This is a genomic window from Evansella halocellulosilytica, from assembly GCF_002335745.1.
Classification (GTDB): Bacteria; Bacillota; Bacilli; order Bacillales; family Salisediminibacteriaceae; genus Bacillus_CA; species Bacillus_CA halocellulosilytica.
Genome location: NZ_NIST01000001.1, coordinates 3270638 through 3328308 on the forward strand (window position 1 = coordinate 3270638; position 57671 = coordinate 3328308).

Genomic DNA, 57671 nt, shown 5'->3' on the forward strand with positions numbered 1-57671 from the left:
TAAGCCTTGGATTTTACCGGAGTTTGAAGGTCTTGTGAAAAATAAAAAGATTAATATGCATTTTAATACGACAGTAACCGAAATTACGAATGATACAGTTCTATTGAATAAAAATGGGGAGCGAGTAGAGGAAAATGCAAATTTTGTCTTTGCTATGACTGGATATCATCCAGACCATTCCTTTATAGAAAGTATGGGTGTTCAAATCGATAAAGAGACAGGGAGACCTTTGTATAACAAAGAGACAATGGAAACAAACGAAAAGAATATATATATAGCAGGTGTGATTGCAGCTGGAAACAACGCGAATGAAATCTTTATAGAAAATGGTAGATGGCACGGGCAGCAAATTGCAGAGGATATCGCAAGAAAAAAGCGTAGAGAATAATCTCATACGCTTTTTTGCTAAGTAAGAAAGTATAAAATTTCAATCTCTCGATTGCTGTTTAGATTAGCAGGCACGAGCGTTTCCTACACGAGCTTCCACACGGATGTGGTGACTTCGGTGTTCCTGCAGGACGCGGGGGTTTTAGCCGAAGGTCTTATCTTACGAGTGTCTCGACGGACAGGACGTCCTGATGCCGGGCATGCCACAGTACATGGCGTATTGCCCGGTTGACGGATCTAGCTTCAAAGTGATACTAGAAGAGGGAGAGACAACAGTTTTCGGCTCGAAGTCGCTTCGCCGATAGACGGGCGCCTTGCGTTTTGTTCCTTATTGTTGAAATATTTTTTGTAATTCTTGAACGTCTCTTGTCCTTTCAAGTGCAACCATTAATTTAATTCTTGCCTTTTGACCGTTTATCCCGTTAGTAAAAATAACTCCCATATCCTTTAGTTGTTTTCCTCCTCCTTCATACCCGTATATATCTTGGACAATTCCGTTGAAACACCTAGAAACTAGCACTACCGGTATATTTCGATCAATTAATTTCTTTAAAGGTTTTATTGTTTCAGGAGGGAGGTTGCCTTGTCCTAATGCTTCTACAACTAAGCCATCTAAGTGAATGTTACATAATGCATTTATAATATCACTTTCCATACCAGCTACTGCTTTTAATAAAAGTACTTTATGATGAAGTTCCTCTACTTTAAATTGATCGCGTTGAGTAGGAGAATGGTGGAAAAAAACTCCCCGTTTCGTAACGATCCCAATCGGCCCATATTGAGGACTTTGGAATGTCGCAATATTACTAGTATGTGTTTTCGTTGCGTTTTTTGCTGTATGAATTTCATCGTTTAATACGACTAATACTCCTTTATCGATGGCTGAATCGCTCATCGCTGTATGAATGGAGGAAATTAAGTTGTGTGGACCGTCTGAACCTAATTCATTACTAGATCTCATTGCACCTGTAATGACGACCGGTTTATTTGATTGTACGGTTAAATCTAAAAAATAAGCAGTCTCTTCTAATGTGTCTGTTCCATGAGTAATAACGACTCCGTCATATCCTTGATCCATTAAACAGTAATCAATTCGCTTAGATAAAGTAATCATGTGTGAAGGAGTTATATGTGGAGAAGGGACATTTAAAAAGTCTTCCACATCTATATGAACAGCTTGAATATTCATAATTGTTTCATGTAATGGGTTTTCTAAATTTGGTTTTACTGCACCTGTTTGACGATCTTCACTCATTGCAATTGTACCGCCAGTATGAATAATTAATATTTTCTTCATTAAAAAAACCTCCTGTATTCCATCAATCAAAAAAATTTATTGAACTTTAGTCAATCATTCCATAACATTAAAGTATCATGGAATGTAAAAAATGAACAGGAAGGCGATGGCCATCATGATTTCGTTAATTGCAGTAGGTTTAGCGCCTGCTGTTGCATTGTTATGTTTTTTTTATTTAAAGGATGAATTTGAGCAGGAACCAATCTACATGGTCATCCGTTCGTTTATCTTTGGCGCTTTACTAGTGTTTCCAATTCTTTTCATACAATATGCCTTACAGGAAGAAGGCTATATAAACCATGTCTGGCAAGAGGCATTTTTTTATTCATCTTTAATTGAAGAATTTTTAAAGTGGTTTATTGTTGTCGTAGCGATCTATCATCATGTACATTTTAATGAAAGATATGATGGAATTGTTTATGCTACAGCAGTTGCGTTAGGGTTTGCTTCTGTAGAAAATATTTTGTATTTATTTTCCAATGGACTTGAAACGGCCTTTTTTAGAGCTGTATTCCCTGTAAGCAGTCATGCTCTTTTTGGAGTTGTAATGGGTTATTACCTCGGTATGGCAAAATTTTACCCAGAAAAAAAATATTGGTATTTAATTTATTCATTTCTCTTGCCATATATCTTACACAGCTTATATAATTTGATTTTGTTAGTACAAAAAGATTGGATTATTTATTTAGTTCCATTTATGGTCTGTTTGTGGATTATTGGTTTACGAAAGGTAAAGAAAGCAAATGTACAGCAATTGGAATCAATAAACCACCACAAGGCCAGTTAAAATGGTTGAGTTAGTTGAATCGAACATCAACTTCATTTATAGTAAGGAAATAAGATAAATGATTCGACTGGATTAGGAGAAACTATTTGTATGAATTTAAAAGGAGTGATCTTCGTTGCATGAGACTAAGCCACGTTATAAAGTGATCATTCGCTGTGGAGAATGCGGTGAAAAGTATATTCTTCGTGGTCGCCCAAACGAAGAAGGTGGATACGACACAGGCTTTAAACGATGTGTTTGCGGAAACGAAACAAAATTGGATATTGAAGTAACACCTGAATAATACTTTGATTGTAAAAGAAGTTATGAATAGTTGTTCTAAAAAGCTTTGCTCGGATGAGTAAAGCTTTTTTTGGTGTATGAATAACAAATGATTGGATCCAAAAGTGCAGGAGTAGACTACTCTGTTTTTCTTTAAAATGCAACTAGAACGAGGAAAAAATCGATTGTATAACTTTTGTGAATTTCTCAATTTAAAGAGAAATTGTATAAAAAGCACTTGTTAGATAAAACTATCCATATTGAATAATCAAGTAAGTAACATGAGCTATTGCTCTGAGGAGGATGACACATGGAAAACCACAGCAAGAAAATATTCAAGCGATTGTCCATAATCCTTTTCGTATTTATGTATGCATGGGTAATTGTATCACCCCAGCCTTCAGAAGCTTTTTCTGAACAAGTCATCATTAAAGGTGCGACTGGGGATGATGTAGTCGAGTTACAATCGCGGTTACAGTACATCGGTTTTTATGATGGACGGATCGATGGAGTTTTTGGATGGGGGACATATTGGGCCGTTAAAAACTATCAAGAAGAATTCGGTTTGGAAGTTGACGGTTTAGTAGGCGACAAAATGAAATCGATGTTAGAAAGATCAACTGAATTTGATAAGGAATGGGTCCATCGAATGATTAATGAAGGAAGGCAATTCACTTACTACGGAGGAACTCCTTTAGATATTCAAAAAGGACCTAAAGGTGGTAAGGACCCAGAGGCACCGAAACGAAAAGAAAAGCCTGAAGGAGGACAGCGAGGCGCGAGAGAAGAAGAGCCGCCAGATGAACGTCAAGCTCCTCCAGCAGAACAACCAGAGGAAGCTCCAGCAGAACAGCAGCCAGCTGAAGAACCACCGGCAGAAGAGCCGCCTGTAACACCTGAAGAAGAAGTAGATGTAGAACCACCTGAAGAAGAAGACCCTGAAATACAAGATAATGAAGCAAATGTCGAAAAAGCGATTAACGTACCAGAAGGGTTTACAGACAATGATATTCAAATTATGGCTGCAGCCGTTTATGGTGAAGCCAGAGGTGAGCCTTATGAAGGACAAGTAGCTGTAGCAGCAGTTATTTTAAACCGAATAGAAAGTCCGACATTCCCTAATACTGCATCTGGCGTTATTTATGAACCGAGAGCCTTTACAGCGGTTGCAGATGGTCAAATCAATTTAACACCGGATGATACTGCGAGAAGAGCTGTGTTGGATGCAATTAATGGTCAGGACCCATCAGGAAATGCGATGTATTATTTTAATCCAGATACGGCAACCTCAGGATGGATATGGTCGAGACCACAGATCAAACGTATCGGCAAACATATATTTTGTAAATAATGGATGGAGGTGCTTAGCATGATACGTTCAATTGTAATTGGGATATTAGCGGTTGCAGTGTTCGCAACAGGCTTTTGGGGTTATCGAGAGCATCAAGAGAAAAATGCGATCCTCATCCAATCTGAAAATAACTATCAACGAGCTTTCCATGATTTATCTTATCATGTGGATTTACTACATGATGAAATAGGGTCAACTTTAGCGATGAATTCAAAGGAGAGGCTTTCTCCTTCACTCGTTGAAGTTTGGAGGCTCACATCTGAAGCTCATAATGATCTCGGGCAATTGCCGCTAGGTTTAATGCCTTTTAGCAAAACAGAAGAGTTTTTATATAAAGTAGGTAGCTTTTCGTATAACAATGCAATTAGAGATCTTGAACAAGATCCGCTTACTGAAGACGAATATGAAACATTGCAAACGTTGTATGAGCAAAGTGGAGAAATTCAAAGTGAGATGAGAAAAATTCAAGGGATGGTTCTTAAAGATGACCTAAGATGGATGGATGTTGATATGGCGTTAGCAGCAGAAGATGAGCCATTAAATAATGCAGTAGTAAATGGATTTCATATAATCGATGAAAAAGTAGGTGGCTTCTCCGAAGTAGAATTTGGAGCAGAATCTCCAGAATTATCGACTAATGATAAAGAAATAGCAGCTAAATTAGAAGGAGAAAATATAAGTGAACGTGAAGCATTACAACGAGCGAAACAATTTTTAAACCTCGAATCAGTTGATGGGGCCGAAGTTTCTGAAACGGGTGAAGGTTTGGCCTATGATGCCTATAGTATAACAATACCTGATCCAGAGCATAATTCTTATATTTCAATGGATATAACAAAAAAAGGCGGTCATCCTGTATGGGCGCTAAATAATCGAGAAGTTGATGAAACTGATGTCGGATTAGGAGAAGCTTCGGAGAAAGCTGAGAAGTTCCTTGAAGAGAACGACATTGAAAATATGCAATTAGTCGATAGTAAGCAATATGATAATGTAGGTGTCTTTAATTTTGCACAGGTAATGGATAATATAAGAGTATATTCAGATTCAGTCGTCGTAGAAGTAGGGCTTGATGATGGAGAAATCATTGGTTATGAGGGCTTTGCATACCTCGAAAATCATATAGATAGAGACAAGACAGAACCTGAGCTAACGAAAGAGGAAGCAGAAGACCAATTGAACCCGAACCTTGATGTAATGGAACACCACTTAGCGATTATCGAAAATGAGATGGAAGAAGAAATACTATGCCATGAATTTTTTGGTGTAATTAATGATGACACATATCGAATCTTTATCAATGCAGAAAATGGAAGAGAAGAGCGCGTTGAAAAATTAGCGAATGCTGGAGTGGAATACAATTAAGGATTAGAAGATGACAAAGCACAAAAGGGGCTGGGACAAAACCCAGTTAATAAGAGTGAGGGTGTCCCAAAAGCCTAGCTTTCGGTGACACCCTCTTTGTTTTAACTAATTAATTGAAGTAAATGTAATAGGTTCGCTCGAATCGCTCTAGGCGGCCGCTGTCCGCGGGCAACGCTTCAGCCTCCTTGGGAAACCCCCCCTGCGGGGTCGTCAGCTGTTGCTTTTCCCGCTGGAGCATTCCTGTCAAATAACTATACGGCCTATTGATAAAAAAAGGAGCCTCCGATATGATGCAAGTGCCGTAAGAAATAAGCATTCACAAAGGAGGATCCTTCATGAATCGTATTCGAAATGAAAAAATTAAGCAAGTAAACGAAGACACTTTGGTCATAGGTATTGATATTGCTAAAAAAAATCACTATGCCTGTGCCGTTGACCTGCGTGGACGTGAACTTGCTAGGGTGTGGCGAGTCCACCAATCGAAAGACGGTTTCATTCATTTCGAAAAGACTGTTAAAGATCTAATGGAAACACACCAAAAAACAAATGTACTCATCGGTTTTGAAGCAACTGGTCATTACTGGATGAACCTTGCGGCATTTTTAGAGATCTCAGGATTACCTTTTGTTTTGGTTAATCCAATGCATGTGAAACAATCCAAGGAAATGGACGATAATCTACAAACAAAGAATGATGCGAAAGATTCGCGTATTATAGCGAAACTCCTTCCGAATGGGTACTTTAGTCTACCAAGGAAGATGACGCCTGTAGATCATCACATACGTCAAGGATCAGCGGTCCAGGAACGATTGCGTAAAGACATTGCTATGGTAAAAAACCGAATACAGCGATGGTTGGACCTTTATTTTCCGGAATTTAATCAAGTATTTAAACACTATGGCCAACAAGCTCTAACGGTCTTAAAGCTGACTCCGCTTCCAGGAGACATCAGAGGCGCCTCTGTTGAAGAATTAATTAAACAACAGAAGGAAGCAGGAGCCAAGTATGCTGGAAAGCCCAAGATGGTGGCCCTCATTGAAAAGGCCCATCACTCCATCGGAGTGACACAGAGTGATCAAATGGCAAGGATGGAAATACAGGGCCTTGTCAGTCAACTTGAGTTATTGGACTTACAGCTCGAAGAGGTAACCTCTCACATGATTGAGCGGGCCAAAGATTTAGACGAGTTCCAATTCCTTGTTTCAATCCAAGGAATAAGTGAAAACACAATAAGCGCATTATTGGCCGAGACAGGCTCTCTTCGCAATTACGAGCATCCACGCCAAATCATTAAGCTAGCGGGACTAACATTGCGAGACAATAGCTCAGGCAAACATGAGGGTACGAAGAAGATATCTAAACGTGGAAGGAGACGACTTCGCGTTTTACTTTACAAAGCGATCCTTCCACTGATTCAGCCCAACAACGCTATTCATGATTTGTACACGTCTTATCACTCACGAGAGCATAATCCACTGACCAAAAAAGAAGCGATGGTCGTGTTGTGTAGAAAACTGCTTCAGGTGTTACACGGACTAAGTAAAAACCAGAATAGGTTTGACCCTCACAGAATGATAACGGACCTTTCACAAGGTACACAGAACAAAGCAGCGTAAAAACCTGCGTTCCATCTAAATCAACAACAAAGGCACTGAGATTCGGCAGACGGCGACTTAAGACGGCCATTAGAGTGTCAGTCCATGCTGGAGTATGAGCCCGAGCTCTGCGTCAGGCAAGACCCAACGAAGGAATGTATGCACTTGATGCCAAGAGACATGGGAGGGTAAGTCACCTGATAGAAACAGAGATCACTCGTGCAAATCATGTTTAATCTGGCAGTATTTGTCAAACTGCCAACGCAACGCGTCACTTAATGATCCATAATGTGTATTTGATTACATTATGTGGTTGTGGGTCTCGGAGGACTCTTTAGAAAAAATTTTTTTCAAAGTTCATGACAAGGGCGAAAGCCCTTCATAACAACTTTTTCTGAGGGAGTCGCCGCCTGCCACTCTTTCGAGCTTTTTTAATAAAATTGAAAAATAAAGAAATCGCCCCATTTGGTATAATTAAAGCACCACACCAAAACCATACCAGGAGGCGATTTCTTTATGAAACATAATCATATTTCTTTCCAAGATTATAACATGGATCAGCTATACTTACCAATGGATCTTGAAATAGAAATTCCTGTCCATCACGTTTGCCGCATTGTCAATCAAGCCGTCGAAGAACTGGATGAATCTATTCTCTATCAATGTTACGATGGCGGCGGCCGTCCTCCTTACCATCCCAAAATGATGTTACAGATTATCCTTTATGCCTATACACAGAAAATCTATTCCTCCAGACAAATCGCAACACAACTTAATGAAAACATCTATTTTATGTGGCTTGCCCGTCATCAAAAGCCTGATTTTCGCACGATCAACCGTTTTCGCTCCGAGAAGATGAACGATATTATTTATGAAGTTTTCTTTTCCATAGTTGATCTCCTTCGGAATCACGGCCTCGTAAAGTTAGTAGATTACTTCCTTGATGTCACCAAAGTATATGCGAATGCGAATAAATATACGTTCGTCTGGCGAAAAGCCACAGAGCGCGACGACAGTCAGCTCAACGAAAAGTACCACACCATTATGCAGGGCATTGAAAAGGTGACCAAGCAAGACGAGGAACACGCAGGAGAGTTGGACGAGCAAGAGAAACTGGAGGCTGATCCAATTACTTCAGAGGATATCAAAGAGTCTATTAACCATCTCGAAAAGAAACTGGTTGATGAACCAAAAAACCGTGAGGTTAAAAAAGCGAAGCGCCAGCTTGAGAAGGACCTTCTTCCGCGAAAAGAAAAATATGAAAAACAAAAAGAGATTCTGGCGGGGCGAAACAGCTATTCTAAAACGGATACGGATGCCAGCTTTATGAGAATGAAAGACGACCATATGCGTAATGACCAACTCAAGTTACAACATTCAGACAGGAACCGAAAACCAGTTTATTACCGGGTTTAGTCTTCATCAGCGTGCCGGTGATCCTGGTTGCCTAAAACCCCATTTTGAACTTTTAGAGAAATACGGACGACCACTGCCGGAGCATCTGATAGCCGACTCAAGATACGGTAGCGAGGAAAATTACTCCTTTTGTGAAGAGCAGCAAATGGAAGCGTTTGTGAAATACAGTACGCTTGAGAAAGAACAGACTAAAAAGTTCAAAAATCAGGTTGGACGGGTGGCAAATCTCCAATCTGATGAGGATGAAGATGAGTGGATATGCGCCAATAATAAGCGTCTCACGTTTCAGTACAAGGCAAATCGCCAAACTGAAAACGGGTATACAACTATCAAGCGTGTTTACCGGTGCGTGGATTGTCACGGCTGCCCTTTCCAGGCAGTATGTGCTAAAGGAAATGACACCAAGACCATCAGTGTTTCCATGAAAAATCAGGAGCAGCGAAGACAGGTTCGTGATCGACTGAACACGGAAACTGGCAGTCAGCGTTATCGGCAGAGAAAGTGTGACGTAGAGCCTGTTTTGGGACAAATAAAATATAACCGGGGCTTTGATCGGTTCCATCTGAAAGGCCTTTCCAAAACTACGCTGGAATGGGGTCTTCTTTGTATTGCCCATAACTTTCTACAATGGGAAAGACATTATAAATTCAAAGAACAAAAAGAAAAAAAGAGAGAGCAGATGGCAGGATAACAGGCCACCTGTCCTCTAAAACAATAAAAAATCAAACGAAATAGAAAAGAGACCGTCCACTAAAGGTCGCTATTCAGCGACCTTTTGGGACAGCCTCATTTCTTCTTTTTCAGTTATTCATATTATATTTTGGGTTGATTGTTTCAAAAAACACTCACTTGCACTCCAGAGCACAAGTGCGACATCTACTTGTGCTGCACTTCGTTTGCATTCGTAGTGTCTTCTTTGCCGCGGGCAAGGCTTCAGTTAATCGGGGTAAAATCGCCCCGATGGATCTTCTGCTCCTGCGGTTACTCGTCGCACAAGAGAAAGCTCTTGCTTTTCCCGCAGGCGTCTCGTGATTTTTGAACAATCAACGAATATGTACACAAAAAGGATACCTTCTGATAAAGTTAAAGTATCCACACAAAAACAGAATCGGAGGTATCCTTATGTATAAAGATTATAACATGAATCAAATCATTTTGCCGATGGATTTAGCCTATAAACTTCAGGAAAATGATATCGCTTTTGCCGTGAATGATATGGTAGAAGCCATCCCCGATGAGGCATTCAGTGGATTTTTACGTACAACGGGCTGTCCGGCCTATCATCCCAGAATGATGATGAAGATCATCCTTTGCGCCTATACACAATCTGTCTTCTCTGGGAGAAAAATTGAGGAGCTTTTGAAAGACAGTGTTCGGATGATGTGGCTGGCGCAAGGGTATGAACCAAGCTACCGTACGATCAACCGTTTTAGGGTACACCATGAAGTCCAAGAATTACTACGTCAGTGTTTCGTTCAATTCCGTTGTCAGCTGGTTAAAGAAAAGGTGATTGAAGATGAATCGATCTTCATCGATGGCACAAAGATTGAGGCAAATGCAAATAAGTTTACGTTTGTCTGGCGTAAATCCGTTGAAAGGTACAGCACCCGTTTAGTTGAGAAATCCAATCAACTCTATGAGGAACTTCTAGAACATGAGATCATTCCTGCAATAGAACGGGATAGCCAAAAAGAACTGTCTAACAAGGAGCTCGAAGAGGTCGTTCAGAAGTTGGATGAAACCATTGAAGGTTACGATAACCGGATTGAAACGACTCAAGACACACAGAAACGAAAACAACTTCGCTCAGAACGGAAAGCACCTAAACAGTACCGTAAAAAGTTCAAGGATTTTGCCGCGCGTAAACAAAAATACAAGCAGGATCTTGCGACCCTGGGAGATCGAAACAGCTATTCCAAGACAGACCATGATGCCACGTTTATGCGGATGAAAGATGACTATATGAAAAATGGTCAACTGAAAGCAGGGTATAATCTGCAAATTGCCACTGAAGGACAGTACACGCTTGCTTATGACATCTTTCCAAATCCTACTGATACGCTGACGTTTATTCCTTTTCTTAATAAAATTGAGAAATGGTTCTTCTCGTTGCCCTCTTACATAGTGGCCGATGCCGGATATGGAAGCGAACAGAATTACGATGACGTTTTAAACATTCGCCAGCGGACGCCCCTAATCACCTATGGGATGTACCGTAAAGAAAAGAAAAAAGCATACAAAAACAATGCATTTAACGTAGCCAACTGGTACTTTGACCAGGAGAGTGACACTTTTACGTGCCCGAATGATAAGAAATTGAACTTTAAGTACTGGTCGAAAAGGACAGATAAAGCAGGATTTGAGCGAACGTTTAAGGTTTATGAATGTGAAGATTGTTTTGAATGTCCCCTACGTCCCCAAGGTACGAAAGCTAAAGAGGGTAATAATCGGAAGGTTCATTACAATGAAAAGTGGGAGAGCCAAAAAGCCTTTACTCGGGAAGTGCTTTCGGAAGCGAAAACAGGCGAAATCTACGGAAAGCGTAAGATTGATGTAGAGCCTGTCTTCGGATTTCTGAAGGCTAATTTGCATTTCACCCGAATGTCGGTGAGGGGCAAAGAACAGGTTAAAAACGAAATAGGATTTGCCCTGATAGCGGTGAACTTGAGAAAGTACACCGCCCGACAGTCTCATCAACCTATTTTAGGTCAACAAAACGGTGCCAACTATCGAGAAGCGATAATTGACACCGTTTTTACTTAATTTGAGACTGTTTTGTCCCAGCTCCTTTTGTACGATCGGGCGATCGTATTTGTTTAGATCAACTTATTATGGAAAATTGAAAGACATCTTTTTTATAGGTAAGCCAAGTAAAAAATGAATGTTAAATCAATGAAAAAATCGGTATAATCTATTCAGTAAATTTTATTTTTTAGGAGGATTTTATAAGTTTATAGCGAATGGTGAAAGGAGAAATACAAAATGGAAGGAAGGTACACTTGATTAAAATAGGGAGTGTCATTTATATAGAGACGAATAGCTCAGAAGAAGATAAAAAAAGATACCGCAGTAAAATTCTCGATTATGAACGTGACCAAATATTTATAGATTTCCCTGTTGATGAACAATCGAACAAACCAATCTATTTTTTACAAGGCACACAATTAAGGGCTTGGTTCCTTGGAGAAGATGAAGCATTTTATTTGTTTCATACGGAAGTGCTTGGTAAGTCGGAACGTAATATCCCAATGATTATCCTTCATGACCCAGGGACAGATAAATATGCTCGTATACAAAGAAGACAGTATGTACGAGTTGATACTTCTGTAGACGTTGCAGTTCAACTGCCTCATTCAAAAAAATTGTTTACATCTATATCTTTGGACATTAGTGGAGGAGGGATGGCTGTTGAGCTCCCAGTTGGCCATGACTTAAAAGCCGGTGAAGAAGTGACAGCATGGATTGCACTCGCTTATCAGTCAGGAGAAATAAACCATATAAAAACAAGGTCTTATATCGTTAGAATCTTACAAGATAATAGTAGAGAGAAAGCTTCATTTCAATTTGTCGGTCTAAATGAACAAAAGAGACAGATGATTGTTCGATACTGCTTTGAAAAACAGCTCGAACGAAGGAGAAAACAGAAGGATTTTTAATTAGGGAAAGGTGTAGATTTCAACTAACAATAGTGAATAAATAGACCGGCTGTGATTAAATGTGATAAGATAAATTGTAGTTCCATAAATCTTATTAATTATGTTAAGAGAAAGATAATGTAGAATTAAGTTAGAGAAATTTTAGATGTTTGAAGGAAAGGGTTAACACCATGGGTAAACAAATTAATATAGCAATTGACGGGCCAGCAGGAGCCGGAAAAAGCACAGTAGCAAAAATGGTAGCTGAAAAACTTAGCTTTATATACATTGACACTGGAGCGATGTATCGTGCGCTAACATATGCTTCATTAAAAAAGCAAATTGATATTCATAACGAAGGAGATGTCGTTCAATTACTGAATAATAGTAAGATTGAATTATCTAATACTGGTGAAAAACAGCGTATTTTTTTAAACGGAGATGATATAAGTGAAGCTATCCGCTTGCCTGATGTAACAAATCGTGTTTCCTATATTGCAAAACATAAGGAGATCCGCGAGAAAATGGTGATAGAGCAACAAAAGTTAGCAAGTCAAGGCGGCACGGTAATGGATGGCAGGGATATAGGTACAGCAGTATTGCCTGAAGCAGAAGTAAAAATATTTTTAACAGCCTCAGTAGAGGAACGAGCGAGAAGAAGGCATGAAGAGCATATACAAAAAGGTCAGCCTTCAAATTATGAAGTGTTAGTAGAAGAGATTCGTAAAAGGGATAAGATAGACTCAGAAAGAGAAACAGCACCCTTGAGAAAAGCTCTTGATGCGATAGAAATTGATTCAACTTCAATGACCATTCCTGAAGTTGTAGATGAAATTCTTCGACTTGTTGAGGAAAGGGTTTGATCAAGTGAACATGACATTATTTCGATTCGGTAAATTTGTCTGCCGTACATATTTCAGGTTATTTTATAAAGTAGAAATAATCGGAAAAGAAAACATTCCTAATGACGGAAGTGTTCTCTTATGTAGTAACCATATACATTTACTAGATCCACCTTTAGTTGGTTCTTTTTTGAAAAGAAGCGTTAGATTCATGGCAAAAGCAGAATTGTTTGAAGTGCCTATTTTAAAAGGATTGGTAAAAAGGTTAGGAGCATTCCCGATAAGGCGCGGTGTTAGTGACAGACAAGCACTTAGAACAGGATTAAAGTTATTGAAAGAACAAGAAGTGATCGGTGTTTTCCCTGAAGGTACACGGAGTAAAACCGGACAATTAGGAAAAGGATTAACTGGTGTCGGTTTTTTTGCACTTAGGTCAGAGGCGAGCATCGTTCCATGTGCTGTCATTGGTCATTATAAGCTATTTAAACCTATTAAGGTGGTATATGGTCCACCAGTAAATATAGATCAATTGAGACAAGAAAAAGGATCTGCTGAAGAAGCAACGAAAGCAATAATGGACGGTATACAAAATATTTTGGATAACCATTAACATAATAATACGGATGACTTCCTGTCCGAACAATACGATACGATGGTTTATTACTTTCACTTAAAAGTGAAAGGTTATGATAGATACTATATGTAAAGGTGCCCGTCACTTTTTCGGGGATTTAGGGAGGTATTGTCAATGGTAGAAGAAATGAATAATGAAATGGCTGATGTGAAAACATTTTCAGTCGGAGAAATTGTAAAAGGCTCCATTACAAAAGTGGAGGAAAAACAAGCGTATGTAAACGTTGGAAATAAATTAGATGGGATTATTCCTATCAGTGAATTGTCCAGCCTGCACGTAGAAAAAGTTAGTGACGTTCTCTCTGAAGGTGATGAATTAGAGTTAAAAGTTATTAAATCTACAGATGAAGAGTTAGTATTATCGAAGAGAGCAGTAGCCGCTGACAAAGCTTGGGATGATTTAGAACAGAAATTATCTTCGGGAGAAACTTTTGAAGCTGAAGTTGCAGAAGTAGTTAAAGGCGGATTAGTCGTCGATGTAGGAGTTAGAGGGTTTATTCCAGCATCACTAGTAGAACGTCATTACGTAGAGGATTTCACTGATTATAAAGGGAAAAAGCTACGCTTGAAAGTCGTTGAAATGGATCGTGAAAAAAATAAACTCATCCTTTCACAACGTGCCGTATTAGATGAAGAAGTAACTGAAAAGAAAAAAGAAACGTTATCATCTATTCAAGCAGGGGATGTTATTGAAGGGACGGTACAAAGGTTAACCGATTTTGGGGCATTCGTAGATGTTGGTGGAGTAGACGGTCTCGTTCATATTTCACAAATGGCTCACGAACATGTAGAAAAGCCTGCAGATGTCGTTAGTGAAGGAGATAAGGTGAAAGTGAAAGTGTTAGGTGTCGATCCTGACAATGAAAGAATTTCGCTGTCGATTAAAGAAACACTACCTGGTCCTTGGCAATTAATTAACGGAAAAATAAATCAAGGAGATGTTATTGAAGGGACAGTCAAACGCCTCGTTTCATTTGGTGCATTTATTGAAATTGCACCAGGAGTTGAAGGACTCGTCCATATCTCCCAAATTGCAAATCGTCATATCGGAACCCCTGGCGAAGTATTGAAAGAAGGGGAGAATGTAAAAGCGAAAGTACTAGATGTGAATTTAGAAGATAAACGGATTTCACTTAGTATTAGAGCTTTAGATGAGGAACAACAAGCTAAAGTTGAAAAGTATAATGAAGAACAGTATCAAAAAGAAGATGATCATGCTGGGTTCTCTTTAGGTGATGTAATTGGTGATCAATTAGAAAAATATAAAAAATAGTGCGGCAGGTGGAAAATAGGTGAGTAAACGAGCAAAACGGAAATTAGATCATATTGAACATGCTTTGTCTACAGGTCAGTCTAGAGAATCTGGTTTTGACGACATTCGCTTTATACATCAAAGCCTGCCTAATGTTAATGTAAAGGATATTTCTTTAAATTCAAAGATCGGCGGACTGGAAATCAGTTCGCCGATCTTAATCAATGCAATGACTGGTGGCGGAGGTAAATCTACTGAAGGTATTAACCGGCAGCTAGCAGAAATTGCTGTTGCGTGTGATTTACCAATTGCTGTTGGATCACAAATGTCTGCGTTGAAAGATAAAAGTGAAGTCCCATCTTATCAAATTGTAAGACAAGTGCATAAAAAAGGTTTTATTTTTGCAAACGTTGGTAGTGAGGCAACAGTCGAGCAAGCAAAGCGATGTATTGAAATGCTGGATGCAGACGCACTTCAAGTGCATTTGAATGTAATTCAAGAACTCGTAATGCCAGAAGGAGACCGAGAATTTTCAGGAGCTTTAAAGCGCATTGAAGAAATTGTTTCTGAAGTAGATATCCCAGTCATCGTAAAAGAAGTAGGGTTCGGGATGAGTAAGGAATCAGCAGAAAAACTAAAAGAAGTTGGTGTGGACGTGATTGATGTCGGGGGATATGGCGGTACAAATTTCTCGAAAATTGAGAATCAACGAAGAATCCTACCTCATTCGTTTTTCAATGAGTGGGGGATTCCTACATCTGTGTCAATTGCAGAAGTAAAACATTCAACCGATCAATTATCTATTGTGGCCACAGGCGGTTTACAGTCTGCTATGGATATTGCGAAAGCAATTGCATTAGGTGCTGATGGAGTAGGTATGGCTGGACAAGTATTAAGTTGGCTTCAAAAAAGTGGTGTAGAAGGTGCTATAGAATCCATTGACCACCTTAAAGGTGAATTAAGAATCATTATGACTGCTCTAGGCGCAGAGAAAATTGCCCAATTACAAAGGTGTCCTATTATTATTAGTAATGAAACGAAAGAATGGCTTTGCCAACGAGAAATAAATATAAAGTCATTTGCTAATCGATAATAGAACGAGCATGTGAAACGACTCTATAACATTTATTCCAGCATTCACATCATAATATAAAATAAAACATGGACAAAGAAGTGAGGTTGGGACAAAACAGTCTCATTAAAGCAAAAAAAGAATTCGATTATCGTAATTTGATAACCGGATTCTTTTTTATTCACCTTTCTTTTTGCCTCTCACCGACACGGCGAAACGATATTATTTTATCCGTCGAGACAAATCGATGTTTCGAAGGAGCAATGCTCTTTCCTATGGAAAAACGGGCAAAGAGTGGACACGTAGGCGGAGTGGAGGAATCTCATGAGTATTTTGAACTTCTATTGATTAATCAAAAACGGAAATTCTATAGGAGAATTTCCGTTTTTGAGGGAGGACAGTACACTGAGGGCCTGCCTCTTTTTCTTTCAACGAATCTATTTTAAAATTTTATTTTTTATGGTCGTTGGCGTTTGCGAGCGTTTTTTGAAGATTCCAGCTTTGTGCTACCTTGGAAGTGTAAGCTTTGATCACGATCAGATTCTACTTTCCGTTCTTTCCTCAATTTCGTTTCTTGTCTATCTTTTCCCATATAATATACTCCTTTCACATCTCATTATGTATAATTTACCCACAAAAACGGTCATTATGTTAAAAAGTACATTTAAAGAATGTTCTGATATTAATATGCAAATGAACATATAAAATGTAAGAAAGGATAAACAAATGATAGATGCACTATTTTATTGGAGTATATGGTTAATGATCATCAGTTATTTTTTCTTTGATGAAAATAAAATGCGAAGAGAGCTTTATACAACGATTGGTTTATTGATTGTCATTACTTCTTTGTATACTTTTCCTATTTTCGGAGTATATGTAAATGTTGCACTTCTTTTAATAATTGTAATCGTATTCTCATTTATAAGATCATTAAGTAAATATCGACAAATGTATTTGTTGTTTTTAAGCTTTTTATTAACAGGAGTGTATGTTTGGGTGCAATATTTTCTATATATTGAACCAGTCTGGATGTTTGTTTCACCAAATTGGGTTATTACTAGTGTTTATTCTTTATTTACAATCGTTTTATTAAAAAAGCCTGAATACAGGTGGTGCGTTATTTCAATATCAGTTATAGTAGGCGAATGTTTAACCGTTGCTATGCTCTATTATTATTCGCACACGTATACGTATGACTACGTAGTCGGGCACGTTACTTCTTTGGCAATCATATTTATGTCAATTTTAACGGTTTCAATTTGGAAACTGCTAGAACAACTTGCCTTGCAATTAAAAATACGAATAACAAATTCAATATCTAGAAAAACTACGTTAAGTCAGCGGAAGGTCAACGCATAAATATCTGGTCTTAGGAGCTTGCAATAAAAATTTATTTGGATATGCTAGCAACGTAATGGTATAATAATCAAGCTGATATGTCGTACCCTTCTCGGTCAGGGAAGGGTTTTCTATTTGCTAACAAAAACTTTATAATAAAAGAACGATGTGTTAAATGAAAGTGAGGAATGAGCAATGTCTAAACCTGTGTTAGCCATTGTAGGGCGCCCGAATGTAGGGAAGTCTACAATATTCAATCGGATAGTAGGGGAACGAGTAGCTATTGTTGAAGATAAGCCTGGGGTAACTCGTGACCGTATTTACAGTCAAGGAGATTGGCTGAACTATGATTTTCATATTATCGATACTGGTGGTATTGAAATCAGTGATGAACCTTTAATCCATCAAATGAGGTATCAAGCAGAATTAGCCATTGAAGAGGCGGATGTTATTTGCTTTATTGTAAACGGAAAAGAAGGTATAACTGCAGCTGATGAAGAAGTAGCACAAATTTTATTTCGATCTAAAAAACCCGTTGTACTTGGAGTCAATAAAATGGACGATCCGGGGATGCATGATCGTCTATACGAATTTTACAGTTTAGGAATTGGTGATCCATACCCGATTTCTGGAACTCATGGTTTAGGTTTAGGAGATCTTTTAGATGAAGTGGTAAAACATTTCTCAGATATAAAAGAAGACCCTTATGACGAAGACACAATTCGTATGAGTTTAATTGGTCGGCCGAATGTTGGGAAATCGTCTTTAGTCAATGCAATCTTAGGAGAAGAGAGAGTCATTGTCAGTGATATTCCGGGAACAACACGAGATGCAATTGACACCCCTTTTACGAAAGATAATCAAGATTATGTCATAATCGATACCGCTGGAATGAGAAAACGTGGAAAAGTATATGAAAGTACGGAGAAGTATAGCGTCCTTCGATCGTTAAAGGCAATTGAACGGTCTGATGTCGTTCTAGTAGTTTTAAATGCTGAAGAAGGGATTATAGAACAGGATAAAAAGATTGCCGGTTATGCTCATGAAGAAGGACGAGCTGTCGTCATCGTCGTGAATAAATGGGATGCCGTTGAAAAAGATGATAAAACGATGCGAGAATTTGAACAGAAAATACGAGATGAATTTCTCTTTTTAGATTACGCACCAATCGTATTTCTTTCTGCAAAAACGAAAAGGAGAATGCAGCATTTATTGCCTCTTGTTCAGGAAGTAAGTGAATTCCATAATTTGAGAGTTCAAACCCATATATTAAATGACGTCATTGTTGATGCGGTAACAATGAACCCTACACCAACTGATCATGGCGGCAGAAGGTTAAGAATAAAATATACAACACAAGTAGCTGTTGCCCCACCAACGTTTGTGTTATTTGTAAATGATCCAGAACTTCTGCATTTTTCTTATCGCAGATACCTTGAAAATAAAATACGCAATACGTTTAATTTTATTGGAACACCTATTCGAATTCTTGCTAGAAAAAAGAACGATTAAAAGAACAATTTAATAAAAATTGACTAAGTGTAAATTTATTGTTATTTACTTTTGTTATTAAAAGGTTATTAGGAAAATGAGTTCGTCCATATCCTTAAATTTCCCGTTTAAACGAGTATTGCCACACAGGGTCGGTTTTCCATAGATTTCGCATCCTGCTATGAAGATGAAAGTTTTGCGATAAACTAAGTTTACCTATTTGATATCTTACTACTGTAGATGCGAATAGGTTATTTAAAAGTTTAACATTTTTACTAAAGATAGTATGAAAATAATACCAGGAGAAAAGTCAGACGTTTCATTAAGAAAGCATTATGATGACTAGCTAATGGGATATTTAACTTTTTCTCTTGTTAAATAATAAAAAATATATAATGGAGGGTAGATATGATATCGATATTTGTCATCATAATTTCATACTTAATCGGTTCTATCAGTTTTAGTTACTTAATTGGCATGAAATTAAAAAAAGTGGATATTAGGAAGCACGGTAGCGGGAATGCAGGTGCTACGAATACTCTTCGTGTCCTAGGGGTGGGTCCTGCAATTACAGTCTTATTACTTGATTGTGCCAAAGGAGTTGTTGCTGTTTTATTAGGGTTATTCTTAACGAATGGTGACCCTGCTATCGCTGCAGCAAGTGGTCTTGCATCTATTCTTGGGCATAACTGGCCAGTTTACTATGGGTTTAGAGGCGGTAAAGGTGTAGCGACCACAATCGGTGTTTTAGCAACACTTGTGTTATCTGCTGCTCTTATTGCCGGTCTTATCGCTATCATTAGTATTATCATTACTCGATTTGTTTCACTTGGGTCTCTAATATTTATTAGTGGTACAACCATTTTAACTGGAGTTTTTAGTCATTATTTAGATTATCCAATTGTTTATTTTTATTTTCTAATCGCTATTTCAGTACTTTCTTTTTGGCGACATCGGTCTAATATTCAACGATTAATTGCAAGGACTGAAAGTAAAATCGGGGAGAAAACGCCTGTCAAATAAAAGGAGGCATTTGAATGTCAAAAATCGCAGTAATTGGTTCAGGCAGCTGGGGGACTGCATTAGCGATCGTCTTAGCAGATAATGATCATCAAGTAAGGATATGGGGAAGATCAGAAGAACAAATAAATGAAATAAATGACCTTCACCAAAATCAGCGTTATTTACCAGATGCGAAACTACCGGAAACAATTAAAGCAAGTACGAGTATTAATTATGTATTGGAAGATGCCGATACAATTGTTTTAGTTATCCCTACAAAAGCAATGAGAGAAGTTCTTCCGCAAATTAAAAACCATATGACTGAAGAAAAGTTATTCGTCCATGCGAGTAAAGGAATTGAACCAGGAACTCATTTAAGAATTTCAGAAATTATTGAAGAAGAAATACCATCACAATTAAGGTCAGGGGTAGTTGTATTATCTGGACCTAGTCATGCAGAGGAAGTTAGTTTACGTCAACCAACTACAGTCACAGCATCCTCAGTTAATATCGATAAGGCAAAATATGTCCAAGATTTATTTATGACGCAGCACTTTCGGGTATATACAAATCCTGACTTGATTGGTGTTGAAATTGGCGGGGCGTTGAAAAATATTATTGCGATATGTTCAGGGTTAACGAATGGCCTTGGTTATGGTGATAATGCAAAAGCAGCTTTAATGACTAGAGGATTAGCTGAAATCGGCCGTTTAGGGATGAAATTAGGAGCAAACCCGATAACATTTGCTGGTTTGTCAGGTTTAGGAGATCTAATCGTCACCTGCACAAGTGTACATAGTAGAAATTGGCGGGCAGGGAATATGATCGGACAAGGTATGACGGTCGATAACATGCTAGATGAAATGGGAATGGTCGTCGAAGGTATTCGTACTACTAAGGCTGCACATGAATTAGCAAAAAAATTAGAAGTAGAAATGCCGATAACGAACGGCCTTTATAATGTGTTGTTTCATGGAAAAGCTCCTCAAGAGGCTGTAACTGAACTGATGGGAAGAGTAAAAAAGCACGAGGTTGAGGACTTAAAGCTAGGCGATTCTGATCCTTTAAACCATTTAGAGCCATAACTTTCACATGATGCCTTTCTTTGCATATGATATCATGACATCTTGCAAGAGGAGGGCATTATTTTGGACGAGAAAAACAATTCATTGTTTGATCAAGTGGAAAAAAAGACGAAAGTCAATCAGAAAGATTTATTCAAGCTAGCAAGTACCATTAATACTTCGGACTTAAAAGATGAAGCAAACGTCCGTAAATTAATTCATCAAGTTGCTCAATTAGCCAATACTCCTGTTTCTAAGCAGAAAGAGGATGAACTCGTAAAAGCAATTACCTCTAACAACGTCCCACTCGATTTTTCAAGCTTGGCAAAAATGTTTCAGAAAAACAAATAATTTTAGGCCGCTGTATACATCGAACCCTTTTACTACAGCATATACTAAAACAGAACCAATGCTAAATCCAGGGCTCACGTCCATGTTAGTTGTATTTAGTCAAAAAGTTGAAGGAAGGTGCCCCTTTCCTTCAACTTTTTTTAAATTGAGGTTTCGTTTCAGTCAATAATCGTTCTTTTCTAAATGATATTATATCTCGAAAGAAAAATTCTTTAGACATTCATTATAAAAATATAAACTATGCCATAAAACTCTTTTCAATATGAATCAATGCATAAATACGATTGCTATGCTATAATAGTTCGGTGAATCTCAACTGAATACATACGAGGTGATTGTTATGTTTGAAGATCCTATGTTAAAAATGTGGATTTCTTTTATATCTATGGGATTAATGTTTGTTTCAGTAGTTTTGACTATTTTTTCGAAAGAAAAGTTGACAGGCTTTTTTCGGTATACGTTTCTAACGTTTAGCTTTATATGTATGATCGTAGCTGGAATCATTATTTTCCTTGTTGTATTTAGCGGTCCAGTACCTGAATAGGAAAAGATATTGACATTATAAAGGAAGGGATTATGTTGCGTTTTTTTCAAACAAGCTTAATAGTATTTATCGTGGCTATGTTTCTAACAGGATGTTTATACCCAGAGGAAAATAGAGGGGAAAATCGTGTGCCATATGATGATCAACTTGCCTCTGTCCAATCAGCAGTCTTGCAATATCGACAAGACCATGGTGTTTTACCAATTAAAACTCGTGATGCAGAAACACCGATATTTATGAAATATCCTGTTAATTTTGGACCGTTAATCCCGAGTTACTTGCAAAATCCACCAGGGAATTCGTTTGAGAATGGCGGGGTTTTTCAATATGTTCTCGTCAATCCAGAAGAAGTGCCGGAAGTAAAATTGATTGATTTAACGACAACTAGGGAAATCCAAGATTTACAAAGACGTATTATGCAATACCGTAGACAGCATGATTATGCACCAGTTCAAGAAGTAGTTGGTAATGAATTATTAAAGTTAGATTATGAGTTATTAAATTATGATGAGGAACCAAGTATTGAAAGCCCGTTTCATCCTGATCACCGATTACCATTGCTTATGAAGCCGAATGGAGATATTGTAGTAGATTATAGTATAGATATTCAACACTATATAGACGAGCATGGTATGGGAGAGTATGAGCCTGGAGACGATATTAGGTGGCTGTTAGTTGATCATTCTCCATTTGTGCCTGCTTATTCAATTCCGCAAACGATAGAAGATGAAGAAATTATTTTTCTAGAAAAAGAATGAATAAAGATAGAACTCTGTTAATATCAATTGTTCTAAATAGCTTTCCTTCTCAATATACATACAAGAGAAAGGGAGGCTGTTTTTTTATGGATAAATATTTTTTTTTACTAAACACAAATTCAATCACGAACACTTGTCATATTTGATGGACAACATCATAAGTATATACTGTCTTTCAATCGTAATGGAAAAAAAGTAACTATTTGATATTTTGACTATGATCGGGAGGGGATCTTGTGGAAAAAGTTGATATTTTTAAAGATATCGCCGAACGCACTGGTGGTGATATTTATCTAGGGGTGGTAGGTTCAGTTCGAACAGGAAAATCAACCTTCATTAAAAAGTTTATGGAGCTTGCAGTCATCCCAAACATTGATAATGATTCAGACAGAATGAGAGCTCAAGATGAGTTGCCTCAAAGCGCAGCTGGGAAACAAATTATGACAACAGAACCTAAATTCGTACCGAATCAAGCAGTATCTATTCATGTAGATGAAGGACTCGATGTAAATGTTAGAGTAGTTGATTGTGTTGGATATGCAGTTCCAGGAGCAAAGGGATATGAAGATGAAAATGGACCTCGTATGATCCACACCCCTTGGTATGAGGATCCTATCCCGTTCCATGAAGCTGCTGAAATAGGGACACGTAAAGTAATACAAGAACATTCAACTTTAGGGGTAGTTGTTACAACGGATGGTTCAATCGGTGAAATTGAAAGAGAAGATTATATTGAGTCTGAGCAAAGAGTTATTGAAGAGTTAAAAGAGGTTGGAAAACCGTTCATCGTTTTAGTGAACAGTGTTCACCCGCAACATCCTCATACCGAACAATTACGACAAGAGCTCCAAGAAGAGCATGATGTACCGGTACTTGCTATGAATATTGAAGGGATGACTGACCAAGATATAAACAGTGTGATGAGAGAAGTACTATTTGAATTCCCTGTTCATGAAGTGAATGTGAATTTACCAAGCTGGGTAATGGTGTTAAAAGAAGACCACTGGTTAAGAGAAAATTATGAAGGATCTGTTAGGGAAACAGTCAAAGATATTAAGCGTCTACGAGATGTAGACCGTGTAGTTGGACAATTTTATGACTATGAATTTATTGAAAGAGCTCAATTAGCTGGAATTGAAATGGGTCAAGGTGTAGCAGAAATTGATTTATATGCTCCGGATGATCTATATGATCAAATTTTAAAAGAAGTTGTAGGTGTAGAAATAAGGGGCAAAGACCACCTGTTAGAATTAATGCAAGATTTTGCCCATGCTAAAGCAGAATTTGATCAGGTATCAGATGCTCTAAGGATGGTTAAGCAAACGGGATATGGTATTGCAGCACCATCTATTGAGGATATGAGTTTGGATGAACCAGAAATTATTAGGCAGGGTTCAAGATTTGGTGTCCGTTTAAAAGCGGTAGCTCCATCTATTCATATGATTAAAGTGGATGTAGAATCAGAGTTTGCACCAATCATCGGAACCGAAAAACAGAGTGAAGAACTTGTAAGGTATTTAATGCAAGACTTTGAAGAAAACCCTCTGTCCATTTGGAACTCAGATATTTTTGGTAGATCGCTAAACTCAATCGTTAGGGAAGGAATATCTGCTAAACTTTCCTTGATGCCGGAGAATGCTCGCTATAAGCTTAAAGAAACGTTGGAAAGAATTATTAATGAAGGATCAGGCGGATTAATCGCCATCATATTATAATGACCAGGGTGTCACGAAACAAACGTTTCGAAGACACCCTTATTTTTTTATTTTGTGAGTTAGTTGAAGTGGTTGTTGATTTAATAATCCTGCCTATTATATGGAATATTATGGAAAAAACTAGTGGCTATTTTGGGGAAAAGGGGAAAAAAGTGATAAAAATGCATAGAATTACGCAAAAATTGTTGAATTATTAGCATTTATCGTTTAACATAAGCGTTGTTATCCTATTAATTATAGGAAAACAAGTATAAAACGTTGACTTTTGTGAAAGAAAAGGAATAACGTAATTGATAATATGGGAGGAGGTGAATGGTATGAATAAGACAGAACTTATCAATGCAGTTGCAGAGAAAACAGATCTTTCTAAGAAAGATGCAACTAGTGCTGTTGATGCAGTCTTTGACGTCATCACTGGTTCTCTACAAAAACAAGAAAAAGTACAATTGATTGGATTCGGTAACTTTGAAGTTCGTGAGCGTGCTGCCCGTAAAGGTCGTAACCCACAAACAGGAGAGGAAATCGAAATCCCTGCTAGCAATGTACCAGCTTTCAAACCTGGTAAAGCCCTTAAAGATGCTGTTAAGTAACATACATATAGGGCTATAAAAAGAACCACTGTCTAGTGGTTCTTTTTTTTGAGATATAACTTAATTAGTTATGGAAAGAATATATTCGGATGTTCCTTTCTATATGCATCAATCTTGTTTTCACAATCTCTGTGTGCTAGAATTTTTACGAACTGGAGTTAGGTTGAAGCAATGAATGGAGGAAACAACAATGAGTAATGTCGATCATGAAAAGATACAACAAGCTGTTACAATGATTTTAGAAGCTATTGGAGAAGACCCAAGTCGTGAAGGATTACTTGATACACCAAAACGTGTTGCACGTATGTATGAAGAAGTGTTTCAAGGACTAAATCAAGATCCGAAACAACATTTTGCAACCGTGTTCGGTGAAGATCATGAAGAACTAGTATTAGTAAAAGATATACCATTTTTTTCAATGTGTGAACATCACCTTGTTCCTTTCTATGGACAGGCGCATATTGGCTACATACCAAGGGGAGGGAAAGTAACAGGGTTAAGTAAACTTGCACGAGCGGTTGAAGCTGTAGCGAGAAGACCTCAGTTACAAGAACGAATTACTTCTACAATTGCTGATTCAATTGTAGAAACGTTAGAACCTTTAGGTGTAATTGTAGTTGTGGAAGCCGAGCATATGTGTATGACAATGCGCGGTGTAAAAAAGCCAGGGGCGAAAACGGTAACCTCTGCGGTCCGTGGAGCATTTGAAACTAACGATGCTGCGAGAGCAGAAGTGTTATCACTAATTAAAGGATAATCCGATAAACAATAAGTTTAACGATCCTTTAGCCTGTAATAAAAAGAGGAGGTGCCACACATGTCTCAAGCAAATGATTATATCGTTATAAAGGCAAAAGAAGATGGTGTAAATGTGATTGGACTAACGAGAGGAACAGATACTCGTTTCCATCACTCAGAAAAATTAGATCGCAATGAAGTAATGATTGCTCAATTCACAGAGCATACATCTGCCATTAAAGTTCGAGGTAAGGCTACAATACAAACAGCACACGGAAATATCGAGAGCGATCAATAAAAGCGGGAACCTCCTGCTTTCTTTTTTTATTGATTCGTTATTACAGGAGAATATTTACACCTTTATCATTTCTAACGATATGATACGATCAGGAGAGTTTAAGAGATCATTATTGACCTGCAATTTTTATGAAAACTTATAAACTAACAAATAAATTTTATAGATCTAATCATTTCTTTTCGATTACTTGTTAACCGCTTCTTATGCGGGCGTTTTAATTGTGGTATACTATTGATACGCACAAAATAGATATAATTATGATAAAGATAGTAGAATTAAAGTGCTGGGGGACTATCGGATGACATCATTTATGAACAACGGTGAGGAACTTAACCAGATCATAGAGAATTTTCATACTTGTGTAGAACATCCATTTCTTGAGAAGTTTATCGGTAAACCTGCCGTTGACGAAGATCAAGCATTTTTGTTATACGAAATGTTAAAAGAAAAAGATTTTGACGATATTTACATAGAGAAGTGCATTATAACAACAGCACTCGTACAAGCTGCATTAGACACACATGATCAAATTAGTGTAAAACATATTGTGAACAATACATTGCAAAAAGAGCGAGAATTGACAGTTTTAGCTGGCGATTATTACAGCAGTTTGTATTACTTATTACTTGCAAAAGTGAATGATGTCTCATTAATAAGAGTTCTTGCAAAGTCAATTCAGGAAGTGAACGAATCCAAGATGAATATTTATAAAAATAACGATGGTTATGTAAAAGCTTGTCTGCAAGATTTGCATAAAATTGATTCCTCTCTTCTGCAAAATATAGCTAATATGCTTCAATTACCTGATTGGCACATGGCAGTCACACATTTCTTCTTCCTTAAACGATTAATTAAGGAACGTCAGCAATTGCTAAACACCGGAGTGAAAGGGTTTGCAGTTGAAGTGATGTTAAAAGAAGTTAGTGAGGACGTTATACCGGATGATATTCAGATCATTCATCAATTTGATCGTCAGATTGAATTGTCAAAAGATAAGTTACTAGAGTATACAAAAAATTGGAAGAAGCTCGGAAACTTTTTCCGTTCAAGGGTTCATGAATTATTAGTAGAAAATGGCTTATATGAACATTCGGTAGTAGAGGAAGGGTAATATGACACAATCAAAAGAAGAACGTGTACATCAAGTATTTGAAACAATATATGGGAATTACGATAAGATGAACTCTATTATTAGTTTTCAACGTCATATTGCATGGCGTAAAGATACAATGAAACGGATGAATGTTCGTGAAGGGACGGCAGCATTAGATGTTTGCTGTGGTACAGCTGACTGGACGATGGCGTTAGCAGATAAAATTGGAAAAGATGGGCACGTTGTCGGACTCGATTTTAGTAAAAACATGTTATCAGTCGGCAAGAAAAAACTTGAAGAAAGAAAGATGACACACGTTAAGTTAGTCCATGGAAATGCAATGGAACTGCCATTTGAAGATCATACATTCGATTATGTAACGATCGGATTTGGGTTAAGGAATGTCCCGGATTATCGGAAGGCTCTTTTAGAAATGAAACGAGTTGTCAAACCAGGTGGACTAGTTGTTTGTTTAGAAACTTCACAACCGACTACGATTGGATTCAAGCAAATATATTGGCTTTATTTTAAATACATAATGCCGCTATTCGGTAAGATCTTTGCTAAAAGCTATGATGAATATTCTTGGTTACAAGAATCGTCAAAATCTTTCCCTGGAAAAAAAGATTTAAAAGAAATGTTCTTAGAAGCAGGTTTTGATGATGTTACATATAAATCATATTCTGGCGGAGTTGCCGCATCACATTTCGCTAGAAAAAATGAGTATTCTTAGTAATATATATTCGTAATTGTTAAGTTAAGTGAGGAATGAATGATGAAAAAGATTCGAATTATCTTAGAAATGATAAAATTTGAACATACGATTTTTGCCCTTCCATTTGCCTTTTTAGGTGCAGTTTTGGGTAGTTTATTAATTGAAGGAAATTGGCCGACAATGAGTGAATGGATATGGATTACTTTAGCAATGGTCGGCGCAAGAAGTGCAGCAATGACTTTGAACAGACTAATCGATGCTAAAATAGATAAAGCAAATCCACGGACGAAAGATCGTGCGATTCCAGCTGGTAAAATATCCATTTTTGAGTCTACTGTATTTATCATTTGTTCATTTGGTTTATTGTTTTTCTCCGCATACCAGTTAAATATGCTGGCTGTCTATTTGTTGCCGGTAGCTGTTTTCTTTTTAGTTTTTTATTCGTATACAAAACGATTTACTTGGTTCTGTCATGTGTTTTTAGGAATTACAATCGGTATTGCGCCACTTGGAGGCTGGGTAGGAGCAACAGGTACGTTAACTTGGGAAGCTGTTGCACTATTTATCGGTGTTGCCTTATGGACAGCTGGGTTTGATGTGATCTATGCAACGCAAGATACAGAGTACGACAAGGATGTAAATTTATATTCGATACCGAGTAAGTTCGGGGTAAGAAAAGCACTAATTTTTGCTAGAGGGTTTCATATAACAAGCTTTCTAGCCATGGTTTCACTCTTTTTTATTGCACCTTTAAGTTGGGTCTATTTAATCGGTGTTTTCATAGTAGGGACAATTATGGTTTATGAACATTCACTCGTATCACCTAAGGATCTTTCAAAAGTTAATGTTGCATTTTTCACAATGAACGGTGTGATTAGTATGGTCATGCTTGCATTTACGATTGGAGACTTATTATTATGGCTTTAACTAAAAAGATTTTCACAGTTGGAATTACAGGTGCTAGCGGGGCAATTTATGGCGTCCGCTTAGTGAATGAACTTCTTAATGAAGGACATCAAGTTCACCTGTTGTTAACCGGCTCAGCATGGCAAGTTTTACATTTTGAGTTGGATGCAGATACGAGTAATGAAGAGAAGTGTATCCATGAAGTATTTGGTGAACATAAAAACTTGATTTACCATACACAGCAGGACTTTAGCGCACCAATAGCTAGCGGTTCATCAAAAAATGAAGGGATGATCATTATCCCTTGCTCAATGGGAACCCTTGCCAAAATTGCAAATGGGATCTCTAGTAACTTACTCGAGAGAACAGCTGACGTTATGTTTAAAGAACGAAGAAAAATAATCGTTGTCCCGCGTGAAACACCTCTACATTCAACGCATTTGGAAAATATGAAAAAAATAAGTGATCAAGGTGGCATAATTGTACCAGCTATGCCAGGCTTTTATCATCAGCCAAAAACCATGGATGATTTAATAAACTTTGTCGTTGGTAAAGTTTTAGATCAACTAGATGTAGACCATTCTTTATTCGATCGTTGGGGTGAAACAACATGAGTTTAGTCATTGGTGAAATTTCATATACAAATATATTGCCTATCTTCTATTACTTAAATCGGGAACGATTAAATGATTTGGGATGTTCTTTCGTACCGAAAGTTCCAGCTGAACTTAATGATGGGATGGAAAAAGGTGAAGTAGATGTCGGAGGGATTTCTTCATTCTCCTTCGGTGAGAATTGGAAGGATTATGAATTGTTGCCAAACTTATCCATTTCATCACCGAAAAATGTTCGTTCAATATTTTTATTCTCAAAGGTACCTATTACGCAGTTAGACAATAAAAGTATTGCGCTAACATCTAGCTCCGCAACGTCGGTTAATTTATTAAAAATATTATTAAAAAAGTTTTATTCATTAAATAATACATATGAAACACTGTCTCCTAATTATGATCAAATGATGAAGTCACACGATGCATGTCTACTAATTGGGGATGATGCAATTAGAACAAAGAAGCATGCTTCGTCGGACATACATTGTTATGACTTAGGATCATTATGGGCTCAATTTACTCATTTGCCAATGACATATGCCGTTTTTGCAGTGAGAAAAGAAGCTTTGAAAAACAATAGCCAAGTGATTGAAGAACTTTACAGGCAGTTTCAGGTAAGTAAGCAGGCATCTATAAAAAATGAATTTAAAGATGTCATACATTCAATTCAAAAAAATATGGGAGGAACAACACAATTTTGGAAAGAGTACTTCCAAGGATTGAATTATGATTTGACGAACAAACATATCGAAAGTTTACGATTATATTTTGACATTGCAAATGAACTCGGGCTTCTTAATGAAAAGGTTGAAGAGATTAAGTTATGGAACCCTAGTGAATTCTGTCAATCAGTATAGTAAGGTGGACGTGTATGAAGTTGAAAGATATTTATTGGCATTTAAGAAATGATATTGCCAGCTTAGAGAAAGAACTCGAAAAAAACATTAATGCAGATCACCCTGTGTTACAAGAAGCATCATCTCATCTCTTAAAAGCAGGGGGAAAACGAATTAGGCCAGTATTTGTCTTACTGTCTGCCCAATTCGGGAATTATAATTTAGAGGAAGTCAAAAAAGTCGCTGTTCCACTTGAAATGATTCATATGGCATCACTTGTTCATGATGATGTTATTGATGATGCAGAGCTTCGCCGGGGAAAAAAAACGATTAAGTCTAAGTGGGATAATCGAGTCGCAATGTATACTGGTGACTATATTTTTGCAAAGGCAATTGAAATGGCTACGTATTCAAAAAGCCCGGAGATTCATACAGTATTATCAGATGCAATGGTTGAAATGTGCCTAGGTGAGGTTGAACAAATTCGCGACCAGTACGATTTTAATCAAAATTTGCGCATGTATTTTCGAAGAATAAAAAGAAAAACGGCTTTACTTATTGCTGTGAGTTGTCAATTAGGTGCAATAGCATCGGACGTACCAAAACATATAGAAGATCAATTAGGAAAGTACGGTTATTATGTAGGAATGGCTTTTCAAATAACTGATGATATTTTAGATTTTGTTGGGACAGAAAAAGAATTAGGAAAACCGGCAGGAAGTGATTTAACACAAGGTAATGTTACTCTCCCAGCCCTATATGCTATGAGTCACGATATAGTCCTAAAGAAGAAAATCATCACTCTATTAAGAGGAGACAGGGTTGAAAGAGAAGAAATGGAAGAAATTATTCAAGGTATAAAGCAGTCAGGAGCTGTTGAATATTCCAAAAATATAGCTGATAAATATTTAGCAAAGTCAAAAAAATCATTAGAGCATTTACCAGATATACAAGCTAAAAAAGCACTTATTCGAATTGCAGATTATATCGGTTCAAGAAAATTTTAAAAGTGGCTGCCCAAAAATTTAAGCTTTTGGGGCAGTCCTTATTTTTTTACGGGATTTGTTAAAATTCACTGTATGAGTCTCGGCGGTTCGTCCGCGGCAAAGAAGACACTGTGAATACAACAGAGTGATGCATGAACAGATGTCGCACTTGTACCTAGATGTGAAAGCGAGCAGATGCATTCCAACGGAGCTGTATGAGATACCAATTTACGAAATTTATCCAACAAAACAAGGCATGCTAACCTTTTAAAAAAGTTGCCCACTAATAGTTGACGCAAACAAATTCGCGTTTGTGATTCTTGTGAAAATTTGCTATAATCAAAAAGGTTCGCACAAAATATCATACATAATTTAGGGGGTACATCAAATGGAACGTACATTTTTAATGGTAAAACCTGATGGAGTACAACGTAATTTAATCGGTGAAATCGTTTCTCGATTTGAAAAGAAAGGATTTACTTTAGTAGGAGCAAAATTGATAGCGGTTTCAAAAGAACTTGCTGAAACACATTACGGTGAACATAAAGAGCGTCCATTCTTTGGTGAACTAGTAGACTTTATCACTTCTGCACCAGTCTTTGCTATGGTTTGGGAAGGTGAAAATGTCATTAGTGAAGCCCGTAAGATGATGGGGACGACAAACCCTCAAGAAGCATTACCGGGAACAATACGCGGCGATTTCGGAATGCAAGTTTCCATGAATATTATTCATGGATCAGATTCTCCAGAAAGTGCAAAAAGAGAAATTGAACTATTCTTTAACGAAGAAGATGTACTATCTTATGAGAAAACGTTAAAAAGCTGGATATAAAAAGTGAGAAAAACTGTCGTTACAATAGCGGCAGTTTTTCTTTTTGCTAGCTTCTAACTTTTTTTTGGAAGCATCCCAGACATTTCAAGGTATTTTTCCTACCTTTAAAGATTTATATGTGAAGATATCAACTATCTCTTTTATATTCAGGATGAAAAATATATACTAGTTTACAAATATAAAATTACATCACTGCAAAAGATCGGGGAGAAACTGTTCAGATGGAAGACTACATACAATTCATTAAACAAATTAATAAAAAAACTGGAATTGATTTATCACTTTATAAAGAAGCACAAATGAAAAGAAGGCTAAATTCATTAAAAAATAAGCGAGGCTTTCAAACATTTCTTGATTACTTTCAGGCGATAAATAAAGATGCTGAATTATTTGGTGAATTTTTAGATCGGATGACAATTAATGTATCTGAATTTTTCCGAAACCGAAGCCGATGGGATGTACTCCAAACGAAGATCTTTCCCAAATTAATTGACGGACGTAAAAAAATAAAAATATGGAGTGCTGCTTGTTCAACAGGTGAAGAACCTTATTCCCTTTCGATTATGTTAAAAAGAGATTTTAAAACGATCCCACATGATATTTTAGCAACTGACCTAGATGAAGGAATATTAAATCGGGCAATTGCAGGATTTTATTTAGATCGTTCACTAAAAGAAGTAGAAGAAAAGGATCTAAAGGAATCGTTTATTAAAGATGGAGCAGGATATCGTGTTAACGATAAAGTGAAACAGTACATTCGATTTAAAAAACATAATCTATTATCTGATGATTATGAGAACAACTTTGATTTAATCGTTTGCAGGAATGTTTTAATCTATTTCACCGAAGAAGCTAAACATGAAATTTATACGAAATTTAGCAAAGCATTAAGGCCAGGCGGAATTTTATTTGTCGGAAGTACTGAGCAAATTTTTAACCCTCAGCAGTATGGGTTAAAAACAGAGGAAACATTTTTTTATCGAAAGGAACAATAAAATCTTACAAATACCTTGAAAAAAATTCGTTTTTCGCTCACAATATAACAAACTAAGAATTTAATGCATAAAAGCGATAAAGAACAATGGAGCTGATGACATGAGGTTTTTAACTGCAGGTGAATCACACGGACCAGAATTAACGACAATTATTGAAGGGGTACCTAGCCATTTACCTTTAACTGAGGAAGATATTAACAAACACCTTCAAAGACGTCAAAAGGGCTATGGTCGAGGACGACGAATGCAAATAGAAAAAGACCAAGTTCGTATTACAAGTGGAGTCAGGCACGGGAAAACGACAGGTGCTCCGATTACTCTTCACGTTGAAAATAAAGATTGGAAACATTGGCAGAGGATCATGGGGAGCGAACCAATTAGTGAAGAAGAGGAAAAGGAAATTAAACGAAAACTAACGAGACCAAGGCCAGGACATGCTGATCTAAATGGTGCGATTAAATACCGCCATCGAGATATGAGAAACGTATTAGAACGTTCGTCTGCAAGGGAAACGACAGTGAGAGTAGCAGTTGGAGCGGTTGCCCAAAAATTACTTGAATATTTTAAAATCGAGCTTTGCGGGCATGTTTTAGAGATCGGTGGTATTCGTTCTAATGACTGCTCTTACACGTCAATTTATGAACTAAAAACGAAATCAGAGGAATCAGAAGTACGTTGTCTTGACGCTGAAGCTTCTAAAAAAATGATGGAAGCAATTGATCAAGCAAAAGAAGACGGAGATTCAATTGGTGGAGTAGTTGAGGTCGTTGCCGTAAATGTACCAATAGGGTTAGGGAGCCACGTCCATTATGACAGAAAATTGGATGGGAAAATTGCCCAATCTGTCTTGAGTATCAATGCTTTTAAAGGTGTAGAAATTGGAGTTGGCTTTGAGGCTGCAAGAATGCTCGGAAGCCAAGTTCATGATGAAATCATTTATATTGAAGGTGAAGGTTTTTCAAGAAATACGAATCGTTTAGGAGGCTTTGAAGGAGGAATGACCAATGGGATGCCCGTCGTCGTTCACGGTGCAATGAAGCCGATACCAACACTATACAAGCCTTTGCAAAGTGTTGATATAGATACGAAAGAACCATTTTCTGCGAGTATAGAAAGGTCAGACAGCTGTGCAGTCCCTGCAGCAGCAGTAGTTTGTGAGGCAGCTGTCGCTTGGGAATTAGCGAATGCCTTTTTAGAGAAATTTGGATCAGATACAATAGAGGATATACATGATCATTTCGAGCAGTACGAAAGTAAGGCGAGGGAATTTTAATGATCGATCCTAAATTGACAGTCGAAACCTCTCAACATCAATACCCAATACTTGTTCATGAAGGAATTCGCTTCCACGCTGAGGAGTATATTCTTAAATACGTAAATGAGAAACCTTCTAAGGTTTTGATTATTACGGATAGTCATGTAAAGAACTACTATTTAAAAGATGTACTAAGTTCTTTTTTAAGCCAAGATCGGGTATTTACTTTTGTTATTCCTTCAGGAGAACAATCTAAGTCGTTTACAATGTATGAAGAGCTTTTGACATACGCATTAAAGAAAGGTCTCGATCGTAAGTCTCTGATCATTGCTTTAGGAGGGGGCGTTGTCGGTGATATTGCCGGGTTTGTGGCTGCCACTTATATGCGCGGCATACCATTTATACAAATGCCGACGACTTTACTCGCTCACGACAGCAGTGTAGGAGGAAAAGTAGGAATTAACCATGAGTTAGGGAAAAATATGGTAGGCTCTTTTCATCCGCCTTCTTTAGTATTATATGACCCGGAGTGTTTATTATCTTTACCAGAACGAGAATGGCGGTCAGGATTTGCCGAAGTATTAAAACATGGCTTTATTTCTGACTCATCCTTTTTAAATTGGCTGCAGGAAAATGTTACGACGTTACACTCTTGGGACATGGAACTGCTTACCAATATGTTAGTAGATTCAATTTCTGTTAAAACAAAAGTTGTTGAAGAAGATGAAAAAGAAAGAGGAATTAGAGCTTATTTGAATTTCGGACATACATTAGGTCATGCAATTGAAGCTGAACTAGGATATGGAAAAATCACCCATGGTGAAGCGGTTATCATTGGTATGCTTTTCGCTTTAGAATTAAGCGAGAAATATTACGAAGTTTCGTTGCATGTAGATTCTTTTAAAGATTATCTTAAGCAATTAAATTATGACTTTGAAATTCCCGAAAACATTGAAACGAACAAATTAATGGAAAGAATGAAAAGAGATAAAAAATCAGTTTATTCAACAGTACGATTTGTTTTGCTAAAAGATCTCGGAGTACCATCTTTAGTGGAAGTAGACGAAAATGCGATATATTCATTGTTAAATAGAAAGGAGAATGAACATTGATACGCGGGGTAAGGGGAGCGACGACTGTAAAACAAAATGAGGAAAAAGAGATTATCGAAGCAACAGAAGAGCTACTTAGAAAGATGTCAGAGAAAAATGACTATGAACCTGAACATATTTCCCATATAATCATTACGATGACGCAGGACTTAAATGCCGCATTTCCTGCTGGTGCTTTACGGTTAATTGAAGGTTATCAATATGTTCCTGTTATGTGTGCCCAAGAAGTTCCTGTACCTGGAAGTTTGCAATATTGTATACGGATTATGTGTAATATAGAAACGAATAAAAATCAGGATGAAATACAACATGTTTATTTAAAAAATGCTGTTCATTTAAGACCAGATTTAGTATTGACAAATGAATCGAAGTCACGTTAGGATATTTACAAGAATAGATTAGAATTTAGCAAAGCAAGTATTACTTATTTTTATTTGAGCTGAGAGTAAATATATTAGATGAGTTGAGAGAAGTTGAGGAGAGCTGAGCAGAAGATTGATGTATCAATGAATACATACGTCTGCCGTCTCGGGCAGGCGTTTTATTTATATTGATACTTTAATGGTTTAAATCGATAAAATTGAAGAGTTACCCCATTATCTCTCCTGGCTTCAATTACTCAGATTCTAACGAGAGGGTGAATCTTGTGATTGAACCAAGCCAACAAACATTTGCATCTTATGCAAAATCCTACAAAACAATCCCAATGTCACGAACAATTGTTGCAGACACAACAACTCCGATTCAGTTATTTCACTTATTTCATGATCGGGCAGCTTTTATTTTGGAAAGTAAAGATGAACTTTCAATTTGGTCTAATTATTCGTTTATTGGATTAGATGCTACTCACGTATTAGTTGAGCGTCATGGAAAGTACCATTTTGAATCGGTAAATGGCTTAAAAATTTATGAAGGCGCACATATTCAAGAGGTTTGGGATAAAAGTCTCGAATATTACGGTTTGCCTCCTGACCTACCAGACACGCCCTTCCCAGGAGGAGCGGTCGGATACTTTAGCTTTGAATCTTACCATTTAAATGAAAAACGATTAAATGATTCAACTGAGGATGATCAAAAAGTGTGTCTCGTGTTTTGCGAAAAAATCCTTGCTTTCAATCATAATAAAGAACAGCTCACACTTATTCATTATGAAAGATTTGATGGTGAAGTAAATAAAGCCTATAGCAGAGGTGCAAAGAAATTAGAGGAATTAATAAATACGATAAGCAGAGGCAAAACGACTAATACTGTGATACAAAGTCAGTTGAAAACAAGTGAAGACGTATTTAATCAAGTCAGGTCAAACGAAACGAAAGAGACTTTTATCGAAAAAGTCAAAAAAGTAAAAGAATACATTACTGCCGGAGATGTTTTTCAATGTGTGTTGTCACAAAAGTTTTCAATACCTGTAAAATCTTCCGGAATTAATTTGTACCGGGTACTCAGAAAGGTTAACCCTTCCCCTTACTTATATTATTTAAGGTTTGGAGACGAAGAGATTATCGGCAGCTCTCCTGAAAGGTTAATAAAAATTGATACGAATCGTGAATTAGAAATTCATCCGATCGCGGGAACTCGTCCAAGAGGTAAAACGAGATTAGAAGATAAGGAATTAGCTTTAGAGCTACAAAACGATGAAAAAGAACGGGCAGAGCATTTAATGCTCGTGGATCTCGCCAGAAATGATATCGGAAAAGTGAGTGAATATGGATCTGTTCATGTAAAAGATTTAATGTCATTGACATATTTCTCGCACGTCATGCATTTATTTTCAAAAGTTTACGGCCAATTAAGAAAAGGTACACAGCAGTTCGAAGCTCTATTTTCAGCTCACCCGGCGGGTACTGTATCAGGTGCTCCTAAAGTAAGAGCTGTTGAAATTATCCAAGAATTAGAGGAACAAGAGCGCGGTGTGTACGCAGGTGCGATTGCATACTGCGGATGGAATGGAGCAATTGACTCATGTATCGCCATTCGAACGATCATTTTAAAAAATGGAGTCGCTTCTGTTCAAGCTGGTGCAGGTATTGTACATGACTCTATCCCTGAGGTCGAATATGAAGAGACGAAAAACAAAGCGAAAGCATTGTTGTATGCAATTAAGTTAGCAGAACTGCAAAATGAAGAAAGCGAGGTAAATAATAATGACAAACTATTTAAAGAGCTTATTAAATAAACAATCATTATCAAAAGAAGATTCAAAACAACTAGTGAGACGAATGATGAACGGAGAAATCGTAGATGAACAAATCGCAGCAATATTATCAATCCTTCATTATCGCGGGGAGACGGTTGATGAAATGATTGGTTTTGCACAAGGAATGAACGAACAAAGTATTCAAATAAGTCCTGACATTCCAGTCATTGACACTTGCGGTACGGGTGGTGATGCAACAGGAACGTACAATATTTCTACAGCTGTCGCCATTTTACTAAGTTCATTAAACGTTCCTGTTGCAAAACACGGGAATAGGAGTGTTTCATCTAAAACTGGGAGTGCAGATGTATTGGAATACCTAGGGGTTCCTATACAAACGACGAAGGAAGAAGCAGTTGGGCAGTTAAAAAAGAATTCCCTCTGTTTTCTATTTGCCCCGATTTATCATTCTGCAATGAAGCAGGTTGCTAATGCAAGAAAAAGACTCGGTGTAAAAACGATATTTAATTTATTAGGCCCTTTAACGAATCCAGCAGGAGCAACTCATCGGTTAATTGGTGTATACGACAGAGAGCAAGGTAGGAAAATGGCATTTGCCTGTAAAGAATTAGGGGTTCATCGAGCATTGTTTGTTACGGGAGCAGACGGCTTAGATGAAATGACGATAACGGGGGAGACATTTGTGACGGAATTGAATAATGAAGATATTACTGAATATCGTTACAAACCTGAAGATGCTGGACTCCAACAAGGAAAATTAGACAGTGCGATCGTTCATACAGTGGAAGAGAGTGGCGAATTAATGATGAATATTTTTAATAAGAATGCATCACCTGAAGCGACCAACCTCCTTTTATTGAACGCAGGAGCAGCATTGTATATATCGGGAAAATGTGAATCGATAAAAGAAGGTGTAATAGCTGCAAGAGATGGTTTAGGTGAGAAAGTTTTAACCCATTTACAAAAGCTCCAGCAAAGTAAAAAGGAAGTGTTAGCATAATGTCAATATTAGATACAATTGTCGAAAAAAAGAAAGAAGAAGTAAAAGCTCTTCAACCACTTAATCATAATGACACGAGCAGTTCATCAAATCGTTCATTGTACAACACTTTAAGAAATCCGAATCATTCAATTGGAATTATTGCAGAAATTAAGAAAGCCAGTCCGTCTAAAGGAGTCCTTGTCGATCAATTCAATCCTGTGCAGCTTTCACGTCAGTACGAACAGATTGGGGCAGATGCAATTTCTGTCTTAACAGACAAAACGTTCTTTCAAGGAGATAAACAACATTTAATCAATGTGAAAAAAAGTGTGTCATTGCCAGTTCTTCGTAAGGATTTTATTATTAATGAAATGCAAATCTATGAATCGAAACTAATAGGAGCAGATGCGATTCTATTAATTGCAGCTATATTATCGAAAAGTCAATTACAAGAATTTTTTCTCATTGCAGAGGAAATGAAATTAGAAGTACTCGTTGAAGTTCATAATGAAGAAGAGCTTCAAAAGGTTTTATCCGTTACAAACCCTAAGCTGATTGGTGTTAATAACCGAAATTTAAAAACATTTGATACAACTATTGAAACATCTGTAGACCTTCGTCCACTAATCCCACAAACATCTTTATGTATTAGCGAAAGCGGAATTAAGACGAAAGAAGATATTAACTTATTAAAAAAAATAGGCGTTCATGGCATGTTAGTAGGTGAAACGTTCATGAAAAGTCACGATAAACAATCAGTCGTGAATCATTGGTTTGAAGGAGAAGGTGCATCATGACCCCACTTTTGAAATATTGCGGAATGCGTACAGAACAAGATTATCTCCATGCGCTTAAATCAGGTGTCGATTTTATTGGTTTTGTATTTGTTAAAAGTAAACGACAAGTTAATCCAGACGACGTTAGAAAATGGGTGAATCAATGTCCACCACGATATTCCCAGCAAATTGCTGGAGTCTTTGCCAATCAATCGAATGAAAGTATGATGAAAATCGCACATGACTGTCAGTTAGATATGATTCAATTACATGGAGATGAAAGTGTCGCTCAATTGAAAGAGTTAAAGCGTGATACAACTGCGAAAATATACAAAACGATCCATCATGATCGTCATGCCTTCGAAAAAATGAAGCAGTATAATGGATTAGCAGACGGGTTCATTATTGATACGAAAACACCTGAACTTGGTGGCAGCGGAATTTCCTTTAATTGGGATCCGGTTCCTCAATATATGGAAGAAGCAATAAAACAAGGGGTACCTTGCTTCATTGCTGGAGGAATAAAAATTGAAAACCTTAACGAGCTTCTTCAATACAACCCAATAGGTATCGATATTTCTTCTGGCATAGAATCTGAAAAAAGAAAGGACGAGTTTAAAATGCAGACGATTATGGATATGACAAAGAAATCGTATAGTGAGCCAGATCACCTAGGAAGGTTCGGTGATTATGGCGGAAAGTATGTCCCAGAGACCTTGATGTATGCATTGGATGAACTAGAAAAATCGTTTGAATCGATTCGCCACGATGCAACTTATGATAAAGAATTAATTGAAGAATTAAAAAGGTATTCCGGAAGACCTACAGCCTTAACAAAAGCGCAGAGGTTAAGTGAACATTTAGGTGGAGCGCAAATTTTTTTAAAGCGAGAAGATTTAAATCATACAGGTGCCCATAAAATAAATAACGCGATTGCTCAAGCGCTGCTCGCAAAACGAATGGGAAAAACGAAAATTATCGCAGAAACAGGTGCAGGTCAGCATGGGGTTGCTTCTGCTACGGTCGCAGCAAGGTACGGCTTATCATGCAAAGTGTTTATGGGGAAAGAGGATATGAAGCGCCAAGAGCTTAACGTATTTAGAATGGAATTGTTAGGTGCTGAAGTAGTAGAAGTAAATAGCGGAGGGAAAACATTAAAAGATGCAACAAATGAAGCAATTCGATACTGGGTTTCAAATGTGGAAGATACCTTTTATTTGATAGGTTCAGCAGTCGGACCACACCCGTATCCGAAAATGGTTAGAGAGTTTCAAAGTATTATAGGAAAAGAAAGTAAAGAACAGTTTCTTGAAGAATTCAATACATTACCTGATGAAGTTATCGCTTGTGTAGGAGGAGGCAGTAATGCGATTGGCATGTTCTATCCATTTATTGACGATCACGTAAAATTAACTGGCGTCGAAGCTGCAGGGAAAGGAATAGAAACTTCTCAACATGCTGCAACGCTCTCTAAAGGTCGAAAAGGTGTATTACATGGATCTTTATCTTATTTAATACAAGATGAAAATGGGAATATCATTGAACCGTACTCAATTTCAGCAGGGCTAGATTATCCTGGAATTGGACCTGAACATGCACACCTTAAAGAGATCGGCAGGGTGAAATATGAATCGATTACAGATGTTGAAGCGATAGAAGCATTGAAACAATTATGTGAATTAGAGGGAATATTACCCGCTTTAGAATCTTCTCATGCATTGGCATATGCGATGAAAAGAGCAAAGGAACGATCAAGTCATGAACGTCTGCTCGTTTGTTTATCAGGTAGAGGAGATAAAGATGTCCATACGATTAGAGAAGCGTTAGGAGAGGTGTAATATGAATCGATTACTTGAACAGACATTTCAACAAAAGCGTAAAAAATTCGTTCCTTATATTATGGCTGGCGACCCAAACTTAGAAGCTTCGATAGATATTGCTCTCACATTACAAAAATCCGGTGTTGATGCTTTAGAATGGGGAGTTCCATTTAGCGATCCTCTAGCTGACGGACCAGTTATTCAAGAAGCAGGAATGCGTGCAATGGCAAATGGAATGAATTTAAAAAAAGCAATTCTAGGTATTAAGGAAGCAAGAAAGAGAGGGTTGACTATACCGGTCATCTTATTTACGTATATAAATCCGGTATTATCGCTTGGAGAAGAACAAACAGTCAAGATGATGGATGAATCAGGTATTGATGGTATTTTGATTCCTGACATGCCAGTTGAAGAAAGTGATAAACTTCGCCGTTTATGTAAAAGCGACAAAAAATCTTTCATTTCATTAATTACTCCAAGTTCAAGGGAGCGCATGAAAAAAATTTCATTAGTCAGTGAAGGGTTCTTGTACTTTGTCACTTCTTATGGTGTTACCGGAACTAGGGAATCGTTTTCAGATATGATCGATAAACCGATAGCAGAAGTGAAAAAAATCACAAACGTTCCAGTGTTAGCAGGGTTTGGTATATCAAAACGTGAACATGTATCCTTTTTCCGAGAACGGTGTGATGGGGTTATCGTTGGAAGTGCTCTAGTTGAGACTATCGGTAAAAATGAAATAGCATTGCAATCTTCCTCTGAAAAAGAAATTGCATTAAATAAGATAAAAGGGTTTGTACAAGAGCTCATTTCGTAATACGATAGTAGATAATCGTTATACTTTGGAGGAGAAATAAGATGAGAGTAAAAGAAACAATGCTAGATCTTGTACCATATCAGCCAGGAAAGCCAATGGAAGATGTAAAAAGAGAGTTAGGCTTAGATAAAGTCGTAAAACTAGCCTCAAATGAGAATCCTTATGGATGTTCGCCAGCAGTAAAAGAAACGATTGAAAAGTCATTTCAAGACTTATCGATATATCCCGATGGCTATGCCCGACAATTACGACAATCAGTTGCTGAGCATTTAGGAGTACGTGATACTCAGCTTATTTTTGGGAACGGTTCAGATGAAGTCATCCTCATCCTTTGTCGTTCAATATTATCAAAAGACGATAATATCGTTACAGCAAGTCCAACATTTCCGCAATACCGCCATAATGCAGTGATAGAAGGTACCGAGATAAGAGAAGTACCATCTGTTGATGGCGTCCATGATCTTGATGCAATGTTAGAAGCGATTGACGAAAAGACGAAAATGGTATTTGTTTGTAATCCAAATAATCCTACTGGCACATACGTAAATGATGAAAAATTTAATCGTTTTATAGAGAAAGTACCTGAAGATGTTTTTGTCGTTAGTGACGAAGCATATTTTGAATATGTTGCTGCGGATGATTACCCGGATACGTTACCGCTTCTTGAGCAGTATCCAAACTTAATTATTTTAAGAACTTTTTCAAAAGCGTATGGCTTAGCTTCTTTGCGGATCGGTTATGGTGTTGCACACGAAGCCCTCATTAAAGCAGTAGACCCTGGTAGGGAGCCCTTTAATACGAATACATTAGCTCAGAGAGCTGCCCTGGCTGCATTGAAGGATCAGCAATTTATTCGGGATTGTTTTGAAAAAAATAGAGCAGAAATGAAGAAATACGAAGGATTTTGTAAGGAGTATGGATATAAATATTACCCATCGCAAGCAAATTTTATTTTAATTGACTTTAACATACCAGGAGGAGAAGTATTTGACCGGTTGTTAAAAAAAGGATTTATTACAAGAAATGGAGAAGCGTTAGGCTTTCCGACTGCTGTACGGATTACACTAGGAAACCGAGAACAAAACGATCAAATCATCAAAGAGCTTAAACATATCAGCTCATAGGAGGAAACTTTTGTGGAAAAAAGAGTGTTATTGATCGGCTTAGGGCTGATCGGCGGCTCTCTTGCACTATCGATCAAAAAAGAGCACCCTGAAGCATTCATAGTCGGTTTCGATGTGGACGAAAGTTCAATGAAACTAGCACGTTCATTAAAGATAATAGATCAAATAGGAGAAAACCTTCAAAATGAAGGTGAAAGAGCAGACTTAATCATTCTTGCAACACCTGTACAAAGTGCGTTAACCGTATTAAATGATTTGCGACAATGTCAGTTTAAAAATAACTGCATTATTACAGATGTTGGAAGTGTGAAAAAAGATATTGCCGAACAAGGGCGTTCCTTCGCTAGTGGGAGAGCAACATTTATCGGAGGACATCCGATGGCTGGATCACATAAATCAGGTGTACAAGCATCAAGTGACAGACTTTTTGAGAATGCTTATTATATATTAACACCGAGTAATGAAACGGAGACAAGTAAAATTATTACGTTGCAAAACTGGCTTAGGGGCACAAAAGCAAAATTCATACAATTAGCTCCAGAGGATCATGACCGGTACGCTGGGATGATCAGTCATCTACCTCACCTTATTGCAGCCTCACTTGTACATCATATTGCAAAATTAGGCAAAGGTGAGCCTTTAGTAAACGAGCTTGCAGCAGGTGGTTTTAGAGATATCACTAGAATTGCTTCTGCTTCTCCTACGATGTGGAGAGATATTACGTTGCAAAATAAAGACTCTCTCATACGTATGTTTGATGAATGGAACAACTTAATGAGAGATGTTCAATTGTTATTAGAAGAAGGTGATAGCCAAAAAGTATACTCGTTTTTCTCTGAGGCGAAAGCTATTAGAGACGGCCTTCCTGCCAAAAAGAAAGGGGCAGTTTTGCCATTCTACGATTTGTACGTTGACGTACCAGATCATCCAGGTGTGATCTCTGATGTGACAGGAATCCTTGCAAAACAATTAATAAGTATTACGAATATTAGGATCATTGAGTCGCGAGAAGATATTATGGGTGTATTACGGCTTAGTTTTCGTTCAGATAATGATTTACAAAAAGCAAAAGAAACGTTAAAGGACCATATGTATGATACATATGAACTAACCTAGGAGTGAAGCATATGAGCATTGTCATAGAACCTTATGCGAATGGGTTAAAAGGAATAATAAACGTACCCGGTGATAAATCAATCTCACACCGAGCAGTCATGTTTGGTTCAATTGCAAAAGGTAAAACTGAAATAAAAGGATTTCTTAATGGAGAAGACTGCTTAAGTACGATAAGCTGCATGAAGCAGTTAGGTGTCGACATCATCGAAACAGATGACTCAATTGTTATTTCAGGAAAGGGAATGAACGGTTTAAAAGAGCCAAGTAAAGTTCTCGACGTCGGTAACTCAGGGACGACGATCCGTTTGTTGTCCGGAATTCTTGCAACTCAGTCTTTTTCTTCGGTTCTTGCCGGAGATGATTCGATTGCAACTCGACCGATGGGAAGAGTAACAGGTCCGTTAAAAATGATGAATGCTTTCATTGATGGGAGAAATTATGGCCAATTAACCCCCCTTACCATTCGAGGCGGTCAATTACATGGAATAAACTATGTTTCTCCAGTTGCTAGTGCACAAGTAAAGTCTGCCATATTACTTGCAGGTTTAAATGCTATTGGGAAAACGAAAGTAACTGAACCGTATAAATCTAGAGACCATACTGAAAGAATGCTAAAGGCTTTTCAAGTTGAACTAAACATAAACGAAAGTTCAGTCGAAATTGAGGGAGCGCAAGCTCTTACTGCGACAAATATTCACGTACCTGGTGATATATCATCAGCTGCATTTATGTTAGTTGCTGGAGCTATTACGAAAGAAAGTGAAATTACATTAGAAAATGTTGGGGTTAATCCAACAAGGACCGGAATTATTGATGTGTTACAAAAAATGGGGGCATCCATTTTTGTTGATCATGACGACAATGCCACTTTTGAACCGACAGCAAATATTACGATCAAAACGAGTAACTTAAAAGGGATTACAATAGAAGGGGACCTTATTCCTAGACTTATAGATGAAATTCCTGCAATAGCTGTTCTAGCTACTCAAGCTGAAGGAAAAACGATCATTAAAGATGCAGCAGAATTAAAAGTAAAAGAGACAAACCGAATTGATACAATGGTTGACCAACTAAAATCTTTAGGGGCGACTATTGAAGCAACGGATGATGGGATGATTATCGAAGGAAAATCCCATTTATCAGGTGGAACAGTTGATAGTTTTGGTGATCACCGTGTCGGTATGGCAATGGCTCTTTGCAGCCTAATTGCAGATGAACCAGTAACAATTTTAAATAGTGAAGCGATTAACGTTTCATACCCAGGTTTCTTTCAAGACTTTACAAAATTAAAAACGAACTCATAATTAGTGTATTCATTCTTAAAACAAGACATATCCTCTTATTTATTCGCATAGCTTGTCTATAACAGTTTATGTGAAGGCAGGGGATGTGAATTGAAATATATTATGGATATAAGTGAACATAACTCAACTGAAAAACGAAAAGTATGGGTAGAAGATGGAAAAGTTCGCTACACTTCACTGCCCACTAAATATCAAGGAATCATGAAAGTATGTTCCAACCGTTTTATGACTCAACCAGGTAATGTCATGATTGATAATCAAGTCGTTTCATATTTTGAAAGAAACGAAGGAATATCTTATATAAAACAAATGCTTCTATTTGGGTATTCAACATTTATCCAAAGGATAAGCATAGATTACGAAAGTGAAACGGATCAAATTTTATCCTATACGAGACAGATGTTAAACCCCTCTCCAATCGATTATGCACTTGCAGTTTCTATACCACTTTCTAGAGTCACTGAATCATGGCTTAGGAAACTAAAGCAGCAATCGATATCATTCGTTGTCTTTGAGATAAGCTCTGTTGAAGAAATGAAAGAAACTCCGTGGCAAAGACTCATTGAAGCTATGTTTCCAAAGAGGATATTATGTATAGGCGAACCTTCAAGGACGATAGAGAGTGAAAAGGAAAAAAAGGAGATTTATGACAGTTGGTTGCAAGTTGTTGAAACATTTAGGATTAATTCATATTTATCTGTACCTAACAACTGGACTCCTCTTCCACCACTTCTCCTAATGAGGTTAGGGTTATATCCTCAAAAAGGTGTTTTGATCATGGGCAGTGATGCAGATTACATGATGTACTCGTTGAATGGCGAGAAGAAACCATTTGATTTTCCAGAAATTATCGTCAATAAAGGTAAAGTGATAAAAGCTGGACAACGTTGGGAAATTAAAGAAGGCAGCGGGGAAGAGTTGACGAACTTAATACCTGAAAAGATGATCCCAATAAACGATGTTTTCCGATATTCTGACCAATCATTATAGGAGTCATTATTTGACTCCTATTTTTCTTTCGTTAAAATAGTAAGGAAAACATCTGTCTTTGTGTTTATTCTAATACATATACAAAGCGTTGTTTACTGATGTTAATGAATAAACGAGTGTACAAATTAAGGGAGAGTTTTATTATGAATGAACAATTGAAGAAAGCGATTCAGTTAATAGAAAAAGGACAAAGTGAAGAAGGGATAAAAAAAGTCGAAAAATTAGAGAAGTCAGCTGATGATGAAACGAAACGGACGATTGCTGAACTGTACTATGAATTAGGACTTGTTGACCGTTCACTAGAAATTGTTGAACAATTAATGTTTCGTTATCCAGATCACGGTGAACTCTTTGCCTTTGCGGCCGAATGTTACGGTGAGCTAGGTAAAGAAGATGAAGCGATTGATATGCTGTCTGAAATTAAAGAAAATGACCCTGCCTTTTTACAAGCGCAACTTCTTTTAGCAGATATCTATCAAAATCAAGGACTTGATGAAGTAGCTGAACAAAAATTAGTGCAAGCACAAAAGCTTGCACCAGAAGAACCGATTTTACAATATGGTCTAGGTGAGTTTTATTTAAATAGAGGTGATTACTTACAATCAATACCGTTTTTTAAAAAGGTCATCCACAATGAATCGTTTTTAAAAGATCACCCTTTAAATCCTGCATTACGGATAGCAGAAGCATATAGTGCTACTGGTCAATTTGAAGACGCGTTACAATATTACCGACAAGGTCTTGAAAAAGAAGAAGATGCTGATGCATTATTTGGTTATGGCTTTACAGCGATGCAGCTGGAAGATTACGAAACAGCGATGCATCAATTTATGAAGCTGAAAGAGATGGATCCAGACTATATGACACTATATCCTTATTTAGGAAAAGTCCTTAGAGCACAAAATTTAGTAGACGAAGCTTTTGATGTGCTGCAAGAAGGAATCCAAAAGGACGAATTTAACGAAGATCTTTACTTGGAAATGGCAAAAGCTCAATTTTCTAAAGGGAATAGTGATGAAGGAAAAGAATTTTTACAAAAAGTAATCGCCTTAAATCCATCAAATATTACAGCTATTAAAGAATTGCTTCTTTATTTTCATGAGCGGGAAGAATTCGAAGATGTGATCGATTTAATTGAATTTTTAGATGACTATGGCGAATATGACCCACTCTTTGAAAGGTATAAAGCAAAAGCACTTTATGAAACAGACGATTTAGCAGGAGCGGTTGAAGCGTATGAAAATGCCTTATATGATGAATCAGTAGAAGATGATAAATTGCTTGAAGAAGCTGGATACGTTTTATTAGAAGCGGGTAAAAAGCAAAGAGGAATGCAACTGTTAGAAAAGGTACTAAACGACGATCCTGCTCGAATTGATCTTGAAGAACGGATTGAGCAATTAAAGAATAATGGCTATTAAACGTTAAGCTGTCACATCGTGGCAGTTTTTTACATTCTTAGTGAACCAAATGCCTTTCATGTGTGAAAATAAACCTTTAAGGGTTATAATCGTGAGATCTCTTTAAAAGTACAATTAAATGGAAATATCCGGCGATAGCAATTTCGAATTCTAGTTGATTATAAAATAAAAGAAATGGTATCCTCAAAATACTTTTGAGACACTCTCATACTTGTTTAGTCTACAGACTTTCTCACAGTTGATAGGAGCAAATTTTAATTTAGCTAACATGGTCATACATTTCGGATAATTACACATCCTATAAAATAACGAACTTCAGGTGAACTTTTTACCAGATTGAAAAAAATGACTAGGTGGGAAAGATGAATCTTACACAACTTTTATTATCACAGTCTCATAAAGATTTGCTTGAACGGAAAAAATCATTATCTATCTCTTGTAACACACATTCAAAAATGCAATTAATAGAAGAGATTATTCAAAAACTATTAAACCCAGATTACATCATGGAGTCATGGAATAGTCGCACGGAGTCAGAGAAAAACATACTCATCCATTTAGCTTTTCGAACAGTCTCCATATCACCAGTTGAAGAACTATTTTCTTTTTGTAAAAGTAAGCACCGTCAAAATCCAATGAACGATTTGAACATATTAAAGCGTGAAGGTTGGTTATATTTAGATGGGGGCAACTGGATCATTCCTATAGAATTATCGAAGTGGTTGAAAAGTTACTTTGAAAATGAAACGGAAAAAACGTCTATATTTATTCCAACTCCATGTAGTTCCCGAATCCCTTTTATAGATGACGTGTTTACGTTTATGGACTATATAGAAGAAAGGGAGATCAGGTTAACAAAAAGTAAAGCGATTCATAAACAAGACTTAATTGCTATACTGCGTCAACTAACTGCCGGTGAAGAAGTGCCAAAGGATAAATGGCGATTTGGTTATGGAAGGCACTTCCACTCATACCCGAATCAGTTTTCACTCCTTTATGATTTTTGTTTTGAACAAGGTTGGATTCGTGAAGAGGAAAGTTTAGTCGTGACAAAGAAATGGGAGAAAGGACAGCAATTATCAATTAACGAACTTCTCGATCGCCTTCATCGCTGTTACATGAACATATATAAACGGCCGATTCGTTCATTAAAATCCATTATGGCCATTATATATTCAACAATTAAGGAAAAAGTAGCGGTCGAGGAAGAAATGGTAATCAATCTGCTCAAGCCTATAATTGATGAATATTATTTTGATTCGGTTGAATCAATCATTACGATAAGGGTATTGGAAATGCTCGTGTATCAACAAATATTAATGAAAACTTATATAGACGGACAAAATTATTATTCATTGCAGCCAAGGGTTACCAAGCAGCAACAAATAAAAAAGTTGGATTTTATTTAAAATAAATAAAGGATTTTTTCGTTTTTGCTTGAATATATTATATATAAATAAAATGATAAGCTTTGGAAAGGTTCACTCAGTCGTCCATGTCAACAAAGTGGGTAGACTTCCTCAGGTGTATAAAAAAAGTAGAGGGAGGGGTATTGATGAACAATCCTGTTCCAGTTATGGAGAAGCGAGACTTTTTGAAGTGGTTTTTAGATCAATATCAACTTAAACGAAGAGAGTGTGCTTGGCTGCTTAACTTTTTAATAAGCGACGACGTTTTAATGGAACGTGTTCATTTTGTAGAAAAAGCAGAATACTGCCCTAAAGCTTTGCTGATTTCAGCGAATGATGTAGACAGTGTGCCATTTGCTTTTCATAAAAATCAACACGTTACGATGGATGCTGAAAAGTCATTTCACGATATACGTCTAAACAGAAATGAAGACATCTACATTCAGCTTAATTTTAAAGAAAAACAGTCAGCACCGCAATATTTGGCGATTTTAGAAGAAAACCCTTATTTACCTGTAAATGAAAAAGAAGCGAATGTGCAAAGTCTTATTGCTGAAATGGTGTTAGATCATTCAATAAAAATGTATGAACTAAAAATGATTGAAAAGGAAATTGACCAAGCACTCGTTGATAAGGACGAATATACCTTTCATATATTGGCAAAAAAATATAAGCAATTAAAAGCTCAGCATTAGTTGGGCTTTTCTTTTTTTATTACATTCTTTGTAAACCACAGGCTCTTCTCCGAATGCGATTGCAGAGGAAGAACCAGAAAATCATTTTGGTGCACAATGTGTGCGCCTAGGAAGCTGAAGTCTTGCCCGAGGCAATCGAGTGTATTTTTAAACAGTCAACACCAATATAGAAATGGCCTTTACTAAACGGTGAAGTCCACTCTATTTTACTGGATTTTGTCCAACCTTTATGTTGGTAAAGTACCCTTATAGGGCGAAATTAAAACCGCTCATTTTACGGACAGATATTTAATAAAGTGTTATTTAAACAAGTAGAAATATTCCTATCATCAATATTTTAAAATGTTAGTAATCAACATGTTTAAAGAAGTTCATAAAATGTTCAATACTATATTTTGCTAAAAATGATATAATAGATAGTTGAAATTAAGAATATGTTTTGGAATTTTGTACATAAGTAAAGGAGAGAACTATTTTGAAGTGGACAACTGAGCAAATGGATATGTATCTGCAATCGAAGGAATATGTAGACACAGCAATTATTCCATTAGTGCCAGTCGAATGGGAGAAAGATCCCAAAGGGACTGTATCAATGGGAGAGTTTACGGCGATATTAGTTGAGGAATTAGAACGCCAATTTAAAGGAAGAGTCTTTCAAATGATGCCCTTTACATATTTGAAAAGTGAACGAGTAGACGCACTTGTGACACGATTAATAAACTGGGATCGCCACTTATTTGATAATGGATTTAAACATATTATTTATGTCACTTCAGATGGTGAATGGAAAACGAACGAAAGTGAATTACCAGATATGCTTATCTGGATTCCAGCTTTATCCCTTGAATCAATGGACAATCAATATGTAAAGCAAATCATGGATCAGCAGATGAAACAAGTATTACCTTTAATTACAAACAAATGGCAAAAGGAACCAAAAGAGCGTTCGTAATATTTTCATAAAGAAAGCTCATGGATTTTGTTGACATACGTAGAATTGATGGGCTATCATGAGTATGTCTTAGTATCATATTTTGTGTGTCAATTCATAAAGAGAAGTGCAAGTGAGGAGGGAAGGTCGTGAGCGAAGAGAAAAAACACCGTGTGTCAAGACGTCAATTCTTATCGTACACATTAATGGGAGTTGGCGGATTTATGGCTGCCGGTATGTTAAGTCCGATGGTACGCTTTGCATTGGATCCTGCGTTAGAAGCGGGGGATGATACTGAGTTTGTCCAAGTAGGCATTTCAGAAGCTGATTTAACTGAAGAACCACAACGGGTTGACTTTCAAGTTGAAATTGAGGACGCATGGTATACATCTGAGCAGACAAGAGCTGCATGGATTTATAAAGAAGGAAATGAAATCATTGCGTTATCACCAATTTGTACACATTTAGGCTGTACAGTAAACTGGGATACGGAAGATCATCCGGATCAATTTTTCTGTCCATGCCACTACGGGCGATTTGAGAAGGACGGACAAAATGTACAAGGAACACCACCTACTCGTCCATTAGACGTTTATGAAGTTGAAGTTCGTGATGGTGAAGTGTACCTTGGAGGCATTATTCAACGAGGATAGAAAGGGGGGCGCAATGAAATGCTTCAAAAATTATATGATTGGGTGGATGAACGATTAGATATTACCCCAATGTGGCGTGATATTGCTGATCACGAAGTTCCTGAACACGTAAACCCAGCCCATCATTTTTCTGCTTTTGTTTATTGTTTTGGAGGATTAACGTTCTTCGTAACAGTCATCCAAATATTATCTGGGATGTTCCTAACAATGTATTATGTTCCGGATATCGTGAATGCGTATGAATCTGTTTACTATTTACAAAACGAAGTAACACATGGTGTGATTGTCCGAGGGATGCACCATTGGGGCGCTAGTTTAGTTATCGTCATGATGTTCCTTCACACTCTACGAGTATTTTTCACTGGCTCTTATAAAAAGCCTCGTGAATTGAACTGGGTAGTTGGGGTATTAATTTTCTTCGTTATGCTTGGTTTAGGTTTTACCGGTTACTTATTACCATGGGACATGAAGGCTTATTTTGCAACAGTAGTAGGTCTTGAAATTGCAGAAGCTGCACCAATTGTCGGTGGGTTTGCAAAAACATTACTTGCCGGTGGTGAAATAATCGGAGCACAAACACTAACACGTTTCTTTGCGATTCATGTATTCTTCCTACCAGGTGCATTACTTGGACTATTAGGAGCTCACTTCTATATGATTCGTAAGCAAGGTATTTCTGGTCCATTGTAAAATGGAAGCAGATTGAAAAGGAGGGAAAGCTATGCAACGCGGAAAAGGCATGAAGTTCGTTGGGGACTCTCGTATACCTGCTGAACGGAAGCCAAACATACCAAAAGACTACTCCGAATATCCACATAAAACCGAAGCTTTCTGGCCGAACTTCTTGCTCAGAGAGTGGATGGTTGGTGCCGTATTCTTAATCGGATATTTATGTTTAACAGTCGCGCATCCAGCCCCTCTAGAGAGGGTAGCTGATCCTACTGATACAGGGTACATACCATTACCTGACTGGTATTTCTTATTTTTGTACCAGCTTCTAAAGTATGAATATGCTGCCGGTGACTTTACAGTAATTGGAGCCGTTATTATTCCTGGTATTGCTTTCGGTGCACTTTTATTAGCGCCTTGGTTAGACCGTGGTCCGGAACGCCGTCCAATTAAACGCCCGATTGCAAGTAGTTTAATGCTTTTAGGAGTTATTTCAATCATTTTCTTAACTTGGGAATCAGTTGATGATCATGATTGGGAAGCAGCTGCACAACAAGGGGCAATTGTTGAGGATGTCGAAGTTGATGAATCTGCTTTAGGGTATGAAATTTATCAATCACAAGAATCTTGTATCGGCTGTCACGGTGGTGATATGCTTGGTGGAGCTGCTGCGCCGAACATCTTCGAAAGCGATTATAATAAAGATGAAGTTATGGATATAATCATTAATGGTGCAGAAGGTATGCCTGCAGACCAATTTGAAGGTACTGATGAAGAACTTGAAACACTCGCCGAATTTATTGCAAATGATGGCCAAGATCCGGAAGGCAATGGAGATGACGAAGCGGGTGAAGAGTAACAAAAAACTGACTGATTATTATCAGTCAGTTTTTTTAGCACTACAAGGATCACAAAAAGCTATGGACGATCGTATAACGTCCACAAAGGTATTAGCCATCCAAGACTACCGAGAAAGCGTACGAGTTTCTAGAGAAGCAAAATTCGCTTACTGAGAATCTGTTTAATGATATGCTAAGATTTGTTTAAACTAGAAATAGATTATCGTAAGGGTAAAGTGGAGATAAGCTAAAAGACAAGGATAGCATTGAGTGGAAGGAAGTGATTACGCTTTCCTTACATATTCACATTATTGTATGATTTAGTTGAATGTCCCATCTTTACTGTAAAGGAAGATAAAAATGAATAACACATTATATGATCATTTTATGGAACTTCTTATAGATAAGAGATTTTTATTATTATTATTTATTGTCAATGTCGGTGGTACTATTTACGGTTACATATGGTATGCCAATCAACTATCTATTACACCACCACTTTTTCTTGTGTTTGTCCCTGACAGTCCTACTGCAAGTTTGTTTTTCTGTTTCGTCTTATTTGCTTTTATTTTTTTGAAAAAAAATATACCTTTGATTGAAGCGTTTGCTGCTGTAACATTATTTAAATACGGTATTTGGGCTGTTGCCATGATTGTTGCTGGAGCAATCGCAGGTGATACATTAAATTGGCAACAATATATGTTAATTGTTTCTCATTTAGGTATGGCGATTCAAGGTATACTATATATGCCATATTACCGTATTAAGCCGTGGCACCTCATCGTTGTAGCAGTTTGGACGATACATAATGACGTGATCGACTATATTTATGGTATGCATCCGTGGGTTTCTTCGCACATTCATCCGTACATACAAGAAATTGCTTACTTTACTTTTTGGTTAAGTGCATGTTCTCTATTCCTTGTATACATCTTAAATAAACTCATGAAAAAAAGAGATCTTCAAATCTAGTAGGTCTACTCTTGTCCAACTCTTCATACGATTTAGTATGAATAAGAGGAGGGACATGCATGGCTCAACGAATATTAATTGTTAGTGTACTTATATTATCTATGGTTATTTCACCTGTTTACATTGTGGCAGAAAATGATGAGTCCAGTAAGTGGAGGGAATTAAACAGGACAAGCGATAAAATTCTCCAGTATGTACGAGAAGGGCATTATGAAGATGCACATAATCTATTACCTGTATTTTCTGAGAAATTTTTATCATTACAATCTGAAACATCTTCATTGTCAATGCATGAGTTGAACGTCATCACATCTGTATTTGAAGAAGTAGAAGGAGCTACTGTCCAAGTTTCACTCCCGCACGAGGAAAGGGTGAAAGCAGCCACAAAACTCCGATTATTAATCGATGTGTACGAGTCATCTCATTCACCCCTTTGGTTGAAAACTAAAAATCAAACTTTTCAAGCACTATCAAATGTCCAATCAATTGCTAGTGATCAGACAGGTGGCAACCTAGAGCAGAGAATCAATGGATTTATCTCCCAATATGAAGTAGTCCGGCCTGCTTGGTCGGTAAGTTTAAATACGGAAAACTATCAGATGATTGAATCGCAAATTCAATACTTAAGACATTTGCGGGAAAATGGGACGAGGGGTGAAGAGCTTGTTAACCATCTTGACCGCGTAGAGCGACAATTAGAACATATTTATGATGCAAAAGAAGATGAAGTATCAGACCCACAGTTAATTTGGGTTATGGTGACAATCGGTGGGGTTATTATTGCCGTATTATCATATGCTGGCTGGAAAAAGTATCAAGGAGAAAAACAAAGAGAATTAGATAAAATAAAAAGACGAAAGAGGAAACCGTATCGGTAATGTGTTTTCGTTGACACCATTTTAAACTTTGACTAAAATTAATTATACAAACAATGAGTACACATATAGGAGGATGGACGGAATGTCTATGGGTGCATTTATTCTTTATATCGCAATCTTAATGCTAATCCCTTTATGGGCACAATCAAAAGTAAAGAGTACTTATAAAAAGTATTCACAAGTTCGTGCTTCTTCTGGGATGACAGGGGCAGAAGTTGCGAGAAAAATTTTAAACGACAACGGGCTGTATGATGTTCATGTAGAACCGGTAAAAGGGAAATTAACTGACCATTATGATCCGCGGAAAAAAGTAGTACGATTATCTGAATCGAATTACTATGGGAACTCTGTAGCTGGTGCTGCTGTGGCAGCTCATGAAGTAGGGCATGCGATACAAGATGAAGAAGGATACGCATTTTTACGTTTCCGACATGCACTTGTACCAGTTGCAAACTTTGGTTCTAACATTTCATTTTTCTTCATTTTAGCCGGTATCTTTTTACAAATGACTGGAATGCTTTTAGCAGGGATCATTTTTATGTCTGCAGCTGTATTATTCCAATTAGTGACGTTACCAGTTGAATTTAATGCTTCAAATCGAGCAATGGAACAGGTAGTATCTGTAGGAGTTATTCGAAATGATGAAGAACGTGAAACGAAAAAAGTTTTAAATGCAGCCGCATTAACTTATGTAGCAGCTGCACTAGTAGCAGTTGCCGAGCTTGTTCGATTTATATTAATGTATGTTGCAATGAATAACGATTAATAAAAACAACGACACATAGCAGATAAACCTAAGCTTTGTATGAAAGCTTAGGTTTATCTATTCTTATAGAGGATGTTCAAAAAAATCTGGGAAAAATAGTTTTCGCATTTCTGCGTTTACTCGCTTCTCTGTTAATCACATATTAACACCATACACTCCGCTATTCGACTCTTTTAGTCCTCCTTTTTGAACACACACTTATATCGTTAATTTCTTAATGGATTTTTATTTTCATCAAATGTAAACCCCTCACCCATAACATCTTGTACATCACCTAATGTTACAAATGCATGAGGATCTACTTTGGCTATTAAATTTTTTAAGCGTACCATCTCGTTTCTCCCGACAACACAATATAAAACTTCTCGTTCAACTCCCGTAAAGGAACCTTTTCCTTTTAAGATTGTAGCTCCACGATCCATTTCTTGCAAAATTGCATCGGCAATTTGAGGAGCCTTTTCAGAGATGATCATTGCAGCCTTACCTGAGTATGCCCCTTGTTGAATAAGGTCAATAACTTTAGCTGCAACAAAAACTGCGAGTAATGTATACATGGCTTCTCGATAATTTAAATAAATGAGCGATGAGGTAATGACTGCTGCATCAAATAAAAACATCGTTTTTCCCATGCTCCATCCCCAATATTTAAAGCCTAACTTCGCAATGATGTCTACCCCTCCGGTCGTACCACCATAACGAAAGACAATACCGAGACCTACACCGATAAACACGCCAGCAAATAATGCAGCTAGTGTCATATCATCGTACAAAGGCAAGGAGACAAACTTATATCTTTGAAATAACCATAAAAAAATCGATACAGCAATTGTTCCGATAAGTGTATATATAAAGGCATTTCTACCAAGTATTTTCCACCCAATAATAAAAAGCGGGATGTTTAAAACGAGATTCGAGTAAGCTGGGTCGATATTAAACATAAAATAAAGAATTAACGTAATTCCTGTAAATCCTCCGTCTGCTAAGTTGTTTTCCATATTAAAATAAACGAGACCGAAGGACATAATCGCAGTTCCAAGTAAAATAAAGAGAACATTTTTAATATTAATTGATTGAATCAAAAGGTCCACCTCCATAAAGCGCTATTTAACTGCTTCATTATAATTGAACAAGAAATTCGCTTCAATGCTTTTTACAAAATATTTGTCAAAGGTAGTCGTTTTCGCTAACATGATAATGTGAACGATGAATGATATACGAAAGGAAGCTTGTATATGAGTCATAAAACAATCCATGATATGCAAAAAGAAGTCGATGAATACATATCTCAGTTTAAGGAAGGTTACTTTACACCTTTAGCGATGATGGCCAGGTTAACAGAAGAAATGGGTGAACTAGCTCGTGAGATGAACCATTATTACGGAGAAAAGCCAAAAAAGGATAATGAAGACGAAAAGACGATAGAACAAGAGTTAGGAGATATATTATTCGTATTAGTATGCTTAGCAAATTCTTTAAATATTGATATGGAAGAGGCTTTTGACATCGTGATGCAGAAATTTAATACAAGAGATAAAAACCGTTGGACAAGAATTGACAATGAAGGAAGTGAAAATGAATGAGTAATATCGTGATAGCAGGACCGAGAGGGAACATGGGGAAAGAGGCAGTTAAAATGGCAGAATCTACTAATTCATTTACATTAACTGCAGTAGTTGACCGTAAAAATGGCGGTATGTTAATGAAGGATGTACCAGGTATGGAGCCATTAAATATTCCTGTTTTTGAGGATTTAGAAGAATGTTTACAACGAGTAGAATGTGATATTCTTATTGATTTAACAACTCCGGAGCATGGAAAAAATCATATGCTTACAGCATTTGACTACGGCGTTCGCCCAGTAGTGGGGACAACAGGATTTACAGATGATGATGTGCATGAATTAGAGAGAATTGCTCAAGAAAAAAAATTAGGGGCGATTATTGCACCTAACTTTGCTGTAGGAGCGATCCTTATGATGAAATTTTCTCAAATGGCAGCAAGATATATGCCTGACGTAGAAATTATCGAACAGCACCATGATCGTAAACTGGATGCACCTTCAGGAACAGCTGCGAAAACAGCACAGTTAATTAGTGAAGTACGAGAAACAAAACAACAAGGTCATCCGGAAGAAACAGAACAGATAACAGGTGCTAGAGGAGCTGATTTTGAAGGACTAAGGATACATAGTATACGTTTACCAGGGCTTGTTGCGCATCAAGAAGTTA

58 protein-coding genes and 1 pseudogene (2 of these 59 running past the window's edge) are annotated in these 57671 nt (G+C 37.2%); 56 read left to right on the top strand and 3 right to left on the bottom strand.

Features of this window, described 5'->3' with window-relative positions; genetic code table 11:
* Positions 1–388, top strand: the 3' portion of a protein-coding gene (locus CD001_RS15705; protein ID WP_096188599.1) for a YpdA family putative bacillithiol disulfide reductase. 602 nt of this gene lie to the left of the window's left edge; only the last 388 of its 990 coding nucleotides appear in the window; its start codon lies beyond the left edge, outside the window; its stop codon occupies positions 386–388.
* 327 nt (positions 389–715) lie between these two features.
* On the opposite strand, the gene CD001_RS15710 is transcribed toward CD001_RS15705, so the two are convergent.
* Positions 716–1684, bottom strand: a complete 969-nt coding sequence (locus tag CD001_RS15710; RefSeq protein ID WP_096188600.1) for an asparaginase — start codon at positions 1682–1684, stop codon at positions 716–718.
* 115 nt (positions 1685–1799) lie between these two features.
* Here CD001_RS15710 and prsW point away from each other — a divergent pair, with 115 nt between their 5' ends.
* The 12 genes and pseudogenes from prsW (at position 1800) to fni (ending at position 15911) form a co-directional block, all read left to right on the top strand.
* A complete protein-coding gene (gene prsW / locus CD001_RS15715) occupies positions 1800–2471 on the top strand; it encodes a glutamic-type intramembrane protease PrsW (RefSeq protein WP_096188601.1) in 672 nt (223 codons plus the stop codon).
* Between the two features lie 115 nt (positions 2472–2586).
* A complete protein-coding gene (locus CD001_RS26470; protein WP_179298774.1) occupies positions 2587–2754 on the top strand; it encodes a hypothetical protein in 168 nt (55 codons plus the stop codon).
* A gap of 288 nt (positions 2755–3042) precedes the next feature.
* Positions 3043–4083: a spore cortex-lytic enzyme gene (gene sleB, locus CD001_RS15720; protein ID WP_096188602.1), complete on the top strand. Its 1041-nt coding sequence runs from the start codon at positions 3043–3045 to the stop codon at positions 4081–4083.
* Positions 4084–4101: 18 nt separating this feature from the next.
* The gene (ypeB, locus tag CD001_RS15725; protein ID WP_096188603.1) at positions 4102–5445 is read left to right on the top strand and encodes a germination protein YpeB; all 1344 of its coding nucleotides are present in this window, start codon (positions 4102–4104) and stop codon (positions 5443–5445) included.
* A gap of 335 nt (positions 5446–5780) precedes the next feature.
* Positions 5781–7061, top strand: a complete 1281-nt coding sequence (locus CD001_RS15730) for an IS110 family RNA-guided transposase (protein WP_096188604.1) — start codon at positions 5781–5783, stop codon at positions 7059–7061.
* A 495-nt stretch (positions 7062–7556) separates the two neighbouring features.
* Positions 7557–9147: pseudogene (locus CD001_RS15735) on the top strand (IS1182 family transposase).
* Between the two features lie 431 nt (positions 9148–9578).
* Complete coding sequence (locus CD001_RS15740; protein WP_096188605.1) at positions 9579–11219, top strand: IS1182 family transposase; 1641 nt, start codon at positions 9579–9581, stop codon at positions 11217–11219.
* 236 nt (positions 11220–11455) lie between these two features.
* Positions 11456–12112: a flagellar brake protein gene (locus CD001_RS15745; RefSeq protein ID WP_096190639.1), complete on the top strand. Its 657-nt coding sequence runs from the start codon at positions 11456–11458 to the stop codon at positions 12110–12112.
* Between the two features lie 170 nt (positions 12113–12282).
* On the top strand, positions 12283–12954 hold the full coding sequence (cmk, locus tag CD001_RS15750) for a (d)CMP kinase (protein WP_096188606.1): 672 nt from the start codon (positions 12283–12285) through the stop codon (positions 12952–12954).
* A 10-nt stretch (positions 12955–12964) separates the two neighbouring features.
* Positions 12965–13543, top strand: a complete 579-nt coding sequence (locus tag CD001_RS15755; protein WP_096190640.1) for a lysophospholipid acyltransferase family protein — start codon at positions 12965–12967, stop codon at positions 13541–13543.
* A gap of 138 nt (positions 13544–13681) precedes the next feature.
* Entirely contained in the window at positions 13682–14839 is a 1158-nt protein-coding gene (gene rpsA, locus CD001_RS15760) for a 30S ribosomal protein S1 (RefSeq protein WP_096188607.1), read from the top strand.
* A gap of 19 nt (positions 14840–14858) precedes the next feature.
* Entirely contained in the window at positions 14859–15911 is a 1053-nt protein-coding gene (fni, locus tag CD001_RS15765; protein ID WP_096188608.1) for a type 2 isopentenyl-diphosphate Delta-isomerase, read from the top strand.
* Between the two features lie 436 nt (positions 15912–16347).
* Here fni and CD001_RS15775 read toward each other — a convergent pair whose 3' ends face one another.
* A complete protein-coding gene (locus CD001_RS15775) occupies positions 16348–16482 on the bottom strand; it encodes a YpzI family protein (RefSeq protein WP_096188610.1) in 135 nt (44 codons plus the stop codon).
* A gap of 134 nt (positions 16483–16616) precedes the next feature.
* On the opposite strand from CD001_RS15775, the gene CD001_RS15780 reads away from it, so the two are divergent.
* The 41 genes from CD001_RS15780 to CD001_RS15985 all read left to right on the top strand — a co-directional run bounded on the left by CD001_RS15780 (position 16617) and on the right by CD001_RS15985 (position 55443).
* On the top strand, positions 16617–17252 hold the full coding sequence (locus CD001_RS15780) for a YphA family membrane protein (protein ID WP_455423361.1): 636 nt from the start codon (positions 16617–16619) through the stop codon (positions 17250–17252).
* Between the two features lie 174 nt (positions 17253–17426).
* Complete coding sequence (gene der / locus CD001_RS15785; protein WP_096188612.1) at positions 17427–18743, top strand: ribosome biogenesis GTPase Der; 1317 nt, start codon at positions 17427–17429, stop codon at positions 18741–18743.
* Between the two features lie 387 nt (positions 18744–19130).
* Positions 19131–19745: a glycerol-3-phosphate 1-O-acyltransferase PlsY gene (plsY, locus tag CD001_RS15790; protein WP_096188613.1), complete on the top strand. Its 615-nt coding sequence runs from the start codon at positions 19131–19133 to the stop codon at positions 19743–19745.
* A gap of 14 nt (positions 19746–19759) precedes the next feature.
* The gene (locus CD001_RS15795; protein ID WP_096188614.1) at positions 19760–20809 is read left to right on the top strand and encodes an NAD(P)H-dependent glycerol-3-phosphate dehydrogenase; all 1050 of its coding nucleotides are present in this window, start codon (positions 19760–19762) and stop codon (positions 20807–20809) included.
* Between the two features lie 63 nt (positions 20810–20872).
* Positions 20873–21139 (top strand): stage VI sporulation protein F, encoded by a 267-nt coding sequence (locus CD001_RS15800; protein ID WP_096188615.1) that lies wholly within the window; start codon positions 20873–20875, stop codon positions 21137–21139.
* Positions 21140–21479: 340 nt separating this feature from the next.
* Positions 21480–21683 (top strand): DUF2768 domain-containing protein, encoded by a 204-nt coding sequence (locus CD001_RS15805; protein WP_096188616.1) that lies wholly within the window; start codon positions 21480–21482, stop codon positions 21681–21683.
* 32 nt (positions 21684–21715) lie between these two features.
* Positions 21716–22441 (top strand): hypothetical protein, encoded by a 726-nt coding sequence (locus CD001_RS15810; protein ID WP_096188617.1) that lies wholly within the window; start codon positions 21716–21718, stop codon positions 22439–22441.
* A gap of 236 nt (positions 22442–22677) precedes the next feature.
* Positions 22678–24156: a stage IV sporulation protein A gene (spoIVA, locus tag CD001_RS15815; RefSeq protein WP_096188618.1), complete on the top strand. Its 1479-nt coding sequence runs from the start codon at positions 22678–22680 to the stop codon at positions 24154–24156.
* 317 nt (positions 24157–24473) lie between these two features.
* Positions 24474–24746, top strand: coding sequence for an HU family DNA-binding protein (locus tag CD001_RS15825; RefSeq protein WP_096188620.1), 273 nt, complete (start codon positions 24474–24476; stop codon positions 24744–24746).
* Positions 24747–24936: 190 nt separating this feature from the next.
* Positions 24937–25503 (top strand): GTP cyclohydrolase I FolE, encoded by a 567-nt coding sequence (folE, locus tag CD001_RS15830; protein WP_096188621.1) that lies wholly within the window; start codon positions 24937–24939, stop codon positions 25501–25503.
* A 60-nt stretch (positions 25504–25563) separates the two neighbouring features.
* Positions 25564–25782, top strand: coding sequence for a trp RNA-binding attenuation protein MtrB (gene mtrB, locus CD001_RS15835; RefSeq protein WP_096188622.1), 219 nt, complete (start codon positions 25564–25566; stop codon positions 25780–25782).
* A 298-nt stretch (positions 25783–26080) separates the two neighbouring features.
* Positions 26081–26893, top strand: a complete 813-nt coding sequence (locus CD001_RS15840; RefSeq protein ID WP_096188623.1) for a heptaprenyl diphosphate synthase component 1 — start codon at positions 26081–26083, stop codon at positions 26891–26893.
* A gap of 1 nt (position 26894) precedes the next feature.
* Complete coding sequence (locus CD001_RS15845) at positions 26895–27608, top strand: demethylmenaquinone methyltransferase (protein WP_096188624.1); 714 nt, start codon at positions 26895–26897, stop codon at positions 27606–27608.
* A gap of 39 nt (positions 27609–27647) precedes the next feature.
* Complete coding sequence (locus CD001_RS15850) at positions 27648–28517, top strand: UbiA-like polyprenyltransferase (protein WP_179298775.1); 870 nt, start codon at positions 27648–27650, stop codon at positions 28515–28517.
* On the top strand, positions 28508–29110 hold the full coding sequence (locus CD001_RS15855; RefSeq protein WP_096188625.1) for a UbiX family flavin prenyltransferase: 603 nt from the start codon (positions 28508–28510) through the stop codon (positions 29108–29110). The genes CD001_RS15850 and CD001_RS15855 overlap by 10 nt, the downstream gene beginning before the upstream one ends.
* The gene (locus tag CD001_RS15860; protein ID WP_096188626.1) at positions 29107–29964 is read left to right on the top strand and encodes a menaquinone biosynthesis protein; all 858 of its coding nucleotides are present in this window, start codon (positions 29107–29109) and stop codon (positions 29962–29964) included. Before CD001_RS15855 ends, CD001_RS15860 begins: the two co-directional genes overlap by 4 nt.
* 14 nt (positions 29965–29978) lie before the next feature.
* The gene (gene hepT, locus CD001_RS15865) at positions 29979–30950 is read left to right on the top strand and encodes a heptaprenyl diphosphate synthase component II (RefSeq protein WP_096188627.1); all 972 of its coding nucleotides are present in this window, start codon (positions 29979–29981) and stop codon (positions 30948–30950) included.
* A 367-nt stretch (positions 30951–31317) separates the two neighbouring features.
* Entirely contained in the window at positions 31318–31761 is a 444-nt protein-coding gene (ndk, locus tag CD001_RS15870) for a nucleoside-diphosphate kinase (RefSeq protein WP_096188628.1), read from the top strand.
* 221 nt (positions 31762–31982) lie between these two features.
* Positions 31983–32756, top strand: a complete 774-nt coding sequence (locus CD001_RS15875) for a CheR family methyltransferase (RefSeq protein ID WP_096188629.1) — start codon at positions 31983–31985, stop codon at positions 32754–32756.
* Between the two features lie 100 nt (positions 32757–32856).
* Entirely contained in the window at positions 32857–34029 is a 1173-nt protein-coding gene (gene aroC, locus CD001_RS15880; protein ID WP_096188630.1) for a chorismate synthase, read from the top strand.
* Positions 34029–35123: a 3-dehydroquinate synthase gene (aroB, locus tag CD001_RS15885; RefSeq protein WP_096188631.1), complete on the top strand. Its 1095-nt coding sequence runs from the start codon at positions 34029–34031 to the stop codon at positions 35121–35123. Before aroC ends, aroB begins: the two co-directional genes overlap by 1 nt.
* On the top strand, positions 35120–35503 hold the full coding sequence (aroH, locus tag CD001_RS15890) for a chorismate mutase (protein ID WP_096188632.1): 384 nt from the start codon (positions 35120–35122) through the stop codon (positions 35501–35503). The genes aroB and aroH overlap by 4 nt, the downstream gene beginning before the upstream one ends.
* Positions 35504–35769: 266 nt before the next feature.
* Entirely contained in the window at positions 35770–37299 is a 1530-nt protein-coding gene (locus CD001_RS15895) for an anthranilate synthase component I family protein (protein WP_096188633.1), read from the top strand.
* On the top strand, positions 37268–38281 hold the full coding sequence (gene trpD, locus CD001_RS15900; RefSeq protein ID WP_096188634.1) for an anthranilate phosphoribosyltransferase: 1014 nt from the start codon (positions 37268–37270) through the stop codon (positions 38279–38281). Before CD001_RS15895 ends, trpD begins: the two co-directional genes overlap by 32 nt.
* Positions 38281–39060: an indole-3-glycerol phosphate synthase TrpC gene (trpC, locus tag CD001_RS15905; RefSeq protein WP_257009831.1), complete on the top strand. Its 780-nt coding sequence runs from the start codon at positions 38281–38283 to the stop codon at positions 39058–39060. The genes trpD and trpC overlap by 1 nt, the downstream gene beginning before the upstream one ends.
* Positions 39057–40877: a tryptophan synthase subunit beta gene (gene trpB, locus CD001_RS15910; protein ID WP_096188636.1), complete on the top strand. Its 1821-nt coding sequence runs from the start codon at positions 39057–39059 to the stop codon at positions 40875–40877. The genes trpC and trpB overlap by 4 nt, the downstream gene beginning before the upstream one ends.
* Position 40878: 1 nt before the next feature.
* Positions 40879–41676 (top strand): tryptophan synthase subunit alpha, encoded by a 798-nt coding sequence (gene trpA / locus CD001_RS15915; protein WP_096188637.1) that lies wholly within the window; start codon positions 40879–40881, stop codon positions 41674–41676.
* Between the two features lie 41 nt (positions 41677–41717).
* Entirely contained in the window at positions 41718–42800 is a 1083-nt protein-coding gene (gene hisC / locus CD001_RS15920; protein ID WP_096188638.1) for a histidinol-phosphate transaminase, read from the top strand.
* A gap of 12 nt (positions 42801–42812) precedes the next feature.
* On the top strand, positions 42813–43916 hold the full coding sequence (locus CD001_RS15925) for a prephenate dehydrogenase (protein WP_096188639.1): 1104 nt from the start codon (positions 42813–42815) through the stop codon (positions 43914–43916).
* Between the two features lie 11 nt (positions 43917–43927).
* The gene (gene aroA / locus CD001_RS15930; protein WP_096188640.1) at positions 43928–45220 is read left to right on the top strand and encodes a 3-phosphoshikimate 1-carboxyvinyltransferase; all 1293 of its coding nucleotides are present in this window, start codon (positions 43928–43930) and stop codon (positions 45218–45220) included.
* A 90-nt stretch (positions 45221–45310) separates the two neighbouring features.
* Complete coding sequence (locus tag CD001_RS15935; RefSeq protein WP_096188641.1) at positions 45311–46210, top strand: hypothetical protein; 900 nt, start codon at positions 45311–45313, stop codon at positions 46208–46210.
* Between the two features lie 143 nt (positions 46211–46353).
* A complete protein-coding gene (locus tag CD001_RS15940; RefSeq protein WP_096188642.1) occupies positions 46354–47631 on the top strand; it encodes a tetratricopeptide repeat protein in 1278 nt (425 codons plus the stop codon).
* Between the two features lie 362 nt (positions 47632–47993).
* On the top strand, positions 47994–49040 hold the full coding sequence (locus CD001_RS15945) for a hypothetical protein (RefSeq protein ID WP_096188643.1): 1047 nt from the start codon (positions 47994–47996) through the stop codon (positions 49038–49040).
* 146 nt (positions 49041–49186) lie between these two features.
* Positions 49187–49735 carry a ReoY family proteolytic degradation factor gene (locus CD001_RS15950; protein WP_096188644.1) on the top strand — a complete coding sequence of 183 codons (549 nt, stop codon included), beginning with the start codon at positions 49187–49189 and terminating at the stop codon, positions 49733–49735.
* 475 nt (positions 49736–50210) lie between these two features.
* On the top strand, positions 50211–50687 hold the full coding sequence (locus tag CD001_RS15955; RefSeq protein WP_096188645.1) for a YpiF family protein: 477 nt from the start codon (positions 50211–50213) through the stop codon (positions 50685–50687).
* A gap of 185 nt (positions 50688–50872) precedes the next feature.
* Positions 50873–51319 carry a QcrA and Rieske domain-containing protein gene (locus CD001_RS15960; RefSeq protein WP_096190642.1) on the top strand — a complete coding sequence of 149 codons (447 nt, stop codon included), beginning with the start codon at positions 50873–50875 and terminating at the stop codon, positions 51317–51319.
* Between the two features lie 18 nt (positions 51320–51337).
* The gene (gene qcrB, locus CD001_RS15965) at positions 51338–52009 is read left to right on the top strand and encodes a menaquinol-cytochrome c reductase cytochrome b subunit (protein ID WP_096188646.1); all 672 of its coding nucleotides are present in this window, start codon (positions 51338–51340) and stop codon (positions 52007–52009) included.
* 31 nt (positions 52010–52040) lie between these two features.
* Positions 52041–52847, top strand: coding sequence for a menaquinol-cytochrome c reductase cytochrome b/c subunit (locus CD001_RS15970; protein WP_096188647.1), 807 nt, complete (start codon positions 52041–52043; stop codon positions 52845–52847).
* Positions 52848–53187: 340 nt separating this feature from the next.
* Positions 53188–53799: a lipoprotein heptaprenylglyceryl N-acetyltransferase LhaT gene (locus CD001_RS15975; protein WP_096188648.1), complete on the top strand. Its 612-nt coding sequence runs from the start codon at positions 53188–53190 to the stop codon at positions 53797–53799.
* A gap of 59 nt (positions 53800–53858) precedes the next feature.
* Positions 53859–54677 carry a sporulation protein YpjB gene (locus tag CD001_RS15980; protein ID WP_096188649.1) on the top strand — a complete coding sequence of 273 codons (819 nt, stop codon included), beginning with the start codon at positions 53859–53861 and terminating at the stop codon, positions 54675–54677.
* An 82-nt stretch (positions 54678–54759) separates the two neighbouring features.
* The gene (locus CD001_RS15985) at positions 54760–55443 is read left to right on the top strand and encodes a zinc metallopeptidase (RefSeq protein WP_096188650.1); all 684 of its coding nucleotides are present in this window, start codon (positions 54760–54762) and stop codon (positions 55441–55443) included.
* A gap of 206 nt (positions 55444–55649) precedes the next feature.
* On the opposite strand, the gene CD001_RS15990 is transcribed toward CD001_RS15985, so the two are convergent.
* Positions 55650–56522 (bottom strand): YitT family protein, encoded by an 873-nt coding sequence (locus CD001_RS15990; RefSeq protein ID WP_257009832.1) that lies wholly within the window; start codon positions 56520–56522, stop codon positions 55650–55652.
* A 153-nt stretch (positions 56523–56675) separates the two neighbouring features.
* Here CD001_RS15990 and CD001_RS15995 point away from each other — a divergent pair, with 153 nt between their 5' ends.
* Positions 56676–57023 carry a nucleotide pyrophosphohydrolase gene (locus CD001_RS15995; RefSeq protein WP_096188652.1) on the top strand — a complete coding sequence of 116 codons (348 nt, stop codon included), beginning with the start codon at positions 56676–56678 and terminating at the stop codon, positions 57021–57023.
* Positions 57020–57671, top strand: the 5' portion of a protein-coding gene (gene dapB / locus CD001_RS16000; protein ID WP_096188653.1) for a 4-hydroxy-tetrahydrodipicolinate reductase. It continues 143 nt past the right edge of the window; only the first 652 of its 795 coding nucleotides appear in the window; its start codon is at positions 57020–57022; its stop codon lies off the right edge, out of view. The genes CD001_RS15995 and dapB overlap by 4 nt, the downstream gene beginning before the upstream one ends.

Excerpts from the sequence above, each read along its gene's own strand:
- CD001_RS15875 (WP_096188629.1), top strand. The coding sequence starts at position 31,983 with ATGGAAGACTACATACAATTCATTAAACAAATTAATAAAAAAACTGGA.
- folE (WP_096188621.1), top strand. The coding sequence starts at position 24,937 with ATGAGTAATGTCGATCATGAAAAGATACAACAAGCTGTTACAATGATT.
- CD001_RS15840 (WP_096188623.1), top strand. The coding sequence starts at position 26,081 with ATGACATCATTTATGAACAACGGTGAGGAACTTAACCAGATCATAGAG.
- CD001_RS15780 (WP_455423361.1), top strand. The coding sequence starts at position 16,617 with ATGATAGATGCACTATTTTATTGGAGTATATGGTTAATGATCATCAGT.
- ndk (WP_096188628.1), top strand. The coding sequence starts at position 31,318 with ATGGAACGTACATTTTTAATGGTAAAACCTGATGGAGTACAACGTAAT.
- cmk (WP_096188606.1), top strand. The coding sequence starts at position 12,283 with ATGGGTAAACAAATTAATATAGCAATTGACGGGCCAGCAGGAGCCGGA.
- CD001_RS15710 (WP_096188600.1), bottom strand. The coding sequence starts at position 1,684 with ATGAAGAAAATATTAATTATTCATACTGGCGGTACAATTGCAATGAGT.
- CD001_RS15730 (WP_096188604.1), top strand. The coding sequence starts at position 5,781 with ATGAATCGTATTCGAAATGAAAAAATTAAGCAAGTAAACGAAGACACT.
- qcrB (WP_096188646.1), top strand. The coding sequence starts at position 51,338 with ATGCTTCAAAAATTATATGATTGGGTGGATGAACGATTAGATATTACC.
- hepT (WP_096188627.1), top strand. The coding sequence starts at position 29,979 with ATGAAGTTGAAAGATATTTATTGGCATTTAAGAAATGATATTGCCAGC.
- trpA (WP_096188637.1), top strand. The coding sequence starts at position 40,879 with ATGAATCGATTACTTGAACAGACATTTCAACAAAAGCGTAAAAAATTC.
- trpC (WP_257009831.1), top strand. The coding sequence starts at position 38,281 with ATGTCAATATTAGATACAATTGTCGAAAAAAAGAAAGAAGAAGTAAAA.
- CD001_RS15825 (WP_096188620.1), top strand. The coding sequence starts at position 24,474 with ATGAATAAGACAGAACTTATCAATGCAGTTGCAGAGAAAACAGATCTT.
- prsW (WP_096188601.1), top strand. The coding sequence starts at position 1,800 with ATGATTTCGTTAATTGCAGTAGGTTTAGCGCCTGCTGTTGCATTGTTA.
- CD001_RS15775 (WP_096188610.1), bottom strand. The coding sequence starts at position 16,482 with ATGGGAAAAGATAGACAAGAAACGAAATTGAGGAAAGAACGGAAAGTA.
- trpB (WP_096188636.1), top strand. The coding sequence starts at position 39,057 with ATGACCCCACTTTTGAAATATTGCGGAATGCGTACAGAACAAGATTAT.
- CD001_RS15755 (WP_096190640.1), top strand. The coding sequence starts at position 12,965 with ATGACATTATTTCGATTCGGTAAATTTGTCTGCCGTACATATTTCAGG.
- CD001_RS15960 (WP_096190642.1), top strand. The coding sequence starts at position 50,873 with ATGGGAGTTGGCGGATTTATGGCTGCCGGTATGTTAAGTCCGATGGTA.
- CD001_RS15855 (WP_096188625.1), top strand. The coding sequence starts at position 28,508 with ATGGCTTTAACTAAAAAGATTTTCACAGTTGGAATTACAGGTGCTAGC.
- CD001_RS15950 (WP_096188644.1), top strand. The coding sequence starts at position 49,187 with ATGAACAATCCTGTTCCAGTTATGGAGAAGCGAGACTTTTTGAAGTGG.
- CD001_RS15940 (WP_096188642.1), top strand. The coding sequence starts at position 46,354 with ATGAATGAACAATTGAAGAAAGCGATTCAGTTAATAGAAAAAGGACAA.
- hisC (WP_096188638.1), top strand. The coding sequence starts at position 41,718 with ATGAGAGTAAAAGAAACAATGCTAGATCTTGTACCATATCAGCCAGGA.
- CD001_RS15945 (WP_096188643.1), top strand. The coding sequence starts at position 47,994 with ATGAATCTTACACAACTTTTATTATCACAGTCTCATAAAGATTTGCTT.
- mtrB (WP_096188622.1), top strand. The coding sequence starts at position 25,564 with ATGTCTCAAGCAAATGATTATATCGTTATAAAGGCAAAAGAAGATGGT.
- rpsA (WP_096188607.1), top strand. The coding sequence starts at position 13,682 with ATGGTAGAAGAAATGAATAATGAAATGGCTGATGTGAAAACATTTTCA.
- CD001_RS15795 (WP_096188614.1), top strand. The coding sequence starts at position 19,760 with ATGTCAAAAATCGCAGTAATTGGTTCAGGCAGCTGGGGGACTGCATTA.
- CD001_RS15980 (WP_096188649.1), top strand. The coding sequence starts at position 53,859 with ATGGCTCAACGAATATTAATTGTTAGTGTACTTATATTATCTATGGTT.
- CD001_RS15975 (WP_096188648.1), top strand. The coding sequence starts at position 53,188 with ATGAATAACACATTATATGATCATTTTATGGAACTTCTTATAGATAAG.
- CD001_RS15985 (WP_096188650.1), top strand. The coding sequence starts at position 54,760 with ATGTCTATGGGTGCATTTATTCTTTATATCGCAATCTTAATGCTAATC.
- CD001_RS15995 (WP_096188652.1), top strand. The coding sequence starts at position 56,676 with ATGAGTCATAAAACAATCCATGATATGCAAAAAGAAGTCGATGAATAC.
- aroB (WP_096188631.1), top strand. The coding sequence starts at position 34,029 with ATGATCGATCCTAAATTGACAGTCGAAACCTCTCAACATCAATACCCA.
- CD001_RS15970 (WP_096188647.1), top strand. The coding sequence starts at position 52,041 with ATGCAACGCGGAAAAGGCATGAAGTTCGTTGGGGACTCTCGTATACCT.
- ypeB (WP_096188603.1), top strand. The coding sequence starts at position 4,102 with ATGATACGTTCAATTGTAATTGGGATATTAGCGGTTGCAGTGTTCGCA.
- aroA (WP_096188640.1), top strand. The coding sequence starts at position 43,928 with ATGAGCATTGTCATAGAACCTTATGCGAATGGGTTAAAAGGAATAATA.
- CD001_RS15805 (WP_096188616.1), top strand. The coding sequence starts at position 21,480 with ATGTTTGAAGATCCTATGTTAAAAATGTGGATTTCTTTTATATCTATG.
- CD001_RS15740 (WP_096188605.1), top strand. The coding sequence starts at position 9,579 with ATGTATAAAGATTATAACATGAATCAAATCATTTTGCCGATGGATTTA.
- CD001_RS15845 (WP_096188624.1), top strand. The coding sequence starts at position 26,895 with ATGACACAATCAAAAGAAGAACGTGTACATCAAGTATTTGAAACAATA.
- aroC (WP_096188630.1), top strand. The coding sequence starts at position 32,857 with ATGAGGTTTTTAACTGCAGGTGAATCACACGGACCAGAATTAACGACA.
- CD001_RS15860 (WP_096188626.1), top strand. The coding sequence starts at position 29,107 with ATGAGTTTAGTCATTGGTGAAATTTCATATACAAATATATTGCCTATC.
- CD001_RS15850 (WP_179298775.1), top strand. The coding sequence starts at position 27,648 with ATGATGAAAAAGATTCGAATTATCTTAGAAATGATAAAATTTGAACAT.
- sleB (WP_096188602.1), top strand. The coding sequence starts at position 3,043 with ATGGAAAACCACAGCAAGAAAATATTCAAGCGATTGTCCATAATCCTT.
- trpD (WP_096188634.1), top strand. The coding sequence starts at position 37,268 with ATGACAAACTATTTAAAGAGCTTATTAAATAAACAATCATTATCAAAA.
- CD001_RS15810 (WP_096188617.1), top strand. The coding sequence starts at position 21,716 with ATGTTGCGTTTTTTTCAAACAAGCTTAATAGTATTTATCGTGGCTATG.
- der (WP_096188612.1), top strand. The coding sequence starts at position 17,427 with ATGTCTAAACCTGTGTTAGCCATTGTAGGGCGCCCGAATGTAGGGAAG.
- plsY (WP_096188613.1), top strand. The coding sequence starts at position 19,131 with ATGATATCGATATTTGTCATCATAATTTCATACTTAATCGGTTCTATC.